The organism is Lysinibacillus sp. FW12 (genome assembly GCF_050817245.1).
Classification (GTDB): Bacteria; Bacillota; Bacilli; order Bacillales_A; family Planococcaceae; genus Lysinibacillus; species Lysinibacillus irui.
This window is the reverse complement of sequence record NZ_CP139094.1, coordinates 1,670,417-1,728,087: the sequence shown is the minus strand read 5'-3', so window position 1 is coordinate 1,728,087 and position 57,671 is coordinate 1,670,417. Positions and strand designations below refer to the sequence as shown.

Sequence of the window (57,671 nt, the reverse complement as noted above, 5' to 3'; positions counted from 1 at the left end):
CGATATAACAAAATGGCTAATGTCACAAGCGCAAACGTAGTAGCTAAGAAAAATAATGCTTTCCAAACTTTATTGAATGTAATACGCTTTGACATTCGTTTCATGACGACTGTATCATCCATATAACGCATGCTAGTAAACCTCCCTGAAGCGTTTAGAAATATAGTGAGCAAGTAAATTCATTACTAGCGTAAAGATAAATAATGTAAATCCTACTGAATAAATAGAGTAGTAAATAGTTGTACCATAGCCTGCATCACCAGTTGAAACTTGTACAATGTATGCAGTCATCGTTTGAATGGAATCCGTTACATTGAGATCAAATTTCGGTGTAGAACCACCCGCAAGAGATACGATCATCGTTTCTCCAATTGCCCGGGAAATAGCTAATACAACTGAAGCTACAATTCCAGATAGTGCTGCTGGTAATACGACTTTGATTGCTACCTCAAATTTTGTTGCTCCTAGGGCTAAAGCTCCCTCACGCATACTATTTGGTACAGAAGACATCGCATCCTCTGAAAGAGATGTAATCATTGGTAAAATCATGATCCCTACAACAATTCCTGGGCTTAAGGCATTAAATAATTTTAGTCCAGGTACAATTTCCTGTAATAGAGGTGTGACAAACGTTAAAGCAAAGAAACCATATACAATCGTTGGTACACCTGCTAATACTTCTAAAATAGGTTTCACAATTCTTCTCGTTTTCTCACTTGCATATTCACTTAAATAAATAGCTGAAGCAATTCCAAATGGCACGGCTACTACAACTGCAATAAGTGTCACTTTTAATGTTCCTGCGATTAACGGCAAAATCCCAAACAACGGTTCATTCCCTGAAAACGGTAACCATTTTGTACCAAAAAGGAAGTCCGTAATCGACACACGTTTAAAGAATTCAAACGTTTCAAAAATAAGGGTGAAAACAATGCCAAATGTCGTCAAAATAGAGATAATAGCTGCAGAAAATAATAGAGTTGGCATTGCTTTTTCCACTATTTTCTTTGTTTTTTGATTGCGCGAATTTGCAATTAATTGCTGAACAGATGATGTCTTATTTTCCTTTTGAGAAACCATTGGGAACTCCTTTCAAATAAGCGAGGGAAAGAGCATACATCTCTTCCCCTCTATGCATGTCTACTTATTTTAAGCCTTCTAACGTTTTTAGGCCTTCAGTATATTTTTCTTCTGGTAAACGCACATAGCCTACTGCTTCAGCCATATCACCTGCGTTTTCAAGTGTAAATTTAATGAAGTCATATGCTGCTTCATTGTCTTTCATCGCACTATTTTTCACATATGTGAATAATGGGCGTGAAAGTGGTGTATATTCTCCACCTTCAATTGTTTCATTAGTTGGCTCTACGCCATTTACTTTGACAATGTTTAATTTATCTTTGTTTTCTAGATAGTAGGCATAGCCGAAGAAGCCAATTGCGTTTTTGTCACCAGCCACACCTTGCACTAGCATATTATCATCCTCTGATAATGTTGCTGAGCTTACTAGATCTGCTCCATCTAAAATGACTTCATCAAAGTAGTCGTATGTGCCTGAATCAGTTCCTGGTGAATAGTAAACGATTTTTTCATCTGGCCAAGATGGATCAATATCAGACCATTTTTTCTCTTTACCATCTTCAATCCAAATTTTTTGTAGTTGTTCTACCGTTAAATCCTTCGCCCAATCATTCTCTGGATTCACAACTACTGATAAACCGTCATATGCTAAAGCTAGCTCAGTAAAATCAATGCCCGCTTCTTCTAACTTAGCTTTCTCTTCATCTTTTATATTACGAGATGCATTTGAAAAGTCTGTTTCACCCGCGATGAATTTTTCAAAACCACCACCAGTACCAGAAACCCCCACTGATACTTTGACATCTGGTTGTGTACCTGCATACTCTTCAACAACTGCTTCAATAATTGGCGCAACTGTTGATGAGCCATCTCCAGCTACAGAGCCTTGTAGCTTTTCATCAGCAGCTTCTTGTCCTGAACTTGCTGGTGCGTTTGTTTCTGCATTGTTTCCATTTTGTGCAGAATCGCTACCACATGCACCTAGCATTAATGCAGAACCCATTACTGCTGTCATCGTTAAGTACTTCCACTTTTTCATCTCATTTGCCTCCGTCATGAACTGTTTTATAGTTATTTGTCTTACAATCTTTACTATAATGACTGATTGTTGAAGTCGTATAAACTGTTCGTAAAAGAGATGTAAAGGAATGTAATGCTTTGTAAACGATTGTAAAGATACATTTACAATTGAGGAAACTTGCTTCCTATAGGAAAGGTGTTATAATAGAAAATTGTGTCAAGAAGTATAATATATAGATTGAGGAAGACTCCTCTATAAGGGAGACTTTAGCGCAAGCATCTGAGGAATATCACAGAAAAATGATAATCATTATACAGAGCAGTATTGGATAAGGAGAGTTTGACCTTTGTCATGAAACATGCAAAAGTACAAAATGCCGATTATTTTAAAACATATTTGTCATTAATAATGGAACATCGGGAATTTACACTTCAAGAAGCCATTGAATTTATGATAGCTTCTTATTTCTATCACAATATAGAGCTTTATGGGAAAAAGCCTAAAGAGCAGTTTGAATTAGCTATTCAGCAATTATCTGCCTAACTTTTTCTTTCTATAATAGAAAAACCGCCAGGCACTTAAATGATCTGACCCAAAAAAGTTAGACATATTTAGTTAAGCTACTTCTAAGACCTGAGTTCGGTACTCCACCGGGCTTAGGTCTTTTAATTTTGCCTTCATTCGTTTGTGATTGTAATAGTGAATATAGTCATGAAGTTCCTGTTCGAAATGTGCCATGGATTCAAATTCTTGTAGATACAGGAGTTCAGATTTTAATAAGCCAAAGAAATTTTCTATGACTGCGTTATCTAAACAATTGCCCTTACGGGACATACTTTGCGTAATCCCATGTTGTTTTAAGGTTCGTTGATACTTTTTCATTTGATAGTGCCAACCTTGATCCGAATGAAGAACGACTTGATCACCTGATTGAATGCGCTCCAATGCTTGTTCTAGCATATCATGGACGAGGTTATACACTGGACGATTCATTACCGTGTATGCAATAATTTCGCCATTACATAAATCAAGGACTGGTGATAAATAGCGTTTCTCACCAAATAGATGGAACTCTGTCACGTCTGTTACCCATTTCTCGTTCATTTTTTTCGCTGTAAAATCACGTTGTAATATGTTTGGGGCAATTTTTCCGACTTTTCCTTTATACGAACGATATTTCCTCATGCGGACTTCACATTTTATGCCAATGGCATTCATCAAACCGTTAATCGTTTTGGGATCATGAACAATGCCGTATTTTTTAAGTTCTTTAGCAATCCGACGATAGCCATAACGTCCCTTATGTTCATGATAAATGGACTGAATTGCGACTTTCACATCAGCGTATTTATCAGTACGATTCAAACGCTTTTCCCAGTAATAATACGTACTACGTGGAATATCAGCGACTTTGATTAATTCCACCACTTCATAGATTTCCTTTAGTTCGTAAATTACTTGCGCTTTGATTTGGTTGGTAATTTTTCTTTCATTTGAACTAAAGTATTCAACTTTTTTAAGTATGCATTCTCCATTTCTAATTGTTTAATACGTGCTGTTAACGCCTCAACAGACCCTTCAGCTGGTATTGATTTCGTTGTTCTTTTTGTGTCTTTTTTCATGGATGGACGCCCCTTTTTCTTGGAAACAAGAGCATCATAACCACCAACTTCAAACTTTAATTTCCAACCCCGAATTAAGCCAGAAGATGAAATATTAAAGAGAGCAGCTGTATCAACTGAAGATGTACCTGTCTCGTTCATATAATTTAGTACATTCATTTTATAGTCAGCTGAATAGTTTGTATAGGACTTTAAGAAAGTCTCTACACCATTTTTTTGATATCGGCGAACCCATTCACTTACAACCCTTTTTGTCACTCCGATGTCTTCTGCGATTTCAATCATAGATTCATCTCCATTTAAGTATCGCTGGACTGCTTGAATACGTTGTTCAGCCTTTACTTTTGCCATAAAAAAACCCCCGTAAAAGTTAGATTGGTGTCTAACTTTTACGGGGCAGTTCATAAATGCCTAGCGGTTTATTTATTGTTGCTCATCTTCACCAATCTTTTCCTCTGTAATGGCAGGTAAAATTGGCTGTTTTACATTACTATCTGTCACTTTTTCTGCTTGATATTTGGCTTTTAATTCAAAGTATTTATCTAATGAACGTCTAGCAATTACGTTATTATGGGTATAGTGTGTATTCAAGTTTGTCGTTGCCCAAGGAATAACAACAGCATAAGCAATTTCAGGGTTTTCATATGGTGCAAAACCAACATGTGTTAAGTTGATCGTGTTTGTACCAAAGTATTCACGTAGTGGACCATAGTATACTACCTCTGCAGTACCTGTTTTACCTGCTGCTGTATATGGAGCATCAGCGAATTGACCACGTGCTGTACCTTGTGTACCAGTATAAACACGACGAAGCCCTTGTTTTACATAATCAATCTCTTCTTGAGGATTGTCAATTTGATTCAAAATAGTTGGCCCTACTTCAGTCACTAACTGTCCTAATTGCTTCCCATCCTGTGAAGGATCACGAACCTCTTTTACAACATGTGGCTGAATACGGTAGCCACCGTTAGCAATAGTTGAAATATATTGTGCTAATTGAAGTGGTGTATACGTATCATACTGACCAATCGCCAAGTCGAGTGTTTTACCACCCGTTGTTGGCCCTGATGGACCTCGTACCCCACTAAATTCATTTGGTAAGTCAATGCCTGTTTTTACACCTAAACCAAATTGCGCATAGTTATTACGCATTTTTGGGAATGTATCATCCTTTAAACGTAAAGGCATACCATAACTGTACGGTGTTCCATTAATTAACAGCGCAATCTTAAACATATAAGAGTTGGAAGAACGTTCTAATGCCAACTGGTCATTCATTGGTACATAGCCACTTCGGTTAAAAATAGACGCTTTAGGTTCTGTGCTAGCTAATTTAATCGGCTCATCTCCCATCGAAGTGCCCATCGAAATAACGCCTTGATTGTACCCTGTAAGAACGGTTGCTGCCTTAACAGACGAACCTGATTCATAGGCTGTTGTAAATGATCCATATGAGTAGTCAACAATTATATTTTTCCCCGTTTCAGGGTCTTTTTCTATTTTCTTACCAACCATAGATAAGATGTCCCCTGTATTCGGGTCCATCATAATTAAAAAGGCTCGATCTAATAAGTACGATCCAGGAAGTGCCTTTAAATTAAGCAGTTCTTCTTCTACAATCTTATCCGTTGCAGCTTGCAACTCACTATCCAATGATAGGATTAAGTCTTTACCCGGCTCCCCTTCATAAGTGGTAACTGTATCGACTACCTGTCCTTTTTTATTGGTAATATTTTTGACGACTGTTTTTTGACCTTGTAGTAATTCTTCATATTGGGCTTCAATATAACTTTCTCCCACTCGGTCATTACGTGAGTAGTCACGTGCTAAATAATAATTGAGCTTCTCTTTCGGTATCCCTTTTGTTGGAACCGTTGTACGTCCAAGAATAGATAAAGATGATAACTTTACACGTTTCCAGTCTGTTGTTGTGTTAACACCTGGCAGTTCAGTTAAACGCTCAGATACACGTGCAAATTCTTCTGCTGATACATTTTCACTTTTAATAATTTGAGGAGATAAATTATAGCCAGACACCATTTCTCGATAAATAGCTAATACTTCTAAATCTTCCTCTGTTAATTGTAAAAGCTCTTCATTCGTAATACGTTCTCGTACCAGTTTATCAATCTCTGCATTGATTTGACTTGTTGTAATATTTTCTTTTGTTCGGATCTTTGTTTCTTCTGCCTTTGTGACCTTTTCATAGGCAGCATCGTGATTTTTGAGTATCCAGAAATCTTGTTTATCACGCAGTGTGACACGATTTGTTGGTTGTTCAATTAATTGTGCTAACTTTTTCGCGATATCGAGCATTTCCTCTGATGTTGTCGTTTGCATTTTCGTATACGTAATCGCATTTTCTGGGTGATTATCTACTAAAATACGTCCGTAACGATCATACATGCGACCTCTAGGCACACTTGTATTGACAGGAACTTCTTCTGTACGTTCTAAAATACGTACATAATCTTCCCCTTTGACGATTTGCATATAGCCAAGTCTAAATATTAACATTGAAAATACGATAAATATTGCAAAGAAAAGGATATTCATACGAAATGTTAAATTAGAGTGATGTTTTGCTTTAACACTCGCCGCGCGGTTTTTTCCTGGTGCTTTGCGCATATGTATTCCCCTCCTCATCTTCTAATCATTTCAATACACGATACTAAGTATACCATTCGAAGGTATGACAGAAAAGCACGCACTTACGAATTCTTGTGGAAAACATCATTTATTTGACGGTCTTTCTAAAGAAAGGTTGCCTTACTTTCTGCTACCTAACATTTCGATATCCTTTATTCGTCAGATTAACAATTCCAAGCTGCAAACTTGAACATTTTTTTCCAACAAAAAAGGCTATGCCTCAGTGATTGCTCACCGTTGGCATAGCCATTTACTTAACATTATTATTTTGCAGCTTGGAATTTAGCTTCTACTACATCCCAGTTTACTACGTTCCAGAATGCACCGATGTAATCTGGACGACGGTTTTGGTAGTTTAAGTAGTATGCGTGTTCCCAAACATCTAAGCCTAGAACTGGTGTTTTACCTTCCATTACTGGAGAGTCTTGGTTTGGAGTAGACGTAACAGCAACTGAGTCACCATCAACGATTAACCAAGCCCAACCTGAACCAAAGCGAGTTGTAGCAGCTTTAGCAAATTCTTCTTTGAAAGCATCGAAAGAACCGAATTTAGCATCGATTGCTTTTGCTACTTCGCCAACTGGTGTATTTGAGCCGCCTGGTGCGATTACTTCCCAGAATAATGTATGGTTAGCATGTCCGCCACCGTTGTTGCGTACAGCAGTTTGTTTGTCAGCTGGAAGAGCATCAAGATTTGCGATTAAGTCGTTAATATCCTTTTCAGCAAATTCAGTACCTTCTACTGCTGCGTTTAAGTTTGTTACATAAGTATTGTGGTGTTTAGAATGGTGAATTTCCATTGTTTTTGCATCGATATGTGGTTCTAATGCATCATAAGCGTAAGTTAATTGTGGTAATTCGTAAGCCATTGTTAAGTTCCTCCCTAAAATAAGAAATAATTAGTACATCCTTAGATTATCAAAATTGGTCAAACCATTCAACGAAAAATACTTCAATTTGAAGATTTCAGCCTTTTGACCGAAATACCGATACGTTTACTATCTTACCCTTACGTCACAATCATTAAACATCAAAAGTGAAGGCTAAATCGCGATAAAAAATACAATGATCATCACAATTTGAATGACAGCTTTGGCAACTGTAGATGTTAAAAAGCCAATTAAGGAGCCTACACCACTTTTCACTGCCTCACTAAATGTGCGTTTTTCAACAATTAATTCTGCGATCACTGCACCTAAAAATGGGCCAATTAAAATCCCTGCCACTGGAATAACAAATGGACCAATTAATAAACCAATGGTACTCCCCCACATGCCAGCATTGGAGCCCCCAAACTTTTTTATACCAAACGCATTTGCCACAGTATCGGCTCCAAATAATAACACTACAAATAGTATTTCTATCACCCAGAACCACCAGTTTAAGTCTGCGAATGAGAAAAATACGCCATATAGCAAAAATCCACCAACCAAAAACAGAACACCCGGGATGATGGGATACACTAAACCAACAAATGAAATAATAAAGCAGGCAATCACTAAGATCCAGCCAACAACTTCCATACAGTTTCTCTCCTTTTATCGTGCGTTGCCTTTCATACGGATTAACAAAGCGAAAAGTTTCATGTCGCTAATGACGAATACCTAAAATAGAATCTGCAATGTTTACCGCATGGTCCCCAATGCGTTCCAAATTGCTGACAATATCCATATAGACAATCCCTGCAGCCCCACTACATTCATTAGTGTTCAATCGTGCAATATGTTTTTGACGGAGTTTATCCTCCATGTCATCAATCAAGCTTTCTAACTCTGTCACTTCTTGGGCTAAACTTAAGCTCGCCGTATCCAGTGCTTCTATGCTTTTCCTTACAGCCTCTATTGCTAAACTAAACATACCAATCAAATCTTGTCTTGCTGATTTACTTAAGCTCACTTCATGGTGATCCTTGTATTGTAAAAGTTCTATTATATTTTCAAAATGATCGCCAATCCGTTCAAAGTCTCGCACATTTGTTAATAGGGTATGGTGTCTTACTGAGTCTGCACGAGAAAGAGGCTGCTTAGACACCATGACTAAATAATCCGTAATCTCGTTATCTAAATGATTAAGTCCAACCTCTAATTGTAAAACCGTAGGAATATGTTCAGATTCACCGGTTTTCATATATAAAAATGTTTCTTCTAATCCACGTAAAGCATGCTCACCCATTCGTAAAACTTCTTCTTTCGCTTGGCCAAGTGCAATGGCTGGAGAGGAATCAATAAATGTTGGATCTAAATGCTTTGTTGTTACATTAATATTGCCATCATGTCCTGGTAGTAACTTTGTAACCAATGCCGCTAGTCCAGCTATAAATGGTAATTGAATCATCATATTAAAGACATTGAAAGAGCCGTGTGCTACAGCAATTTGCATGCGAGGCTCTAAATGAAATACCCCGCTCACCCACTGTACGTATTGCATAAATGGTGTGAAAAATATCATAAAAATAATCGTGCCAATGACATTAAAAAGTACATGTGCTGCAGCTGCACGTTTTGCATAGATAGAGGCACCAAGAGAAGCTAAAACCGCTGTAATGGTCGTGCCAATATTTTCACCAAATAATATCGGTAAAGCACCATCTAAGCCAATTAAATGTTCTGCATATAAACCTTGCAGCACACCAACTGTTGCAGTAGAGCTTTGCACTAGTAATGTAAAAATGGACCCTAAAAATACACCTAATATTGGTTGATTACTTAAATGAAGCGTTAAGGATGCGAAATCTGCTAGTTGATGTAATGACTGCATACTAGCACTCATCAATTCTAGTCCTAAAAATAAACCCCCAAAGCCAAATAGTATTTGACCAATATGTTGATACGTTGCTTTTTTCAAGAAAAATAGACAACCCGCACCGATAGCTAGCAAAGGATAAAAATAGATACCAATATTAATCCCAATAATAAAAGCTGTAATGGTAGTACCAATATTTGCCCCCATAATTACGCCGATTGCTTGACGTAATGTTAAAAAACCAGCACTCACTAACCCCACAGTGATTACTGTTGTTGCCGAACTTGATTGAATGCAAATTGTTACAATGATGCCCACTAAGACGCCCATAATCGGGTTAGTGGTAAAGCGATTTAACCATTCACGTAAACGATCATCCGCTGATTTCTGAAGCCCCTCTCCCATAAATTTAATGGAAAATAAAAATACCCCTAACCCACCTAAAAACTGAAAGAGTATGCTTTGCCAATCGATTGTCAATTATTTTCGCTCCAATTCTTACATCTCTACTCTATTTCTAATCATTAAATGATTACAAACAAAAAGTAAAGAAATCCTTTAACTTCTTTACATAATGTTAACATTTTATCATCTAAACTGACTTCATTTATACTTCTTTCATACCTTGTCCTCTACGAACATGTTAAACTATCACTTGGAGGAGATATAGCATGAAACACTCACAGCTTTTTATCGATAGTCTTATTCATCCTAAAAAACTAGCAGCCTATCGTTTATTACCTATTGGAAAGGTTATTCAATATACTTTTCTACTCATTACCATCGTATCCGTATTCTCTTTAGGTCGCTTTGCGGCTGGTATGTCAGTCGATATGTTTGATATGGATAATTTCAATGGTTTAACCGAATACATAGATGGCATTAAATGGCTCTTATATCCATTCACATTTCTGATGCTTTTTGTCTTTACAACGATGCTCATCTTTGCACAAATTGCTCTTTATGCTTTAGCTGGTTTATTTATCCTTAAAGTGATGAAACGCCGTGGAGAATATCGTCACATCTGGAGAACAACTACTTTTGCTATTACTTGGGCAACTTTACTATCGATGCTAGCAGACTATTTACCAATTAACAGTACCATTATCTCTGTACTCTCTTTATTATTAACTGTTACTCTATTAATTGTGGCCTTTACAAAATATCCGAAACAACCAAATATAAAATAATGTGCATGAATCCCCCCTCTTCTAAATATAGTGTAGAAAAGGAGGGGATTTTTTGCGCGCATTCATCTTAACAGCTATCATCATTGTCATCGCCTTTGTTGTCAAAGTAGATTTAACAGAAGGGTCCATACCGCTGGCTGCTTTAACCACGAAAAACTCAGAAAATGGACTTTGTGAGAAACAGCGTGAGCCCAATTATATTACAGTACAAACGATTGAAGGAGATACCATTCATAGCCTATTTGCCCTACACCCTGCAAAAGTTCCCATGACCTTTCCAGAACGCTTACAACTTTTTTATAACTTAAACCCACACTTACAATTACAAGCACTAATTCCTGGTGAAAATATCAAGCTTCCTCTCTCGTTTGAATTTGAAAACAAATGCCTAAAATGAAAAGTTAGCGTTTCTTCCTTGTCCTTATTTTCTTACACTGCTAAAATAAATGACAGTGAAGGCTGAAAATAGTGGCCCGAAAAGGAGAGAAAGTTAATGAGTGAAATTTGTCACCGTTCAAATACACGTCCTGTACGTGTCGGTAACTTAACAATTGGTGGTAGTAATGAATTATTCATTCAAAGTATGTGTACAACCAAAACACATGATGTAGAAGCAACAGTTGCGGAAATTCTTCGTCTTGAGGAAGCAGGCTGTCAGATTGTTCGTGTTGCTGTACCAGATGAACGTGCAGCAGATGCGATTGCTGAAATTAAAAAACGTATCCATATTCCATTAGTAGCTGATATTCATTTTGACTATAGATTAGCATTAAAAGCCATTGAAAATGGTATTGATAAAGTACGTATTAACCCAGGTAATATTGGTCGTAAAGAAAAAGTAGAAGCGGTTGTCAATGCTGCCAAAGCAAAAGGTATACCAATCCGTATTGGTGTAAATGCTGGTTCATTAGAGCGTCATATTTTAGAAAAATACGGCTATCCTACAGCGGATGGTATGGTTGAGTCGGCTCTTCACCATATTAAAATTTTGGAAGACTTGGACTTCCACGATATTATCGTATCGATGAAGGCATCTGACGTAAATCTTGCTATTGAAGCCTATGAAAAAGCCTCTAAGGCCTTTAATTACCCGCTACATTTAGGTATTACTGAATCAGGTACGCTATTTGCTGGTACCGTAAAATCAGCAGCAGGACTTGGAGCCATCCTATCAAAAGGAATTGGGAACACATTGCGTATTTCACTATCTGCTGACCCAGTAGAAGAAGTAAAAGTAGCACGAGAACTATTAAAATCATTTGGTCTAGCTTCAAACATGGCTACCCTAATCTCTTGTCCAACATGTGGACGCATTGAGATTGATTTAATTTCCATTGCCAATGAAGTAGAAGAATATATTTCGAAATTAAATGTACCTTTAAAAGTAGCTGTATTAGGCTGTGCAGTAAACGGCCCTGGTGAAGCACGTGAAGCAGATATCGGTATTGCCGGTGCACGTGGCGAAGGCTTACTATTCATGAAAGGGAAAACGGTCCGTAAAGTCCCTGAAGAAACAATGGTGGAAGAGCTGAAAAAAGAAATTGATAAATTAGCGGCAGAAATGGAAGAAAAGCGCGCAGCAGAAGAAGCTCAAAAAGCGAATGCCTAAGGAGGTACTAGCATGAAAAAGCCCCGCTTTGGTATTGATATTGATGGGACTGTAACATGTCCAAGTACACTCATTCCACATATTAATAAACAATATAACGTAAATATTACGCTTGATGATGTTTGCGAATACGATTTTTTATCTGCCTTTCCACACCCTGTTGACCGAGGTGCCTTTAACACATGGTTTAAGGAAAATGAGCCATACATGTATGAAGTCTCTGAAGTAGCAAAAGATGCAAAAAATATTCTAACTGCTTGGAAAAACAATTTCGAGCTGTATTATATTTCTGCACGAGGTGAAAATGTAGCAGATATCACTGTTAATTGGTTTAAAACGCAAGCTATCCCTTACGATCATATCGAGCTTCTCGGTAGCCATGATAAATTGGCTGCTGCAAAAAAACATCACGTAGAAGCTTTTTTTGAGGATAAGCACGATAATGCGGTGATGCTTGCTGAAGAGCTAAAAATTCCTGTCGTATTATTTGATACACCGTATAACCGTCTGGCTGTCCCTGACAACGTTGTAAGGGTTTATAACTGGCATGAAGCAAATCAATTTATCACAAATTATTTCAAATAAGACAGAGTCGTGTTCCAACATGGACACGACTCTTTTCATTCTACCGTTATATGTCATAGATTTTGAATAAACATGCATATTCAAAAAAATTGAGCCCATGATGGCAAGTTCAATTCCTTTTCACTAAACCTCCAGAATTCCTCGTAACCAACGCTCCACAAAGTTTTCAAAGGTAATACCATAAGTATCATAAACAGCATGATAAACAAAATACGTCCCTAATCGATCAAGCATCTCATCATTAATTTTCATCACAAACCGCTCCCTTTCTCCTCAATATTTTACTAAATTTTCAGACTTTTATACTTCCAAAATGCCGAACAATCAAGTGGAGGTCGCATCGTTGCAAAACCGTCACAATCTGCCGCCTTCATGCCCTTTCTTCATATTTTTCTTTTCGATAAGATAGTAATAACAACTTACTAGACTGGAGGGACTACTTGTGAAATGGATGACAAAAGTTGCTTGTATGTCATGCATCTGTGCACTACTGTCTGGCTGCGGTGATCGAATATCAGAAATAAAGGATGCTGCTTCGGGCATCAATTCAGCGGCCAACTCCGCAGCTAGTGCAGTTAGTCGAGATGTACATGCTATACGCGCTATAGACATTAACTATCAAGACACATCATTTACAGTTAATGACCTATTTAAAACTATTTTACGTGACATACGCTGGGATTATGACCCCGAAAAAAATGAGCTACATGTGAGAGGTACTTGGCAGCCCCCACTATTTTCTGACCAGTCATGGAATAAAGAGATGAAAGAAATGCTTGCTGAAGCTGGTGTTGTGACCGTTTCATGTAAAATAATCGATGACAAAATTGATAGCTCTCAAACAAAAGTAACTCTTACATATAACGGGGAAATTCTCTTAGAACAAAATGGTGAAGATGCACTCCATCACCTATATGATACCTATTTACTTCCATGAACATAGTAACGTTTCTGGCATTCAACTGTGTCAGAAACGTTATTTTTTCCATTGAAGAAATCTTACAATTTTGAAATATCGATACCAATCATTTGAATTAATAAAAACCATCACGTTATAATTAAAGCATCACGTGATGGTTTGGAGGTGTTTGCATTGGGACAGATAAATTAAAAATTGGCGAGCTTGCAGAAAAAACTGGCATAACGAAACGAACAATTGATTACTATACAAATATTGGTTTGTTGGATGCAGAGCGTTCTGCAACGAATTATCGCTACTATGACTCTACTATGATTGAACGGCTTCATTTTATTGAACGACGCAAACAACAGGGGCTTACACTTGTGGAAATCCAACATGAAATGAACATCACACCATATGAAGAAATTGACGTACAAATGCTTCGTTTAAAAATGCAAGACTTAGAGCATGATGTCACTTCTCTGCTAGAACAACTAGATAAGCAAGATCATAAAAAAATTGAACATATAAAGAAAAACGTTTCCCCTGAAAGTATTGCCTTAATGCAATCTTTACTATTACTCATTCATAATTAGGAGGTGACGTTCTGTTTCTACAGAACGACTATTTGGAGACCATAATAAACTTATCGATTTTTACCATTTTATTAGCATTAACAGGCTTTTTCGTGGCAACAGAATTTGCCATTGTAAAGGTACGTTCCTCAAGATTGGATCAGCTAATTGCAGAGGGCAATAAAAAAGCGATTGCTGCAAAACATGTTGTTAGTCATTTAGATGAATACTTATCTGCCTGCCAATTAGGTATTACAGTAACAGCCCTTGGTATCGGGATGGTTGGAGAAAAAACGTTTGAATTTATGCTTCATCCTCTATTTGAAATGGTCGGCATTTCAGATAAGTATATGACGATCTTTACGATTGGTACGGCCTTTGCCATTGCCACATTTTTACATGTAGTAGTTGGTGAGTTAGCTCCAAAAACTGCAGCCATTCAAAAGGCAGAAACGATTACCCTTCTATTTGCAAAGCCCATTATGTTTTTCTATAAAATAATGTATCCGTTCATTTGGTTCTTAAATGGCTCTGCACGCGTTTTGGTTGGTTTATTTGGCATGAAGCCTGCTAGTGAACATGAGCTTTCACATACAGAGGAAGAATTGCGTTTATTGCTATCTGAAAGCTTTAAAAGTGGTGAAATTAATAAATCCGAGCTGAAATATGTGAATAATGTCTTTGAATTTGATGAACGTATTGCTCGTGAAATCATGGTTCCTAGAACAGAAATTGTCGGGATTGAACAAAATGAATCCTTTACAACGATCATTCATACTATTGCCGCTGAAAAATATACGCGCTACCCTATTTTTGATGGTGACCGCGATAATATTTTAGGCTTTATCAATGCAAAGGAACTTTTTACACACGGCTTACTCGAACAACTTACAGACGAGTCATTAGTACTGGAAGATTTCATTAACCCAGTTATTCGAGTCATTGAAACAATTCCTATTCAGGAACTACTCGTACGCATGCAAAAAGAGCGCATCCATATGGCCATTTTAATGGATGAATATGGAGGTACATCTGGACTAGTGACTGTTGAAGACATCTTAGAAGAAATTGTTGGTGAAATCCGAGATGAATTTGATGATGATGAAATTGCAGATATTCGAAAAATTACAGATCATCACTATATATTAAATGCAAAAATGCTTATAGAGGATGTTGAAAATCTATTAAACATTACGCTAGATGCAGAGGAAGTAGAAACTTTAGGTGGTTGGTTCTTAACTGTCAATAATGGCATTAAAGCATCAAAAAACATTGAGCTCGACTCCTTTGTTTTTAGCATCTATGAGCAGCAAGGACATCAAATTCACTATATCGAGGTTCGACCTCTCAGAAAAACAGCCTCCGTCATAACAGAAGTACAAATGTAATGGTATAGCAAGGCTCCCAAAAAATTATTCCTTATTCCATTAATAGCCATCGCACTATATAATGAGTATAGCAATAGGATTCTAGTTTCAGGAGGCAATATTCATGACATTATTTAAGCTATATCATTCAGACGGTATTCATATTATTTCTGATGTGAAAAAACACAAAACAAATATTGAACTAAAAACAATTACAGGCGAGGTCCTATATATTATCGTAGTGACAGATGAAAACTACACAGTGTACGACGATCGTTTTGCGGGTGCTTCTAAGCAATTAAACTCTGTAGAAGCTTTCGATATTGATGGCAGTTTTCGCAGTCTAGATTTCGATAATATGCGTTCTTTATTTAAAGAAGCCTTTACAAAGCTTTTACAGGAGATTGCTGAATGTGTTCAAAATAAAGAGGAGCTAGTCGATATTGATACGCTTCGCCATAAAGTGAGCGCACAAATTAAAGGCATCCACTTCCGTGTCATCTCCGATACGAAAAAATATGAGATTTAACATTCAACAGACTGTTCTATAATGAACAGTCTGTTTCCTTTTACCTCGTTTCTCTTCCCAACCCACTATTGAAACAGAAACACGTCATCTTACTTTCATGTATAATGGAACATAACAATCTGAAAATAAGGGGTGTTTAGGATGAATCGTGAACAATTAATCACACTCATTTCAGAAAAACTGAAATTAATCCGCACAGAAAAAACTTTTACACAGGATCAAATGAGTGATTTACTAGGACTTTCCAAGAAAACACTAGTCCAAATTGAAAAAGGTCGTATTCTAGCAGGATGGACAACCACTGTTGCCGTTTGCACGCTATGTCGTGACAGCACCATTTTACAGCATGAGCTTGGTGGCGATCCTTTAGAGGTTGTAGATTTAATTGCGAATAATGGCACATTACAGCCAAAAGAAAAAACAATGGGTGGATACATATGGTGGAAAAATATAAGTGAGCATGATGGTTTTCGTTTACAGCAAAATGTCATTAGCCAGCATTTCCGCATTTTAGACAACAATAACTTTCGCCTTATTTCAACCTTTGATGAACAAATAGCTACGAAGGCATGGGAAAAATTGAAGCTTTAATCTGATAGCAAGCTACTTTTCTTTGCTCGAACAGTAGAAGCTTTACTAGTTGCTTCTACTGTTATGCGTGGTCTTATCCCCTCTCTTCCCCTCATCCCACTAGACAAATGAATAAAGAAATAAAATCACCTATCATATGATAAAGTAAAAAATAGTAGTAAGAGAATTGTTTCTTTGAAAGTTCTATAAAATAAGTCCAAGAGAAGCTGGAACAGTCGAAATTTGTAGAATAATTCTCTATACTGAAAAGTAGTGGTACTATTAGAAAGGATGCTCGTAAATGAATCGAATACTAGCAATTAGTGATATACATGGAGAACTAGGGCTGTTAGAAGAATTGCTTTTAAAAGCAAACTACGATCCACAAAGCGACCAGCTTTTTTTACTTGGTGATTACATCGACAGAGGTCCCTCTTCTAGTGGTGTATTAAATTTAGTTGGTGAACTACAAGCATTGGGTGCAAGGGTGTTGCTAGGAAACCACGAGGCCATCATGCTGAATGCCTGCCGTTCTGGCCTTGCTAAGCCATGGAACCATTGGGTGGGGCTATGTGGTGGAGAGGCCACACTGGCAAGCTATGGCTACCAATTAGAAGACTTTGAGGAAGCGATCCAAAGCAATACTTTGCCTAGCTTTATTAAAACATTGCCAAAACTTGAAGAACATTTACAATTAATCGAAACCTTTGACATCTATATTGAATTAGAGGATGCTATTTTTGTCCATGGTGGTGTTGTACCCGAAGTCGCTATAGCTGACACCGATCCTATGAGATTGCTTTGGATTCGTGAGGAATTCCATGCAGGCTATCATGGGGAGAAAACGGTTATCTTTGGCCATACCCCTACTTATAATCTACATCAAAATCCAACCGATTATCGGGTGTATTTTGGGGAAAATAATATCATTGGCATTGATGGTGGCGCTGTTTTTGGCGGACAATTGCATGCATTTGAGTGGCCAAGTCGCCGAATTTTTTCAGTGGATAATAAAAAACCAACAAGTGAAGACTAACTTGTTGGTTTTTTTGTTTTTGTAAGCTCAACATGCAGAGGCGTAATAGGGTTATTAATATAGTTTAAAGATAACCCCTACTAGGGAGTACACAATGACTGTTGAGAATAGTATTGTCATATGGAATAGTGAAAAGACAAACATTTTAGTAGCCCATTTCACTTGATCTGTATTACTGTGATAACCATAAATACTCATCGCGAGCCAAGCAATACTTAATATTAAAGCCACAAGCATAATGCCTACACTTAACGAGCCAAATAAAAAGCTTGATAAAATCAATAAGATTAAATAAAAATTAGTTTGATAATACGTACGGCGCATTCCTTTTACAACAGGTAGCATTGGCACACTAGCTGCTTCATAGTCTATACGTTTGCGAATCGCAATGGCATAAAAGTGAGGCATTTGCCAAATCACCATTACAAAAAATAAGCCTAGTATTGCAGGGTGCGTAACGTCTGAAGAGACAGCAGACCATCCAATTAATGGTGGTACTGCACCACTAATACTGCCAATTTCCGTATTATATATCGTACGACGTTTTGTCCACATTGTGTATGGAACAACATATAGGAATACACCTAATAACCCAAATGCAGCAGCTAATGGTGAAGCAAGTGCTAACACAGCTACTCCAATAATTAACATGACGACAGCTAATGATAAAGTCGATTTCGCTGACATTTCCCCTGTTACAGTTGGTCGATTTTGTGTACGGGGCATAATTGCATCAATATCACGGTCATAGACATTATTAAATGCCCCTGCTGCTCCAATTACAAGGGCGGAACCGATTGTTGAAAAAATGATTTCAGGTATATTGTCTATAAACGCCATTTTATTTTTGTACATGCCTAGCGTTAAACCAGCCCACATAGGAATTAAATTGGATTTAATAATCCCTGTTTTGACTGTTTGCGCTAAAATAGTAGAGCGTGATGAATTCCCACGTGAGGATTGCGGTTTATGCTCCGTTTTCAGATTTTGTTCCATTCATTTTAATTCCTTTTCTCCATAATTTCTATACGCTTCCCTCGATACGAAGCGACAAAATTTGCATCTAGCACATCAAATTATTATTTTACCCCTTTTAGATGGGTTCTGTCTCTATGTTCACATAAAGTACATGTTTTCATCTAATAAAGCACGCTCATTCACAACATCTTCTATGATACCACCGACTGACATGAATTTGAACCTTCTTGACTCGATTCTTCCAATCACTATTGGAGAAAAATAATTTAATGCAATGTTTCATGTTGAAGCAACTAAAAAAACCGAGACAATATTTTGCCTCGGATTTCTACTTATTGAATTTCTTCCTGTAGTTGCTGTGCTAAAAACGTCACAAGGTCACGCATATTTTCTGGCGTTACACCATGACCATCTGGATATTGTTTAAATGTCACCGTAGCACCAAATTGTTCAAAGATCTCTTTGCTTTCCATGCCCCATTGAGAAGGTATTACATAATCATAATCGCCGTGTGAAATAAAAGCATGCAAATGGTCTACAGAGCGGATGGCATATTCCTCAGTAACAAATTTTGGTGTATAGCCACTTAATGCGATGATACCAGTCACTAAATTCCCCATAACAAAGGCAAGTGATTGAGCTAATACTGCACCTTGGCTAAAGCCTAATACAAATACTTTATGAGGATCAATTTGATATTCATCAATGGCCTCTAATATAAATCGTTGTAATGCCACTAACACTTTATCGAAGATAGCACGATCTGGTTGCCCTACCTCTTGAATGGTGAAAAAAGCATAGCCAGGATGTTGGGTAATTGGCCCTCGTAAACTAAAAATATGACATTGCTCTTTGAATTCCTGCACTAACTGTGGTAAATCATCCTCATGACTGCCCATACCATGCAGTAAAAAAATAGCTGGGTATTTCTTAGTAGGGTCCATATTTGTTGGTTGTGTATGTTTAAAAGTAAATGGTGTATTCATTCAATCAATTTCCTTTCACGTAAACCTTTGTAACAAAGTTAGCATAATTTCGTTTTATTAATCAATCCATCTGTATGGTAAGCAATATAGCCATTAACAATACGGATAGTCTCTTGTGGATCTGCGTCAAAGAGAATTGTTGATTGCTCTGGCGTTGATACAAGAACAGTTAATAAATCCATGCGCATGGAATGACCAGCAGAGCTATACGCATAGTCATAAATAATCGCTTCCTCCGTCATGCCTTCCGTCTCATACTGCTTGTGGAATAAGTCCTTTGCTGCATCTAGTTGCTCAGCCACTTGTTGACGAATTCTCATCTGATGCATTAATAATTCCTCTTCCAAAGCTGCAGGCTCTAGCCACTTTTTCGCTTCAAGCATTTTTAAAAATTCTTGCTCCCACGCCTGTTCATTTTCAGTAAAATAAAGCATATTAACCATTAGCATATCCCAAAAGTCCGTTGACGTTTTAGCTGATTGTCGCTGCATGGCAATTGTTTCTTTAAAATGCTCTTCCACTTTTGTGATATTCATATTGCGAACTAAATGATTACAAACGTTTTCAATAAACTTATTTGCCACTTCTTGTGCCATAAAAATCCGTCCTTTATATCTACAAATCATTTTCTTTCTTATCATACCATGATTGTGAAATATGGCAACGAACCCAGCTCACTTGATTTCTAAGTAAAAAGGATGTCTCCGTAGCTTTTGGAAACATCCGATTATCTTATGAGAAAACATAGCTATCCATATTGTCGATTGTATTTTGAATGGCATCTTTCAATGATTTTTGCTCTTCGCCACAAGAAGCCAGCGCATCCTCCAAAGTAAGTGCCGCATTCGCCATAAATGGAGCCATTTGCAGATCCTTGGCTAATTGAATAAGTACAAGAGCTCTATTCCATTTCCAACGAGGATTTGTGGGATCTAGCTGAATCGCTTGCTCCAAATAACCAAGCGCATCGAAAGGTATCCAGCCAAAGCGGTGCATCGTCTGCCCTGTGATCCCCCAATAGACAGCTTTATTTGGATTTTCCTTCACTGCTTGTTGGAAGCAGTGAACACTCTCATTGTAATGATGTGCAAATAAGAACAGCTCCCCTTGTGTAAAAAAGGATTGTGCTTTATCTGATGGTGTTCCTGTTTTCGCCACTTCCTCCAATTGCTGAATACGCTTCGCAAATGCCGCTTCATCTTTTATTGCACGTATTTCAGCTACTAGATCAGATTCTGGATAGCTTTCGTCAGCTCGTTCTGTATGCTGAACTTCTAAATGAGCAGTTGGCTTTGGATAGTGATCCAATTCATACTGTTCTAATAAATTGATATATTTTTGTGCCAGTGCTTTTTCCTCTTCATTTGTTACCTTCTTCGCTAATTCATAGCATTTCATTAGCTCGCCATTATAAAAATATTCATCCATTGACATTGACATTTCCTCCAGTGTACAACTTTTCAGTATTTTTAGTATACACTACAAAAACAAAAAGAGATTGTATCAAAATTTGACACAATCTCGCTTTTCTCTATTTTTTTAACACAACAGTATTTAAGAATGTTCTTAAATCTTCTTCTTTAAGAGCTCCTACAAAGCGATTTACTTCTTTACCATCTTCGAAACGAATAAATGTTGGCGTTGCTTCAATATTATATTTCTCCCATAAATCTTCATATTCATAGACATTCAATTGTGCAATATCAACACCTAATTCATCAGCAATTGGCATTAACTCTGGTGTAAATGCTTGACAGTGTACACAAATTGGACTGAAGAAGTAAGCATTGACCGGTTCACCCGCTTTAATTTTAGCTTCTAGTTCATCTGGTAACATAATGTTTTGATAGTTTTCATCATCTAATTGATCAATTGTTTCTTGTTTTAGCTTTTTATCGCCATAGGGGTTGTTTGCACTTTCTAACTTACTTTTGTTTGAGACATTGGTAAGCACAATAATTGCTGCAAATAAGACAACAATAACGGAACCAATAATTAATAATTTTTTCACTAAAGTAGTGACCTCCTTTTTCACACTAAAAGCCTAGTTTTAGTGTATTCGCGATTGATTATAAAGTTTTTCAAAAACCTAGTAAACTAATTTGCCTTTAAATGAAGATATTTCACATTTATAACATAATTTTAAGTGAATTTGGGAACATACATAATGAGAGTTCATGCAAAATTTGAATGTGGGGTGATTAAATGAAAAACTCGTTTCAGCATGTGTTTCAAATTTATTCAAAGGATATTCGCAACATTGTTACAAACTGGGTTGTAGCTGTCATTATAGGAGGGCTCATCTTCCTTCCATCTCTTTATGCCTGGCTTAATATTTATGCCTCCATGGACCCATACGCCCACACATCTAATATGAAGATTGCTATTGTAAATGAAGATACTGGAACAAATGTCCGAGGGGATACAATTAATGTCGGAAAGGAAGTTATAGAAAATTTACGGACAAATAAAAGTTTTACTTGGGAGTTAGAAACGGAGAAAAAAGCGATTGATCATCTAAAAAATGGCGATTACTTTGCCGCCATAGTCATTCCCAAAGATTTTTCCGAAAAGCTAACGTCGATTCTTACAGATCAACCAACGAAAGCCCATATCGACTATTATGTAAACGAAAAAAAGAATCCAATTGCCCCTAAAATAACAAGTAAAGGAGCAAGTGTTCTTACTCAGCAGGTTTCGAATGAATTTGTATCGACTGTTAATGGCACTCTTTTTTCTATTTTTAATACAATTGGCGTTGAAATGGAACGTGATATTCCTGATTTCCGCAAATTTGAAAACTATGTCTTTACCATAGAACAGCATTTACCTGATATCAACTCATTTTTAACACAAGCATCTAAGCAAGGAAAAGATGCCAATCAATTATTGAATCAAGCTCTTACACAAATACCCCAAGTGGAACAATTGACAACGGACGGTTTAACGACCATTCAGAAGGGTTTACATTTAGTAAATGAAGCGGATGCTCTATTTAATGAGCTATCTCCAGTTATTAAAAAGGATGTCGCAACTGTCCAACAGATTGCACAACATTTTTCAGATATCATTACTAAATTAAATAATATTAACGTCGATCCAACTTCTATTGCAGAAAAGAAAGAGGCAATTAAAAATCAATTGACAAAGTCCAAAGATAACATAAGCAATAGCATTCAAACGCTGGAAGCATTGCAAAAATTAATTCAAGCAGATGCTACCACTCGTAAGCAATTGGTTGATTCCTTAACTGCTGTCATCACTTCTTTACAGGAAAGTAATGCCGAAGACAACCAACAACTCATTGAACAGCTTACAACGATTCGAGAAGCCTTACAGCGTAATCCAAGCTTTAATGATTCAACTACAGGCGCACTTAACGCATTACAACAATTGCACACTTTACATGATGATGTTCTAAATAAAATAGAACAAATAAAGCCTATTGATAAAGAAGTCATCAAACAAGATGTCGCTGCCATACAACAAATCGCACAAAACGCAACGGCCAATTTGCAAAAATTTCTATCGTACTATAACGATAGTTTAGAACCGCAAATTCGATCGACGTTATCTAGTGCTCAACAGACATTAACGAATGCTTCGACGATGCTGACCAATGTAAAACAATTCATTCCTCAGGCAAAAGATAAATTAACACAGGCCAAAAATACACTAGGAACAGCCAATAATGCCATTCAAAAAATACAAACGGAATTTCCAACTTTAAGTTCAAAAATTAAAGAATTAGCAAATAAACTACGTACACTTGAAGAGGAAGCAGACATTGCTGAGATTGTGCAATTATTAAAAAATGATGTCAATGCTGAACGTGACTTCTTTGAGGAACCCATTAAACTAAAGGAACATCGCGTATTCCCAATTGCAAACTATGGCACGGCCATGACACCGTTTTACACTGTACTATCTATTTGGGTTGGATGTTTATTATTAATTTCCTTATTATCTGTGAATCTTCATGGAGATACGTCATACAGTATTCGAGAAATTTACTTTGGCCGACTATTAACATTTGCAACATTTTCTTTTATTCAAACACTTATTATTACCATCGGAGATATTTTCTTACTTGATGGCTCTATTCAAGCACCCGCCTATTTTGTATTATTTGGTCTTTTCATCAGTCTCGTATTTATAACCGTAGTCTACACACTCGTATCTGTCTTTGGGAATGTAGGTAAAGCATTAGCTATTGTGATGCTCGTTCTGCAAATTGCTGGCTCTGGTGGAACTTATCCGATCGAATTACTACCAAGGTTTTTCCAACTAATCAATCCTTTTTTACCTTTTACCTATGCCATTGAAATGATGCGTGAGGCAGTTGGAGGGATTATTTGGACATCTGTCTGGACAGATCTCATCTTCTTAATTGGTTTCTGGTTTATTTTTATCTTGTTTGGCTTTTTCTTAAAAAAGTTATTGAGCGAGAAAATGGAACATTTCATGAACAAAACACGTGGATTAGATATATTTCATTGATTTGCAACAAGGCTGCCTGTAAATGTTTATGAGAACAATGTTATAATGGAAGTATTGTAAACATGTAGGAGGCGCTATATTTGAAGAAAACACTTTCTATTTTTGTTATATTGGCTTTACTGTTATTAAGTGCATGTGGGGAAGATAAAAAAGAGGCTGAAGCCAACCAAAAAACTCAGGAAGCTTCACATGAAGGTCACTCACATGCTACAGGTGATATTCAGGAGGAAACCGCTTCTGCTGACATCCTTCCATCCTTTTTAGAAGATAAACAAGAAAAGATTCGCTTAGTTTATCAAATCGCTGGTCAATCAACTGAGATCCTAGAATGGATGCCATGTTATTGCGGCTGTGGCGAATCAGCTGGCCACAAAAATAATTTAAATTGCTTTATTCAGGAAAAACGCGAGGATGGTTCCATCGTCTGGGATGATCATGGAACAAGGTGTTTAGTTTGCTTGGAGATTGCTGTCCAGTCAGCACAACTGCATAAAGAAGGAAAGAGCCTAAAAGAAATTCGTCAGTACATTGATGATACTTATAAAGAGGGCTATGCTAAACCAACACCAACTGAGATGCCTGCATAAAAAAGGATCACTTTTGTGTATTGTAGTGGAAGGTTTCTTGTCCATGAAATAATAGATATGAGTAAAATAAATATGAAATTGAAAGGCAGAAACGCTGAACAACGTTTCTGCCCTTTACTTTTTATTATATGAAAGTATATTTTGGAAAAGCCTCTATATTGTTTCAAGTGGTTTTTCTTCCCTATTCGAAGGATGATATATAAAAAACACTTTCGATAGAAATGTGCAACAATATTATGGTTTTATTCACATCCAATTGCTGGGATTGAATTGAAATATGGACAATTTGGTCATAGCAGTGGTTCTTAGTGAAGTTCATCGTAATATGAAAGTGAATAAAATGGGTAAAATATTATCTTAATTGCAAAATATATAGGGCCGATCGTTGTTATTACAATGATTGTATGATAAAGCCAATAGTTTATTTTTGATGAACTCTACTTTACAAGCTGTAAAATGGTTTTAAATTGTGGATGGTCAGCACGTTGTAAAAGCTCATATAAAATCATTTCAGTACTAGTTGAATGTATTCCGAGTGCATTCAGCTTGCTCAGTCCGATTTCTTTATTTGCCTTAGTTCGAGAAGAAACGGCATCTACTACAACCTCTACTTCAAACCCCTGTTCCTTTAATTGTCTTGCTGTTTGGTACACACAAATATGTGTTTCAATGCCTGTTACAATAAATTGTGTACGTCCCGTTTCTTTCAATTCCTTTACAAATGACTCTTCTTGCCATGCGCTAAAGGCCATTTTAGCAATAGGTTGTCCTTGTAAATGCTGGGCTATATCTAGTGCTGTTCCTCCTAAACGACTAGGGTTTTGTTCTAGCCATAATGTAGGTACTTCAAGGGCTTGCATGGCTTGTACTAACTTTGCTACATTTTCAATCATCACTTCACTATCATCTACAATTGTCGCTAACTTTCCTTGTACGTCCACAACTACTAAACAAGCTTTCTCTACTGTAAACATTATGAACACCTCGTTTTCTATTCTCTAAATTATTATACAAAAAACTTGCATTACCTGTCGTAAAGAAAGGTAATTCTTTTATCAAACATCAAATTTTAGGGCATCTAGATTGAAGCATTTACCCAACTAGAAACACGAACATTAAAAACGAATATTTCAACAAAAATATTTTAAACACGAAAAATATCATTTCATTTCAAAAAATAACTTCGTTTCGTTCGTGTTTACTCCGAAAAACATGCTCAATTGTGTACATTTTGTTGCGAGCCTGTCGCTATTCTGCTCAAATATTAAGAATTTTATTTTTTCTCTTGAAAATTACGGTATAATCCAGTAAAGTTCTGTTATTAACCAAACAAGGAGTGTACCACTTTGACACAACGTGCATACAATTTCAACGCAGGTCCATCTGCACTTCCACAAGAAGTATTAGAAAGAGCTCAACAGCAATTAGTAAACTTCCGTGATTCAGGTATGTCCATAATGGAAATGAGTCACCGCAGTGCTATTTTTGACGACGTACATAACGAAGCTATTGCTTTATTAAAAAAACTTTATGCCATTCCAGAAAACTATGAGGTACTATTCCTACAAGGTGGAGCAAGCCTTCAATTTACAATGGTTCCTATGAACTTTTTGACAGCTGATCAAAAAGCTAGCTATGTACTATCTGGTTCATGGTCTGAGAAAGCCTTCAAGGAAGCTAAATTGTTTGGTACACCTGTTGAAGCGGCCAGTACAAAAGACAATCAATACCGTAATATTCCTGCCTTAGAAGACATTCAATTCAATGATGATGATGCTTATGTTCACATTACATCCAACAATACAATTTACGGTACACAGTGGAGAAATTATCCGGATACAGGAAATGTGCCATTAGTTGCTGACATGTCTAGTGATATTTTGTCAAAGCCAGTGGATATTGAAAAGTTCGGAATCATCTATGCAGGAGCTCAAAAAAACCTTGGGCCTTCAGGTGTAACGGTTGTCATCATTCGCAAAGATTTACTAGAAAAAGCGAATAAAAATATTCCAACTATGCTGAAATACACAACACATGCCGATAGTAATTCGCTTTATAACACACCACCGACATTTGGAATCTACATGCTAGGAGAAGTATTGAAATGGGTAGAATCTAAAGGTGGCGTAGCTGAAATTGAAAAACACAATGAATTAAAGGCAAAAGTAATTTATGATGCCATTGATCATAGTAATGGCTTTTATAAAGGCCATGCTACAACTGATAGCCGTTCATTAATGAACATTACATTCCGTGTGGCAGATGAGGAGCTTGAAAAACAATTCCTTGCTGAAGCAAAAGCTGCCGGCTTTGTTGGACTAAATGGGCATCGATCTGTAGGTGGCTGTCGTGCTTCTACTTACAATGCGGTACCTCTTGAGGCTTGTGAAGCTTTACGAGACTTTATGGTAGATTTCCAACAAAAACATCAATAATCATAGGGTAGACGACGAAGATTTACGTTTCTGTAATGACTCGTCGTTTTTTTGTGGGTGTAACAGCAAATCTATCCCGATATGAATATCTTGCTTTAGCATTTATAGCATTTTTTTTACTTAGGGCTTTCCTCACTACGCAAGATTTTGAGAAAAATATAGATTATTGAGTAGCCTATCGGACATATTGCCAACCTCTCTTTCCTCACCAAACATAGATTATTACTGTAAGGGTACCCTTACGAAACTAGAAGAAGGGAGGTATTACAATGGAAGATAGACGATATATGACTCATATGAACTGGCAAGGCTGTAAATGTCAGAAAAAAGAGGAAAAATGTCATTGTCGCAAAGAAAAAGAAGAAAAATGTTCTTGCGAAAAAGAAGAAAAATGTACACCAAAAATGAGCAGTAATTGTAGAGGTTGTATTTGCCAACAATTAAGAAAATTAGAGCTTGCAACTACACTAGATATATTCTTATCTGGCGGTATTAGCTTCTTAGGTGTGACTTTCATTTCCTTTGATCCACGAAATTGCTGTGCATACTTCTTTGAGCCAGGTGCAGCTGCTTCTCCTTTAATTGTAGATTGTAATAAAATTGTTGCGATTCGTAGAACAGCAGCTTAATAAGTTGAGAGGGTAGCCCTATACAGGAACTACCCTCTTTTTACACAGAAAAAACTCTGTCAGTATTCATTTGACAGAGTTTCATGCTTACAATCCGGGCATTTGCCATAGATTTCAAACTTATGATTTTCAATCTCATAGTCAGGCAATTTTTCTCCCAGCATTTCCATCGGACAAAGATTAAGCTCTTTAACATTCCCACAATCCATGCAGATGAAATGATGGTGATGATGAGCAGATTCACAGTGCATTCGAAAATTTCGTTCACCAGAAAGCTCCGTTTCTTCTAATATTCCAAGCTTCACAAAAGTAGCAAGGTTGCGATAGATCGTATCAAAGCTCATCCCTGGAAAATCCTTTTTTAAAACATCCAATAAATCTCGGGCTGTTAGATATTTATCTGTTGCAGCAAACATATCTAATATTAATTCCCGTTTATCTGTTTTTTTATAGCCATTTTCTTTTAATATTTCCCACGCTCTTGAAATATTCATTACGCTACCTCCCCCTGCTTTGCAGCCATTTTAAATGCCACTTTCTTTCCTAGGATGACAAGTAACAAGATTAAAATCGAAGTGACAACAATCGTACCTCCAGGCGCTAAATCCATATAAAATGCACTGATTAAACCAATTAATACAGCAGTTTCTCCAAAAATAATTGCATAGATGATGGTTTGCTTAAAGCCTTTTGCTAAGCGCATCGCAGCCGCGACAGGTAACGTCATCAGCGAGGATACTAATAAGATACCTACTATACGCATACTCGCCGCAATAACAAGCGCCGTCACAATCATAAATAAAAGATGAACCCATCTTGCAGGCAGTCCACTTGCCTTCGCATATTCCTCATCAAACGATAAAACAAACAGTTCCTTAAAAAATAAAAACAAAAAGAGAATGACAACAGCAGCAATTCCAATAACGACCCATAAATCTTGACGAGACACAGCAGATACCGAGCCAAATAAATAGCTCATTAAATCTGTGCTAAAGCCACTGGCAAGGGAGATAAAGATCGCACTAATCCCAATGCCTCCTGACATAATGATAGGAATGGCAAGCTCCTCATAATGCTTATACAAGCGTCTTAGTCGCTCAATTAAAATAGAGCCACTAACAGATGCTAGTATTCCTAGATAGATAGGATTGAGCAAGGCTAATGCTGTTACCGATTGACTGATATATAAGCTCCCGGCTATTCCAGCAAGTGTGACATGTGATAAAGCATCCGCAATCAAGGATAACCTACGTACAACAATAAACACACCTAAAAGTGGCGCTAGAATGCCTATTAATAACCCAGAGAAAAAGGCATTTTGTAAAAATTCATAATGTAAAATTGCTTCAATCATAGTGCCTTCCCCTTCTAATGAATCTTTCTTACAGAATGACCATACCAAGCGTCTAGTGCATCCTGTGAAATAGTATCAAATTCATTTTTATAGCCGTGAAAATGAATTGTTTGATTTAAGCATGCCACATGGCTAATGCGATTCGATACCGTATCGACATCGTGTGTGACAAGAATCATCGTAATTCCTTGTTCCCGATTTAATTTCGCCAGCATATCATAAAATGACTGCACATTCTCATGATCAATACCGACAGTTGGCTCATCTAAAATGAGCAATTTGGGATCACTAACTAAAGCTCTCGCAATAAAAACTCGTTGTTGTTGTCCACCTGATAGTTCACCAATATTCCGATGCATAAAAGCATCCATACCAACAGCCTTTAATGCTTCTTGGACCTTCCCTTTGGCATCTCGTCCTGGTCTTTTAAAAAGCCCTAATTTTTTCGTTAATCCACTTTTCACGACCTCTTGAACGGTTGCTGGGAATCCAGAATTAAAGGCATTTGATTTTTGCGAGACATACCCAATCCATTCGCGATGTTTAAAGGTTGCGCTTGGTTCGCCAAATAATTTGATCTCCCCTGATAGAGGCTTTAATAAACCTAAAATGATTTTTAATAATGTTGATTTGCCCGAACCATTCGGACCTAGAAGTGCTAAAAAATCACCCTCTTCTACACGAAAAGAAATGTTTTTTAAAACTTGCGTATAGTCATATTGAAATGACACATTTTCGATGTCAATAAGTGTTGTCTTCATGCATGATCGCTTCTTTCTAATTCAAAATCATTACGATTTACAAGTTGTAAGTATATAGGAAAGTGCAGTTTTTGTAAAGAAAAGAAGATGGATGTTTAACAAATGGCTAAATCGCAAGTGTGTACATGATTTCGTGAAAAATAACATGTGATAAAGGAGGATTGACTTTGAGTATTCAATTTTTACAGCAACTAGCACAAAGCTCTGATAAGGAAATTGTCGCGATTGCTCGTGAAGAAGGCTTCGACATTACGACTTCTGAGGTAAAAAAATTGCGCCCTTATTTGGAGCAATTCACATTCTCTTGGCTATTTTTAGGTATTCCTAAAGACATCCTTGTAGAAGTGGAGGCAGTATTAGGTAGAAAGCGCTCACGTCAACTTATTGCATTATTTACAAAATAACAAAATAGTGCCCGAAATCAGCTTCATCAACTGATTTCGGGCACTTGTTCGTTACCCTTTTAACGCTTCAATTAGCTCAGGCTTAAATGTGCCGTTACGCAACATCTCAATTTCAACTTTATAAGGTGCTGCCTTCGATTTACTATCACTGTTTGAAGGCACAAATGGCGTTTCTAAAATTTTAGGAATATCCATTAATTGCGGATGATGCACTACATAGTTTAATGCGTCAAAACCGATATGGCCAAAGCCAATATTTTCATGGCGGTCTTTACGGGCGCCTCGCACATTTTTTGAATCATTAATGTGTAGAACTTTGATGCGATCTATGCCTATTATTTTATCAAATTCTTCTAGCACGCCATCAAAATCTTCAACAATATTATAGCCAGCATCATGTGTGTGACATGTATCAAAGCATACAGAAAGACGTTCATTATGTGTGACACCATCAATAATTTTAGCAAGCTCTTCAAAGGAACGACCACATTCGGTCCCCTTCCCCGCCATTGTTTCTAATGCAATTTGAACAGGGAAATCCTGCGATAATACCTCATTCAAGCCTTCAACAATTTTCGCAATTCCAGCTTCAGCACCCGCACCTACATGCGCACCAGGGTGCAAGACAATTTGCGTTGCCTCTAGTGCTGCTGTGCGTTCAATTTCTGATTGTAGAAAATCGACTCCAAGACGGAATGTTTCTGGTTTTTCCGTATTCGCAATATTGATAATGTAAGGAGCATGCACAACAATATTTGTCATACCATGCTCTTTCATATGAAGTAGTCCATTCATAATGTTCAGATCGGCAATCGCTTTACGACGTGTGTTTTGCGGTGCTCCTGTATAAATCATGAATGTATTTGCTCCATATGACAGTGCTTCTTTACTTGAGCCAAGCAACATCTCTTTCCCACTCATTGAAACATGTGAGCCAAGTAGCATGTAAAAAACCCCCTATTTTTTACCTCGCGCTTTTAAACGACGTTCACGTTTTTTAATTTTTTCCATTTCCCATTTCATATTACGCTTATAGCCTGGTTTAACCTTTTTAGGCTTACGCACCAATGCCTTCGCTTTCACATCGATTTCATTCTCTTGTTTCACGCGATTTTTACGTGCATGACGCTCTTTTAACTCAGACCATTCTCCATTTTTAACGTCTTTTTGCACAAAAGGAATACCCATTTTCTCTACACGAACTACTGCATCTTCATCAGATGGCTCAAATAAAGTAATGGCAGTTCCTTTATTACCTGCACGGGCTGTACGTCCAACACGGTGAATAAAGAACTCTAGGTCCTCTGGAATTTCGTAATTGATAACATGGGAAATTCCTTGAATATCGATACCACGTGCTGCTAAATCAGTCGCAACAATGTATTGATATTCTAGATCGCGGATTTGTTTCATCATCTTTTTACGATCACGTGGACTTAAATCACCATGGATTTGTCCACAACGGATACCATGTTCATTTAAATAACCGGCAACTTGCTCAGCTGTTTTACGTGTATTTGTAAAAATAACAGCTAAAAACGGATTAATACCTTCAATTACTTCTAATAAACGTTTATTACGCGATTTAGAGCGTACTGGCACTAGCACAAAATCAATACCCTCTGCCACTGGTCGCTTATCGTTCATTTGGATATGCACTGGGGCATCCATATATTTTTTTAAGAAAGGCTGAAGTTTTTCAGGAATCGTTGCAGAGAATACAAACATTTCAAGCTTCTCTGGCATTTGAGAAGCAAATCCATCAATATCCTCGATAAAGCCCATATCAAAAGCTAAATCAGCTTCATCAACAACTAGGATTGGTGCCGTATGCACAAATAACGCTTGTGCTGAAACAAGATCACGAATACGTCCAGGTGTCCCAACAACTATTTGTGGTTGTGTTTTTAATTTATCAATGGAGCGTTGCTTGTCCGTACCCCCAATAAATAGCTTTGCTTGAATAGCTGTTCCTTCTATTAACTGATTTAACGCATCAAATATTTGTTGTGCTAGTTCGCGTGTAGGAGAAGTAATAACAGCCTGAACTTCCTGTCTCTCTACATCAATACGTTGAACTATCGGAATTAAAAAACTATGTGTTTTCCCCGTTCCTGTATGTGCCTGTCCAATAGCACTTTTCCCTTTTAATAAAAGTGGAATAATTTCTTTTTGAATTGGTGTCGGTTCTGTAAAGCCTAGTTTTGCAATGGCGTCCTGCAAAAATGGCTGAAAATTGTAATCAGTATATTTTGACATCATTCGTTCCTCCTAACATCTTTCTCATTGTACCATGATTCGAACTTTAAGGTATATTTACATCCTATATATTACAAGCATAAACATAATTTAAACGTTTTATGATTACCGTAACAAAAGCCCTTATCAAAGGTACTTGAAATAAGAAGAATATGCAATCAAAAATACGAATACCACAATGCCAGAAACCCTGGGTACTGTAATTTTTAGCATCATGAAAAACGCCGAGAAGTTGTCACTCGCCGTTTTTGTCGGTTAGAAACGACCATTTTCTTTAGACAGTGATCCTATGTCATCATTGTTTTCTGTTTCTATATCGAACCCTCCCACTAGCCTTTGCATATCATAGCTATAGTCAGGTATGTCATCAATGAAAAACAAGTAGAAAGGAGATCATTATGGTATTTCGACCACCTTATCAATATCCTATGTATCCCGGTGGCATGAGAATGCCCATGCAAACACCACCACAAATGTCACCGCAGTCCTTTTACCAGCCTGGAGGCTTTCCTGTTCAACCACGAATTCCAGGCGGCTTTCCGATGGCTAATGGAATAGGTACCTTCGGAGGGCAAATGCCAACGCCACCTGTGCAGGAACCTTCTAAAATCGGTTCGTTCTTACAACAAGCAAATAGCTTATTCAATACAGCTAAGACCTATACACCTTATATTCAACAAGCAATGCCGATGGTAAAAAATATACCCTCGCTATTAAAGTTATACAAAGGATTCCAAGGCCTTCCATCCGCTGGGTCAGCTAGCGCTGATACTGCAGGAAGTGATAAAAAAGCTTCAACTGGAAGTAGACGATCATCAAGGCAAAGTGCATCATATACGCCTCCTGAACCACTTCCATCTAAACCACGTATCTTCCAACCACCTATGTAAATGAACGTTTCTTTGTATTCGCCGTCCCTGTCCGTTATAATGTAGATAGGTAAGCTTGAAAGGAGTCACAACCATGCAAGTATTAAAAATTAATCCACGTGGCTATTGCTACGGTGTTGTTGATGCGATGGTCATCGCTCGGAATGCCGCACTTGATAAAACATTACCAAGACCTATCTACATTTTAGGGATGATTGTGCATAATAAACATGTCACAGATGCGTTTGAAAAGGACGGAATCATCACATTAGATGGTGAAAACCGCCTAGAAATTATTGAACAAGTTGAAACCGGTACTGTCATTTTCACAGCACATGGTGTTTCACCTGAAATTCGTGAGATTGCAAAGCGAAAAGGCTTAGTGTCCATTGATGCCACATGTCCTGATGTAACAGTTACCCACGATTTAATTCGTGAAAAATCGGCTGAAGGCTATGATATTATTTATATCGGAAAAAAAGGACATCCCGAACCAGAGGGGGCCATTGGGGTTGCGCCTGATCATGTCCACTTAGTACAGTCCTCAAACGATATTGATGCGTTAAATTTAACGAATGATAAATTACTGGTGACAAATCAAACAACAATGAGCCAATGGGATGTTGCCCATTTAATGGAAAGTTTAAAAGAAAAATTCCCTCATATCGAGGTACACAAAGAGATTTGTTTAGCGACACAAGTTCGTCAAGAAGCTGTCGCTCAGCAAGCTGGAGAAGCGGATTTACTCATCGTTGTGGGAGATCCTAAATCCAATAACTCAAACCGCTTAACACAAGTTTCCGTTGAAATTGCAGGAACACCATCCTATCGAATTGCGGATGTTTCGGAGCTTAAAATCGAATGGTTAAAAGGCATTAATAAAGTGGCAGTTACAGCAGGTGCCTCAACGCCAACTCCAATTGTCAAAGAGGTTATTACTTTCCTTGAGCAATTCGATGAACATGATGCCGCTACACATATAATCAATCGTACGGTGACATTAGAGAAAATCTTACCAAAGATTAAAACACCGACACCAGTTGATAAAATTATGCCTTATTAATAAAAACAAAAAATCCTGATTGCTTTTTGGCCAATCAGGATTTTCTTTATTTACTAAAATAATAGTTTATAGGTCGCCCAATACCTCCATAATGGACATCCATTGTAATTTCTTCTTGTTTCTCTAAATAGTCTAAATATCTTCTTGCGGTGACACGAGCAATTCCTACACCACTTGCCACGTCTTCTGCAGATGCACCATCGACCGAATGTAAAAAGTACACAACCTTTTCAAGCGTTGTACGATTAAAGCCTTTCGGAAGATTATTTTCCGACCCTAGCGGAGCTGATTGTTCCACGTTAGTTTGCCCATCGCGATAATGAAATAATTGATCCAATTCCCGCTGTGTGAGTTCCTGATCTGATTGTGTTTGCTTCTTAAAACGTAAATAATTATCAAGCGTACCTTTGACCCGTTCAAATGAAAAGGGCTTCATAATATAATCAAAGACACCTAGATGCAGTACTTGTTTCACTGTCTCCATATCATTCGCAGCCGTGACGGTAATAACATCCACTGGTAGGTCTAGTTCACGTATTTTTCGTAAGCTCGTAATGCCATCTTGCTCTGGCATAAAAATATCCATAAAGATTAAATCAGGCTGATGGTGACGTATTTGCGTAATGCCTTCAAGACCGTTAGATGCTTGTCCAATCACTTGAAAATGTTCAACCTTTTCAATAAATTGACGATTAACCTCTCGTACCATCGGATCATCCTCAATTAATAATACTTTGATCTGCAACACTGTCCGTCCTCCCTGTTATGCATAATAAAAGGTTATTAAAAAACTCGTTCCTTTGTTAGGTTCACTGATGACTTCGATATCACCCTGTCCTTTTTCAATGATTTCCTTTATTAAAAATAACCCTATTCCTCGGTCTTTTTGCTCTTTTGTAGAATAACCATTATCAAATATGTGCTGCTTGATTTCCTCCGTCATGCCTATACCATTATCGGTTACTAAAATAGCTAAGACATCATCGTCTTCATCTACTGAAACATGAATCACTTTCTCTTCAACTTGTGCATCCTTTAAAGCATCAAAAGCATTTTCTATTAAATTACCAAATAGAATAACAAAATCATGATGATCCAAGTTAGGTGGGAATGACGTTAAGCGACTTTCACGATCAACTTCCAGACGAATTCCTTGTTCCTTTGCATAGGAAATTTTACTAAGCAAAAGCCCTGAAATATTTTCATTTTTTATACGTTCATTTAAAAAGTTGGTGATTTCATCGTGTTCTTCTTTTACTTGCGTTAAGTATGACAAAGCCTGTTCATGATGTCCAAGCTGTAAAAGACCAGCTATAGTATGCAGTTTATTTTTATGCTCATGTGTTTGCACACGAAGTGCTTGTACAAATGCCCTGACACCTGTTAATTCTTCAGCAAGCTTTTTCACTTCCGTACGATCTTTAAACATTGCCACTGCCCCGACGGTTTTTCCGTTGACTTGAATCGGAATACGATTACTCATAATACTATGATTATTAATATAGAGTTCACGGTTAAATAATGGTTGATCTAGCTCCAAAATTTCAGGAAGTCGAGTATCGGGAAGGACATGAAAAATTTTCTGACCAATTAGTGCAGATGGTTTTTCATGTACACCTAATATGTCACATGCTTTTTCATTAAAAATCGTTATCGTCAAATCATTGTCGATGGCAATGATTCCTTCATGCATGGCATTAAACGTTTCTGTCCGTTCTACATACATTTTGGCAATTTCATGAGGCTCTAATCCAAACATTTGTTTTTTCATATGAAGCCCTAATGTACGCGCACCCCACGCACTAAAGATTAATGATAAGATGACAGTAATGATAAGCTCTGTTTGCATTGATTGCAGCAATTCTACAACGGTAAGAACACTGTAACCAACTATCGTAACACCAATTTGTTGTCCCTTATTATTCATAATCGGTACAAATGCTCGAACCATATCACCATGTCCCCCATGAGCGATTGACGTATAATAATGCTCTGAAAAAGCAGCGTTTAAATCACCAGATTGGGATATTCGTCCAAGCTCCTCGCTATTTGGATGAGAGTATTTGCGTCTTTGCATATCTAAAACAACAATATACTTCGCCCCATTTATATCACGGATTTCTTCAACTATTGGGTTAATATGTTGTATCGCCTCATTAAAATTTTTATCGGTTATATAGGTTTTTATTTCGGGAAGCTGTGAGACGGTTTTTGCCACAAGTAATGCTTGATCACTAAGTTGGGTCTTTTGTTCATTCATCACAAACCCCAACAAAAAAGTGCCACCAATACTAAAGGAAAGCATCAGAATAAAAAAAGTCAGCGACATAATTTTTCTCTGCATAGATAACTTTTGAAATATCAAAATGATTGCCTCCCTCCTACTATATTTTAGCTTACTCCATATGTTAGAATAACAAAAACATCAGAAAATACGAATTAATTGGGTGTATTCAATGAAAAAATTTATTATTGGAACGATTGTAACCGTCTTTGTTTTAATCGTAGCAATCAGTGTTCAGCAAGGATTACTCTTTGCTAAACCGCTTCCCTATGATGATGAGCAAAAGGGCTTAGACTCACAAATTACTATTCATTTAAGTCATGTGGTAGCCGAAAATACCCCAAAAGGACAGGCAGCCAATAAATTTGCTGAGTTAGTAGAAGAGAAAACAAACGGGAAAGTCAAAGTCCATGTGTACTCAAATTCCTCTTTATTTAATGATGAAAATGAGTTTCAGGCCTTACAAAAGGGTGACGTGGAAATGATTATCCCCACTTTTTCGAAGATGACCGCATATGTGCCTAATTGGCAGGTGCTTGATTTACCGTATCTGTTTAATACAGATGAGGAAGTACAGGAAGTCCTGACAGGTTCTATTGGGGAACAATTAGTAAAAGAGCTAGAACCGTTTCATATTAAGGGACTGGGCTTTTGGTACAATGGCTTTAAGCATTTAACGTCTGTCGACCAACCCATTCATACATTTGAAGATTTACAGGGCTTACGTATACGAACAATGCCAAGTAAAATTTTAGAAAAACAATTCGAAGTAATGAAAGCAACACCAATTCCCCTTTCTTTTAGTGAGGTTTTTACAGATTTAGAAAAAAACGCAATTGATGCACAAGAAAATACAGCCTCTAATATTTACTCTAAAGGGTTTTACAAAGTACAAAAGCATATGACGATCACTCAGCATGGAATTTTAGGCTATGCTGTCTTAATGAACGAAACATTTTGGAACTCTCTACCTGTAAAAATCCAACATCAATTGATTTCTGCAATGAAAGAGACAACAGAATGGCAATTTGAACAGGCAATACTTATGAATGAAAAAGATATGGAAAAGCTCAAACAGCAAGCTGATTTTACTGTTTATACGATGAGCCCTTCAGAAAGACAGCGTTTTAAAGAGCAGCTAGCCCCTGTCTACGATTTTTATAAAACTCATATACAAAATGATCATGTTTTATCCAAGATAGAAAAGATTGTTACTCCCTAATACTTTTGGTCATTAATGATTAATCCTTACAAATAGTAAGGATTTTTTCTTTTGTATTATAATAGATTACCTATTTCCAAAACTACTATAAAACAGCTACAAACCATTGCTATTCTTACCTTTATCTCCCCGTCACTCAAAAATGAACAAAATGAACAATAGAAACTTTACGGTCATAAAAACTATTGTCGGAAAATTTCAGCTATGATAACCACATGAAAGCGTTCACACAATAGCCATAGTTGTTATAGGGGGAAAACTATATGCGTATAAATTTTAAAAACTTAACGGTGCAAGTATTGATTGCCATTGTACTAGGTATCCTAGTCGGAGCAATATTCCCAGAATTCGGTGCGAAGCTAAAAATACTTGCAGATATCTTTATCAAATTAATCAAAATGTTAATTGCACCTATTATCTTCCTAACTGTTGTAATAGGTATTGGTAGTATGGGTGATGTAAAAAAGGTTGGAAAAATTGGGGGAAAAGCGTTAATTTATTTTGAAATTGTTTCAACCTTCGCTCTTGCAATCGGCCTAATCGTCGTAAATATCGTTCAGCCAGGTAAAGGTTTTAATACAGAGGCTGCCAATGGGGCTGATGTCTCTCAATATACAGAGGCTGCCGCAGCAGAGCATGGCTTAGGGGCTTTTATTATGCAAATTATTCCTGAGAATGTCGTTGGGGCATTAGCGAATGGTGAATTATTACCTGTTTTATTCTCTGCCGTTTTATTTGGACTAGCTGCTGCAGCTATTGGGGAGCCTGCTAAGCCTGTCATTAAATTTTTTGAGCAAGTAGCAGATATCTTCTTTAAAATCGTTAACATGGTCATGAAAATTTCTCCTATTGGTGCATTCGGTGCCATGAGCTATACAATCGGTAACTTTGGGATTAAATCACTCGGAAACTTAGGATTTTTAATGCTATCTGTTTATATTACGATGTTTATTTTTATCGTTGTGATTATTGGCTTGATTACACATTACTTTGGCTTTAGTATTTTTAAATTTATTAAATACATTAAAGAGGAAATTTTTATCGTTATTGGGACTTCTTCATCAGAATCGGCCTTACCTTCTATGATGCGTAAACTGGAAAATTACGGTTGTTCTAAGCAAGTAGTCGGACTTGTTGTACCAACAGGCTATTCATTTAACTTAGATGGAACTTCCATTTACTTATCAATGGCTGCCATCTTTATTGCACAAGCGTACGGTGTGGATTTAGATATTTGGCATCAGATTACGTTATTAGCCATCTTAATGCTCACTTCTAAAGGAGCAGCGGGTGTAACAGGCTCTGGCTTTATTACACTAGCCGCAACATTGGCAGCATTTCCGATGATACCAGTAGAAGGGATTGCCCTATTGATCGGAGTAGATCGTTTTATGTCAGAGGCACGTGCTGTCACAAACCTAATTGGTAATGGCGTAGCTACGGTAGTTGTTTCAAAAATGGAAAAAGAATTTGATACAGAGCAAGAAAAGCGTGCTCTTTCTGGGCACACTCAAATGCCATAAATTTAAACAGGCTGCTGAAAGCGAAATAAAAATTCGCTATTTCAGCAGCCTGTTCATTTTAAGATAATTCAACTTTTCACGAGGTAAGCTGATAAAAGATAAAGTAATTTTATCTGTTCGGCTTCTAAAAGATAGCTCTTTTCCTGAAACCTCCTCAACTGCTTACTCGTATAGATAATGACTGGAGGTTTCTTTATGGCAATATTTACACTTACGTATCCTAAAGCTTTGAAAAGCTTTACCCATATTCCAATCGTGAATGAACAAAATGAAACAATATGTGTGCTTCAAAAAGTAGAGCGTTCCTCTGCCGGCAAAGTACTGAATGCTGTTTTGCTAGTAGCAGCACAGCAAACATTGCCCTATCGTTATGAAACACGATCTACATTAGGTGCACCCCTTTTTCAAGTACAATCTACCCTATTAACAAAAGGAGTCAGCCATCAAATTGTGATGCCTGATGGTAGTTTGATACCGATTCAACGGAAAACAGTCCAATTATTGGAATCCTCTTATTCATTTACAATGGACGATTTAGACTTTCGGTTTGAAAAGGATTTTACTTCTACCGCTTATCTATATTGCAATAATGAAAAGATTGCTAGTGCTAGTCCTATTGAAACGGAGTTAGTACGAACAGGTATACAGTTTAAGCTTTTCCAGGCAGATGATATGCACTTTGTTGCACTCCTTGCAACTCTTTATCAAGCACTTTTTGCCATTACTACATAGTTTGCAGATGTAAATATGACAAAGGTATCGACGAATAGACTCTCGATGCCTTTGTCATAGATCCTCTTTTACATGATTAATTTATTTTTTGACGTTGCGCATTTAATATATTAATGACATAAGAATTATTTTGTGAAGCATTCGCTTGTACAATTTTTTTAATGGCTTCTTCTATCCCTATTGCTAACTGAATTCCTTCATGACTGGCGCCTTTTATCGTAGTTTGAATCGTAATAGTCGTTCGATTTTCAATGACTAAGTATTCGTATACATCAAAGTCTTCTAAACCTGCGATTAGCTCTTCCATCAACAGGTTGATATCATCCCCTATTTTCTTGTTGTCATCGCGCAACGAGGTAAACTCCCATCTTTCAAAAACGATGGGATAGTTTTTTAAAGGAGACGATTTAATTGCATTTTTGGCAATAGACTCCATATCTTTTTTGACCGTCTGCAAATAATCTTCTGTGCCGACTACTTGGATTACCAATTCCTTCTCTTCAGTCGTTTTAACATCAATCCCGACATACTTTTCAAGTAGCTTCTCCTTTAATCGAGAAAGGCTTAACTCTTCATTCGTAATAGGTGGTTGCTCCCCTTTATTTGCTACTGACTTATCATCTACTACTAATTTATCAAACAGGATTAGTATAGCTATTATCACCACTAACAACCCTATAACAAGCCCAAACCTTCTAACCATTGAATCCCTCCTGATAGGAAGGTATGACCCTTACTACTTCAATATTCACTTTTTTATAGGGATTCAGCAGATGCAGTGCGAGGTGTTGTAAAGAGAAATGTCTCCCTCAACGACTAGCTAGTCATTGTATTGCTTACTTTTCCTGATATATTCCGGGACGCGAAATAAATTCGCTTAATTTTGTCCATTTTATGTCAAGCTTTTCAAAAAGGAGTACACTAAAAAGGTAGTAATTCTAATATTTTGGAGGGTGTTTTATATGGACACAAAAGCAGCGGATATTAAAAATATACTGACATTAAATCTACTCGTACAAATTTTAGAGGAACGTGGCATTATGACAGATAAAGAATTAAAAGAACGCCTTACCAATACAGTTAAACTATCTTCTATGGAAAATGATTTAAAAGAAAAAGTTATTGAAGAAATTAAGCATTAATGTGTGTTATCACATCAAAAAACGACCGCTTCCATAATGATACCATCTTTGAAAGGGGTCGTTTTTTTCATAATAATACTTAAGATCGAATTGTTTTTAAAGCTGTTGACCAAGGAATGAGCTGATCTAACATTTGGTGAACAGAATCTGCTTGCACCTCTTTTGGTTTAAAGACAGAGCCATTTTCAAAATCAGTAAATAATGATAATGCCGGATGAACTCGAACATCTGCCACTAGTAGTTCTCCAAGAATGCCTCGTAAATGTTCAGCAGCACGTGCACCTCCAACAGAACCATAGGAGACAATACCAGCAGCTTTATTATTCCATTCTACTCGTAAATAATCTAATGCATTTTTTAATGCACCCGTAATGGAATGATTGTATTCCGCAACGATAAAGACAAAGCCGTCACATGCTGCTACTTTTTCTGACCATGCAGCTACACCTGAAGTATCTCCACCTGGTTCTCCTAAAAATGGTAATTTAAAATCTGCAATATCAATGATTTCATACTCTGCATCACGGCGTTTTTCTGCAACTTCCTTCACCCATGTGCCAACCTGTGGGCTTACACGCCCCTCTCGCGTACTTCCTAAAATAATACCAATTTTCAACATATAAATTCTCCCCACTTCATCCTTTATTGTGACTATTCTCGCTTCCTGTACGCGATTGCCACTCATAACCATTTTGGTCAAGAAAATAGTCCATTAATCATCACTACTCTAGGAATTGCAAGTATTATCTTCAATTCAAGATTAAATTAACATAATTCTTTATTTTCTGTCAATTATTTATATTAGAGGGTAGAGAGCCTTTATTTCAATTTTATCGGTTGCTCCAATGCTTCGAGTTCCTCCTCAATTGCAGCATATTGTCTTTCTACAACATATTTAGCATCAGATAGAGCTGCATTATAAATATGGGGAGCAATCTGCTCCTTAATAAAATCTAACACACGCTCTGCTTCAAATTCACTAATGTCCTCATCACGCTGATTATAGAAAAATCGTTGAATATCAGCAAGTATCATTTCTTGCTGGTCTTTTGATAAACGGATAAACACGACAACTTCCCCATTTCTTTTAATAAATTATAAATTTATACCAATCTTATCATTATCAATAGATTGTTTGCATAAAAAAGGCTGAAACACTAGTACTACTAGAGCTCAGCCGCAATATTATTATTGACACTCAAAGGAATAACTAGTGGATAAAAAGTTTTTTTCCTTTGAAACTATCGCTTGTCCACCATCATCCTCACATTGTTGGGTCATAGCATCTATTTTCTTATCATTGATGGTATTCGTCATGACCGTCATACCAATGCCAAAAACAACGATGAATACACCTATTATAATCCATAACTTACCGGCTTTATTGCCAGCTGGTCTTTCACTAGCCACAATGTTCCCCTCACTTATACAAATAAAAATGGTTCAGTATGAATGGTTGATTGTACAAATTCAACTTGATATTTTTTATCTTCGCATAGTGTAGCCATTTTTTGGGCAACACCTGCAATCATCACTTTTTCTACATGATGACCAGGATCGACAATTTGTAAGCCAATAGCCTGTGCGTCTTGTGCCGTATGGAAGTACATATCACCTGTTAAAAAGACATCTGCACCTGCACGCTTCGCCGCATAAATATACTTATTACCGTCTCCCCCTACAAGCGCCACTTTGCTGATCTTTGACTGTAAATTACCTACGACACGAACTGCTGGGACTTTTAGTTGCTGCTTTACGAACTCAGCAAATTGCTGTAGCGTCATTTCCTGTGATAAGTAACCTACACGCCCTAACCCCATAACATTTGTTTGTTGCTCGAGACGTATAACATCATAGGCAGGCTCCTCATAAGGATGACTTGTGAGCATTGCCTTTAACACTCTGTTTTTAATGGATTCAGGAAATACGACCTCCACTTTTACTTCTTCCTCTACATGTAACTCTCCAACAGAGCCAACAAACGGTGTTGCCCCTGCTAATGCACGAAATCGCCCTTCACCAGTCGTCGTATAGCTGCATGCTTCATAGTCCCCAATACGACCTGCACCAGCCTTTTCAAGCGCCTCACGTAAGGCTTCTGCATTGGCAGTTGGTATAAAGACGGCTAGCTTCAACAGATTTTCAGCATACGTTTCTTCTAATATAGAACGATTTTCTAGGTTTAGGGCATCTGCAAGTAAATCATTGACCCCACCTTCAGCCACATCTAAATTTGTGTGTGCCGCATATACAGCAATATCATGTTTAATAAGCTTTTCATATAAGCGCCCTGCCGGATTATCTGTGCGGATATTCGCTAAACGTCTAAAAATTGGAGGATGATGAGCGATGATCAGCTCACAACCTTTTTCAATTGCCTCGTCCGCCACCTCTTCATTGACATCTAACGTGACTAATACTTTATGAACAGGCTTGTTGAGCGTCCCAATGGCTAAACCAATTGGATCATTTTCCATGCAAGCTAGTTTCTTGGGCGACCATGATTCAAATACTTGAATGATTTCTTGACCATTTACCGCTTTCATCTTACAAAACTCCTTCCACTAAACGTATTAAAGCCATTAGCTCTGCACGTTTTTCTTCAATTTCAGGTGTCTGTTCTGCTCCTTCAATAGATTGAAGGACACGTTGCCAGTTGTCTTTTTCACGTTGCCATTTTTTTATAAATGCTGGTGATTTGCGTTGGCTTAGTTTAGGGCCAACTAAAATCTCTGCTGTTGATAGCTCCATTTGCCCTCTTTGTAATACAAGGATTTCATAGATTTTATCATCTTCTTCTAAAATCTCTTCATCAAGGATCGCCCATTCATGTGCTAGAGCCCACTCCCGAATGACCTTGGCATGTATATTGGGTTGTAAGATAAGACGTGTGACACCTTGAAGCTTTTCGGGATGCTTCTCTAGAATGGAGACAATTAAAGGTCCTCCCATTCCAGCTATTGTCACCGTATCTACATGGTCTGCCTCTTCAATCGCTGCTAATCCATCAGCAAGACGTACTGTAATTTTTTCTACTAAGTTTTCCTTCTGAACTTGTCCTACAGCTGATTCATAAGGTCCTTTGACAACTTCCCCTGCTATGGCACGAGAGGCTGTTCCTTGGTGAATCAAATAACATGGTAGATAAGCATGATCACTACCAATATCCGCCATGACAGCTCCTGTTGGAACAAATTTTGCTACTGTTTCTAATCGCTTTGAAAGTTTTTGTGCGTTCATTTTATACCGCCTATCTTCAATAGAGTCCATTAATAGTATGGATGATGTCGTGAAAAAAAACAAATGGAGTTGTCCATATTTCTATGTGGACAACCCCATTTTATTATGTACCTAAAAGTCCCAAGACGACCTCGGTGCATTCTTTTAAAGATAAAAGTAGCTGTACTTTAGCAGTACAGCTACTTGTCAGTCATACTATTCTAAAGTAGAAATGTATTCAGCGATTGCTTTTGCTTCCTCTTCAGTTTTCATGTTAGGTTGCATAGGAGTACCTTCGATACCCTTTGTTAAAACTTCTACGATATGTGCTTCATCTAAGCCATGTAGATTTGGACCCATACTACCAGTTAAATCACCACCGTGACAACCGATACAAGATTGTACTAGTGCTGAACCATCAGCATTCGCGTCTGTAGTTTCTGTAGTAGTTTCGCCACCACCCTCATGTTCAGCAGCAATTTCTTTCTTGTTATCTGCACCTTGTAAAGACATGAAGAAAATAAGACCAATACCAAATGCCAGAATTAAGATGTAAGGAACGACTGGATTGTTTTTCATAAGTTTCCCCTCCTCATTTTAAGTCTACTTCTATTATAATATAGAATCAGTCAACATCTAATATTGTACTTCATTAACAAAGAAACGAAAAGCCCTATTCGCTAAGTTTTCCTTTGTTTGTAACAAATTCGACATTTCTGTATCTATTGGATAAAATATGTCTTGCAAACACCAAAATTTGGTCAAATTGATCCCCCTATCCAACTCTTTTTCCTTATACTCTTGCTGTTATCATACCCTTTGCAGACATTCATATACCAAAAAATAAAAAAATCTGTATGCTATGTTTCAGCATACAGACTTTATTAATCCAAAAGATGAGAACTTTATTTACATGTTGATCAAATTGTAGATTCATTGTTGTAGAATAACATTTTTTAATGGTAAAGCTTATTTCGATGGAAATATTGTATGCGTACTGAGTTAAGATAAATTTATGATATAATACCCAATCAGTGCTAGTAATCCTAAAGCACCTGAGACTGTGAAATATAACAGTTTCATTTTAATACCCGACCAAAGCCATATTAGACAATTCGCTGCAATCAAGCAAAATAAAACCATATTATTTCCACTAAAATATGTAGTGCAAATGCGGATAGACATACTAAACAGCAGAATTGCCGCTAATACATGAAAAATAGGGGCTAGTAGTTGTTTTTTTCGTGCCATTTGCCATGCAACAATGAATAATATGCACGCGCCTATCCCCACAAGAACAGTTAAGATCAAAGTCAAAGATTTTATTGTAAAATAGATAGCCAATACAGCCATAATGGCGATACATAGACCTACAACTAACAGGATCATTTTTCTTTTTTCTGATGGTAAGATCGCTTGTTTAGGATGTTGCACTGGTTCTATTTCCTCTATATCTGCTCCTTCCGTATAAAGAGCTGCTAGAAAGTCGCAATAGTGCTCTGGCAAAAGTTTATTTTGCTTCCAAAACAAAATTTCATTCAGAATTATTTTTTTTCGAGGATTTGTCATAGTGTTAGCTCCAAACATTGCTTAATAATGGTTGTATTACAATTTTATCTCACACTATTTAAAAATACATCTGTACAAAGTAGCAAATCCATCATTCCCTTCATTCTAATTATCTATTATTGGAGATAACTAGATAGGTGAATAGAGGGGCACTTTTCATTTTCACTGTATAAAAAAGAGCTATCCAACTAGGTATTTTCACACTAATGGGATAGCTCCATCTATTTAAATTTACTCTAAGAAGTCTTTTAAACGTTTACTACGAGATGGGTGGCGTAATTTTCTTAATGCCTTTGCTTCAATTTGGCGAATACGCTCACGTGTTACGCCAAAGACTTTCCCTACCTCTTCTAAAGTTCGTGTGCGACCATCATCTAAACCAAAACGTAGACGAAGTACATTTTCTTCACGATCTGTTAAAGTATCTAATACATCTTCTAACTGCTCTTTTAACAATTCATAGGCTGCATGATCAGATGGAGATTGTGCTTCGGAGTCCTCAATAAAGTCTCCTAAATGTGAATCATCTTCTTCTCCAATTGGTGTTTCAAGAGATACTGGTTCTTGTGCAATTTTTAAAATTTCACGTACTTTTTCAGGTGTTAAATCCATTTCTTCACCAATTTCTTCTGGAGAAGGTTCACGGCCTAGATCCTGTAAAAGTTGACGTTGTACACGTATTAATTTATTAATGGTTTCGACCATATGAACAGGAATACGGATTGTACGAGCTTGGTCAGCGATTGCACGTGTAATAGCCTGACGAATCCACCATGTAGCATAAGTAGAGAATTTAAAGCCTTTACGGTAATCGAATTTTTCTACCGCTTTAATAAGACCCATATTTCCTTCTTGAATTAAATCAAGGAATAGCATGCCACGACCAACATAACGCTTCGCAATCGATACAACAAGACGTAAGTTAGCTTCTGCAAGACGTTTACGTGCTTCCTCGTCCCCTTGCTCAATACGCTCTGCAAGAGCAATTTCTTGTTCAGCTGACAGTAAATCTACTCGGCCGATTTCCTTTAAATACATACGTACAGGGTCATTAATTTTAACACCTGGTGGTACACTCAAATCATTTAAGTCGAAAGTTTCTTCATTCGCTTCTTCTTTCATGAGACTTTCTTCTTCAAATTCTTCTTTACCAATGATTTGAATATCTTTATGCTTTTCAAGATCCTCAGCAAAATGGAAAATTTCTTCGTTTTCCAATTCATAAGGCGTTAGTTTCTCTGAAATTTCTTTCATAGAAATTTCACCTTCTGTTTTTGCTTTTTCTTGTAGGAATTTTTTTGCATCATCTAATGTAATTTCTACTTCTATCTCTTTTGAACGTTCTGACTTGTCCGCCATAAACCTTCCTCCTTCTAAACAACCGAATCGGGTTAAATCGCCGATAACGATTTTCTTAAATGAATAATCTGTTGGGCGATTTCAAGTGCACGTGCATACTCATGCATCTTCTCCGCTTCCTTTGACTCATGCATCTTTTGATAAATTTCTTGCTCAATTCTATATTTTTGAAGCTGACGGATGGAGTCCATAACCTCTGCCTCTGCTTGATCAGGATCTCGCTCGACTAAAGCTGCTTCCATAACAATCTTCCGTAATTCAGCGTCATCTAAGATTTCCACAAAGCGTTGATAATCTGGATGACCATATTCCTCATAAAATCCTACTAAGCGAACAAAAACTGCCATATAAGCATCTCGTACAAATGGCTCTTTCTGGTCACTTCGTAATACCCTGTCTACTACATCTATATTATGAAGCATATGAGCCAGTAATAAACGTTCGGCACGTTCGGCTGCGTCCATAGGCTTTTGTTGCTGTGTGACTGGCATTGAAGGCATCTGTGTAGGTATTTCTGCTTTTGTAGAACGTACCTGATTAGCCTCCAGCTTTCGGAATTGGGCATAAATAGCTTCTTCCGAGATATTTGTTTCATTTGATAGCTGCCGTATATACAAATCTCGTTCCACTGGTGATGATCTACCTACCAGCTGTTCTAGGACTTCTTGAATATATTGAAGCGTATCATTTTCAAATTGAAAGTTCTTATTGCGTCTAGCATGCATCATCATAAAAGCAATATACGCATGAGGGTTTTCCAAAATTTGTTCCTTAAATGCTTGTCCACCTAAAGTGCGAATATATTCATCAGGATCTAATTTTTCTGGTAACACAGCAATATTAACTTTCATCCGCTCCGTATGCAGTAATTGCGCCGCTCGTTTTGCTGCATCAAATCCAGCATTATCACCATCATAGCAAATCGTAATCTGCTCTACTAAGCGCTTTAGCTTTGTGATATGCTGATTTGTTAGCGAGGTACCCATAGTCGCAACGGCATTCATTACACCTACAGAGTTAGCTGCTAGTACATCCATAAAACCTTCCATCAATACTACTTGACGATTTTTTCTGATAGAAGTTCGTGCTTTATCTAGGTTATATAGCACTTCACTTTTTTGAAATATTGGTGATTCTGGACTATTTAAATATTTCGCTTCCTCACCAGTTGATGAAATTATTCGACCAGAGAAGGCAATGATTTTACCATTTTCATCACGAATAGGAAACATGATTCGTCCTCTAAAACGATCAAAATAACGTTCTTCTCCCTCTCGCTTAATGATTAAGCCACTTTCCGCAATTTCTTGTAAGTTATAACCTTTTCTTTCAAGCAATATTGTTAATGCATCAAAGCTTGGGAGAGACCAACCAATGTTATTAGATTCGATAAGTTCCCTTGTAAATCCTCTTTCTAGTAAATAATTTAAAGGTTCTTCGCCATCCTCTGTATTTAATAGTAGATGGTGAAAAAAATCTGCCGCAAAAGCGTGTGCTTCCTTCATCCTTTCTTCTGCTTTAGATACTTTTTTCGTTCCCCCTGGAAAACTTGGCTCAACATCTAATTGTATGCCAACACGTTCTCCAAGTTTCACAACTGCATCAGGAAAAGAAATACCTTCCATATCCATTACAAAAGTAATAGCATTTCCCCCTGCACCACAACCAAAGCAATGAAAAATTTGCTTATCAGTTGATACAGAAAAAGATGGTGTTTGCTCTCCATGAAATGGACAGAGGCCAAACCAATTTCGCCCACGCTTGGTCAGCTGCATGTATTCACTAATTACATCAACGATATCCGATTGTGTACGAATCTGTTCAATTACTTCTTCTGGAATTTTCCCTGCCAAATCCATCACCATCTTTTATATTTGCGTTATAGAAACACAATTCGCTATTCGTTTTAAAATTCCTTTATTTCTCGACAAAAAATTAGGATTTTTCTCTTATAAATATTTTTACCACAATTTTATTATTATAAAACAAAAATTAGTTTTTATCTATACCATTTTCAAAATCCACTCAAAAAAACCGCCTCTACTAACCGAGGTGGTTTCAAATTACTTTCTTATTTACAGGTCAAAATATGTTCTATGATTGTATTTGCTGTCTCTTCTACCGCTTTGTTCGTCACATCTATAACTTTACAGCCTATTTTATCGACAATTTTTTCAAAATGTTGGATTTCTTCTAAAATTCGTTCATGCTGTGCGTATATGGCATCATCATTCAATCCAAGTGACATTAATCGTTCTTTTCTTATAGAGTTTAACTTTTCAGGTGAAATGATTAAGCCAAAGCATTTTTTTGGATCTAGCTGTAAAAGCTCTTCAGGTGGTTCTACCTCTGGAACTAAAGGAACATTTGCCACCTTATATTTTTTATGGGCTAAATATTGTGAAAGTGGCGTTTTGGACGTTCTTGATACACCCACAAGGACAATATCCGCCTGTAGTAACCCACGTGGATCTCTACCATCATCATATTTTACCGCAAATTCAATCGCTTCTATTTTTTTAAAATAATCATCATCAAGCATATGAACAATACCTGGTGTTTCTAAAGGATTCTCTTCCATAAAGGTCGCCATGGATTGTAAAGCTGGTCCTAAAATATCCACGGCATGAATTTTTTCTTGTTCACATAGATCATGTAATAATTTACGCATTTCTTGACGAACTAGTGTATAGACGATAAATGCTCGCTGTTGTGCTGCAAGAAAAACAATTTTACGAATAAGCTCCTCGGATTGAATATGTGGAAATCGACGAATAACAGTATTTTCAAGACCCGGTCGGAACTGGCTAATAACTGCTTTTGCAACTTGATCACCAGTTTCACCGACTGAATCAGATACAACAAATACGCGTAGTCTTTTCATGCAGTCTCCTTCTAACTTTAGACATTTTGTGCAAGAGATAAGAAAGCTCGTGTAATCGTTGTTTTTGTAAGACGACCTACTATGGTCAAACCACCCTCTTGGGGTTCAACCACTGGTAGCGAATCAACTTCTCGTTCAATAAGTTTGTTCGCCGCGACAACTAAAGAATCGGATCTTTCACAGTACGAAATATTTGGCATACGTGTCATAATAATATGTACTGGAATTTTATTTAAATCCTGCGTGCCAATACTAGTACGCAGTAAATCTTTGCGAGATAGTACGCCTGTCAAAAACTCATTCTTATCTACGACAAAGAGTGTACCAACATCTTCAGAAAACATAAAGCAAATTGCATCATAAACCGTCATAGTTTCTGGTACTACTACAGGACCCGAATGGAAATCCTTCACTTTTAAATTATGAATACTATCCATTAGGTTGACAGATGCCTTTTTACCTGAATAAAAATAACCAACTCTTGGTCTTGCATCTAAAAATCCTGCCATTGTTAGAATGGCTAAATCTGGTCTTAAAGTTGCTCTTGTCAGATTGAGACGTTCGGCAATATGTTCACCAGTAATAGGGCCGTTTTCTTTTACAATTTGTAATATGTCTTCCTGACGTTTATTGAGTTCGATTGGACTCACCGCCTCAAATCTAATAGTGTTATACTTATGCTCAATTATTATATACTATTTTAATAATTATTGCGAATTAAAGAACTACATGCTACAATATTGACACATACGCTTGCTCTATTTGTATTTTCGAGCAAAATTGCGTTATACAGGCGATGATGGGAAAAAAGTATCTGTTCCATTCAATAGCGAGTAGAAGATGGTGAAAGTCTACATAGCAACAGAGAAAAGGCACTCCCTGAGCTAACTTTTTAAAAAGAGGTTTTAAACATTTGTTTAAAACAATCAGGGTGGAACCGCGGGTATTAGCACTCGTCCCTGGGCATACATTGTGCCCGGAGACGGGTGCTATTTTCATTTAGTCCAACTAAATGAACAAACTTTAGCGATTTACCGCTAAAAGAATAATCTGTAAAACTAAGAAGGAGGCTATTTTATGGCTAACAAATCAATGGAAACCATCGTATCATTAGCAAAACACCGAGGTTTTGTCTTCCCAGGCTCAGAAATCTACGGTGGTCTAGCAAACACTTGGGATTATGGTCCACTAGGTGTTGAATTAAAAAACAATATAAAAAAAGCATGGTGGCAAAAATTCGTTCAAGAATCAGAATACAATGTAGGTATTGACGCGGCTATCTTAATGAATCCAAAAGCTTGGGTTGCTTCTGGTCACGTGGGTAATTTCAATGACCCAATGATTGACTGTAAATCTTGTAAAGCTCGCCATCGTGCAGATAAAATTATTGAAGATGCTGCGCTAGCAAAAGGTGATGAAATCATTGTCGATGGTATGACATTCGATCAAATGAAAGAAACAATGATTAAATATGACGTTGTATGTCCTGATTGCGGAAAAGCTGATTTCACAGATATTCGCCAATTCAACCTTATGTTTAAAACTTTCCAAGGTGTAACGGAATCGTCTACTAATGAAATTTACTTACGTCCTGAAACGGCACAAGGTATATTCGTAAACTTCAAAAACGTTCAACGCTCTATGCGTAAACGTACACCTTTTGGTATTGCACAAATCGGTAAGTCTTTCCGTAATGAAATCACACCAGGTAACTTCACATTCCGTACTCGTGAATTCGAACAAATGGAGCTAGAATTCTTCTGCAAACCAGGTGAAGACCTTGAATGGCATGCATATTGGAAAGAATTCTGTAAAAATTGGTTACTAAACTTAGGCATGAAGGAAGATTCTATGCGTCTTCGTGATCACGAGGATGATGAGCTATCTCACTACTCAAATGCGACAACAGATATCGAATTCAAATTCCCATTTGGTTGGGGAGAGCTTTGGGGCGTTGCTGATCGTACAGATTACGATTTAAAACAACATATGGAACATTCTGGTGAAGATTTCACTTATATCGATCCAGTTTCAAATGAACGCTATGTTCCTTATTGTATTGAACCATCTTTAGGAGCAGATCGTGTAACATTAGCATTCCTATGTGATGCTTATGATGAAGAGGAGCTAGAAGGCGACGATAAACGTACAGTGTTACGCTTCCATCCTGCTTTAGCACCATTCAAAGCTGCTGTTCTACCACTTTCTAAAAAATTATCTGATGAAGCGGCTAATGTTTGGGCTGAGCTTCGTAAAGCGTTCCCTGTTGATTTCGATGAATCACAATCTATTGGTAAACGTTACCGCCGACAAGATGAAATTGGTACACCATTCTGTATCACTTACGATTTTGACTCAAAAGAGGATGGCCAAGTAACAGTTCGACACCGCGACTCTATGTCACAAGTTCGTATGCCAATTGCAGAAGTAAAAGCATATATTGAAAAACATCTTCAATTCTAATGTTTAAATTACCAAAAGAGGGAGTAGCCGATAAGGCACTCCCTCTTTCTTATACTTGGGATGTTGAAAATAAGCGCTCTTGCATCTTTTCCTCAAAAGAAAACTTTTTCATACTCATCCCAATTAAACTAACAAGTACCTCTTCAATATCATCTAATGAGTAATATAGAAACGTTCCTTCTCGCATAGGACGTACTCGCTTATCAACAGTTCGCTCATCTTCAATAAAATAAGCGACATTCACATCGCAATGTCCCATTAATTGTGTAATTCGCTGATCATCACCAGGATTGATGAAAAATGGTACAATTTTATCAATATACAAAATACTTTGTACAAGCTTAATGAAAAAATTTTCTCGTAATGATGTTTCTACTACTAAAATGGCCGTTTTCTCATGCTGATAATCCATGTATAAAACATTTAATTGCTCTTCTAATAGTTTTTTTAAGATGCTTATAGCGTTTTTGTATTTCGTCATATCTGTTTGAATTTCTCTTGTTAACACACGTAAAATACGAAAGGCTGGTAAGAAAATTTTCAAAACAATTTCTTTAGGATGTAAATGGTCAATTAATTTATTAAAATGAATTCTCAGATTATTTTCATCACAGCGAATCAATTGCTCCACAAATAAGTTAAAAATCTCTTCAAAGCTATTGGAACGATAGTCAATCATCTTCGCAATTTTCACACTATAATTCAAAGGCAGGTTCATCGATTTCTGTTCATCTAGCAATCTCACCTTCGGTAATGTAGGAAATAAATCATACACTAACTCAACTTGTGCACTGCGATTATCTGACAACATTACAACCGAGTTGACTGGGTAAATTCCTAAACATTCTACAAACTTATGCATAAAATTCTCATTATATAAATGGCGATCTCTATATAAAACAGCTAAAGCATCTGTAGCACCGTAGCCCATATGATAGACTCTCTTTGATGTCATGGCTGAATAAACATCAATAATTTGTAATAATTGCACACCTTCACTCATATTATCTGCACAAAGTTGATTCGGATAGCCCTTCCCGGCAAAGCGTTCGTGGTGATCTCGCGCTAAATAGGCGATGTCCTCTTCATTTTGTTCTACTAGTAGCTCATAACCCCTTGTTGTGTGTGTTTTAACGATTTCAAATTCATCTTCTGAGAGCTTTCTCTTTAAATTTAGTATTTCTTGAGGGATAAACACCTTCCCAATATCATGGAACAAATAACCCCTTGCTAACGTTTCGATATCCATTAAACCTAGGTATCTAGCAAAGATGGTACCTAATACAAATACATCAAATGAATGGACAAAGGAATATTCATCCCATTCCTTTAAACGTATAAGCAGTTCATAACGATGTTTTTTTTCTAAAATTTTTTCGAAAATCTCTCGTACATAGGCTGTATCCTGCATACTTTTAAGTATTTGCCCATAGCGCAATTCATGTACGACATTCTCCAGGGTGGTCATAAAAAGCTGACTCACTTTTTCCTTATAATCATCAACTGGCTCGCTTTTTTCAATTAATGGGGCAAAGAGATCTTCATATTCTCTTGTTCGTTGCGCACTTAAATCATGGACAACTCGAACTGAATCAGATGGTAAATAGACAGACAATTCATCTACTTTACGAAGTTTAAGTAAGGCAATAATTCGTTCCGTTAAAACTAGATCCTTTTTAGCTAGTAAGCGATACTCTGAAAAAATATCTTCTGCTAAGATATCATTTGCTTCAACTTCATGAATACTTAAGGTTACTTTTCGTAGCATATTTTCTGCCACATACGCATGTACTAAGCACTATGTGACTCCCTCCTTCTTCCGTAAGACTGCGTTATTCTGATAAACGTATAAGCATACGTTTTTGCTGATAGAGGCTTTTCATAGGCAAATCTAAATTTATCTAACGTACATTTACGGGGATGAAACGACTAATTATACTCATAAAAATATAAATACGATTATCTACATCATTTACAATATCATAGGTTAAAATACCTTTTCAACTAGTATATGGGACTCCTATGAATAGTTTCTACTATTTATATATTGAAAACTAAATGAAAATACAAATCTATTTAACTATAAAATAATTAATCATTATAATTTCAATGTTATTAATGAATTCAATAGACATATAAATGATGATTTTAAAACAAGTATTTATTAAATAAGAATAAATTTTTAAGTTAATTTTATTTTGTAAAATTTTAAATTTTATCCATCCACTTTCCTTATTAAAGGAAAGGTTTCATACGTAAAGTTTCCATTTTTTCACCTTTATAGAAGGAGATAAGTACTAAAGCTTTTTAATACATGTGAAAAACGTTAATGGAAAGCTAAAAGCAACGCTAGAAGAAGTAAAAGAAGAGGATTGTACAGAAATCTACCCATTAAGTGAACGGATAGCAAATTACCATTCGTACCAACACAGGTAACGGATGAATTAACACTAGCCGCTTCTGAGCTCCTTTCGCCCTTGTTTATGTAGTTATCGATTTTTGCAGACACTGCCATTCTCTATTTAACGGGGAAAAAACGGGGAAAGAGCTAAGCTGATCTTTATATTGAAAGTATTGCTGGTAAACGGGCTATTTTATTCGTATTAGACGATGAAATTTAAAGAATGCAAAATGCCAGAAGAACATTATTGATCTTCTGGCATTTCCTCTTTAGACCGTATTTGCAATTCAGGTGTTCTCTCTAGCTGCTCAATAAATTTTCTCGTCTTAAAGCGAATACCCGTTTGCTCTTCATAAATCGTTGTAATAATTTTTTTGATAAAATATTTTGTTTCCTTTTTCAAATCTATTTTTCCAATTTGATCAATTGGAACTGTATAAAACATACGTATTAGCTTAAGCTGGGTTGGGGTTAAGCGGATGATGTAGGGATCATGCTGATAACAGCGATGACATAAAAAACCTCCTTGTGCAAAGGAAAAAGCAAACTCTCCATCTACAGCTCCACATGAGGCACAAGCATGTAATATGGGTTGCACACCTGTATAGGGCAGCATTTTCCATTCTACAAAAAGGGTAATGGCTTCAGGATCATAGCCTTCCTCTATTGCTTGTAAAGCATGGAGTAAAACATCAAATGCAAAGGGCTCCGGCTTTCCTTCTTCTACCACACGCTCCACTAATTCCATTATGTAGCTAGCATAAGCTGTAGCCATTATATCCTCACGAATATGGCGCATCGAATTCAAATGCTCCCCTTGTTGCAATGTACCCATGCCTGTATGGTGTTGTACCATAAACATACCATACGTAAAGGGTTGTGTGACAGATGCTAATCGACTAGAAGGCTTTTTAGCTCCTCGTGCCATAGTGGCAACCTTCCCTGCCTCACGCGTCAATAAGGTCACAATTTTATTGGATTCACCATAAGCACGCACCTTTAAAACAATTCCTTCCCATTTATGAAGCATAGTCCCCCTCCTTTCTAAAAGCTGTCCATGAAAATAGAGCTCTCCAAAATTTTTTGGACAGCTCAACGTAAAAACTATAAAAGCATCTTAATATTCATCATCACGGAAACCGAAATCACGTAAATGCGTTGATTTATTGCGCCAATCTTTTTGTACCTTTACCCATAGCTCTAAATAAACTTTAGAACCTAGCAGCATTTCGATATCCTTACGCGCCCGTGTCCCTACTTCTTTCAATAAGGCACCACGTTTACCAATGACAATGCCTTTTTGAGAATCGCGCTCCACAATGATTGTGGCTGCAACATGAATTTTATCTTCATTTTCTTCATCTCGACGAATTTTATCTATGACAACAGCTATAGAATGCGGAATTTCTTCACGTGTTAAATGTAACACTTTTTCACGAATAAGCTCTGAAATAATAAATCGCTCTGGATGATCTGTTACTTGATCCGCTGGGTAGTATTGTGGCCCTTCTGGTAAATATTTCGATAGTGTTGCTAATAAATTTTCTACGTTATTGCCTTGTAGAGCCGAAATCGGTACAATCTCTGCAAAGTTATAGCGTTCTTTATAACTGTCAATAATCCCTATTAGCTCATCAGGATGAATGGCATCGATTTTATTGATAACTAGGAAGACAGGGGTTGGGTTCCCAGCTAACATTTCTAGAATAAATTCATCGCCTTTACCAAATTTCTGCTCCGCATTGACCATGAACATAATAACGTCCACTTCACGTAACGTGTTTTTAGAAACCTTGAGCATGAAATCGCCTAGTTTATGTTTTGGTTTGTGGATACCCGGTGTATCAATAAAAATCATCTGGCTATCATTTGTTGTTAGTACGCCTTGTACTTTATTTCGTGTTGTTTGCGGCTTATCACTCATGATCGCAATTTTTTGGCCAATGACACGATTTAAAAATGTCGATTTTCCAACGTTCGGGCGACCAATAATAGAGATAAAGCCTGACTTGTAGCCATTATTAGTTTCCTGCATTCTCTAAATCCTCCGTCGTAAAGGCAAACGGTAGTAATTCGCCCACTGACGTTACCGTAACATCACCTTTTAAATTCGTTAAATAGACAGGCATAGTTGGAGCACAAAACTCCATCATGACCTGACGACATGCTCCACATGGTGCACATGGCCCGTCAGTATCAGCTACAATCGCAATGGCTTCAAATTCGTAAATGCCCTCAGATACTGCCTTAAAAAACGCTGTACGCTCCGCACAATTCGTCATACTATAGCCTGCATTTTCAATATTACAGCCGTGAATAACCTCTCCCTCTTTTGTTAGAAGAGCAGCCCCTACTTTAAATTTTGAGTACGGAACATAAGCTTTTTCACGTGCTTTTTTTGATTCTTCTAGTAATGCTTGCATATCCATTGTCATCTATACTAATTCTCCCTCACATTTATGGTTTATTTACATTAGAAGACACTCATTTCCATTAAAACCATTTTGGTAGAAAGATGAGTAATCCGATTATAGCACTGAATAGCGCAAATACAAGCACTGCACCTGCTGCA

The 57,671-nt window shown here is 37.1% G+C and carries 62 protein-coding genes (2 of these 62 running past the window's edge); 23 read left to right on the top strand and 39 right to left on the bottom strand.

Going from position 1 to position 57,671, the window contains the following annotated elements:
• The 3 genes from pstA to SJW71_RS08825 form a co-directional block, all read right to left on the bottom strand.
• Positions 1-131, bottom strand: the 5' end (the start) of a protein-coding gene (gene pstA / locus SJW71_RS08835) for a phosphate ABC transporter permease PstA (RefSeq protein WP_274793743.1). 748 nt of this gene lie to the left of the window's left edge; the window shows 131 of its 879 coding nt (coding positions 1-131); the start codon lies at positions 129-131; its stop codon lies off the left edge, out of view.
• Position 132: 1 nt separating this feature from the next.
• Positions 133-1,080: a phosphate ABC transporter permease subunit PstC gene (gene pstC / locus SJW71_RS08830; protein ID WP_312506837.1), complete on the bottom strand. Its 948-nt coding sequence runs from the start codon at positions 1,078-1,080 to the stop codon at positions 133-135.
• A 64-nt stretch (positions 1,081-1,144) separates the two neighbouring features.
• Entirely contained in the window at positions 1,145-2,119 is a 975-nt protein-coding gene (locus SJW71_RS08825; protein ID WP_274793745.1) for a PstS family phosphate ABC transporter substrate-binding protein, read from the bottom strand.
• Between the two features lie 333 nt (positions 2,120-2,452).
• Between SJW71_RS08825 and SJW71_RS08820 the strand changes: the two genes are divergently transcribed.
• Entirely contained in the window at positions 2,453-2,644 is a 192-nt protein-coding gene (locus SJW71_RS08820; protein ID WP_274793746.1) for a hypothetical protein, read from the top strand.
• 72 nt (positions 2,645-2,716) lie between these two features.
• Here SJW71_RS08820 and SJW71_RS08815 read toward each other — a convergent pair.
• From SJW71_RS08815 to SJW71_RS08795, 5 genes are all read right to left on the bottom strand, one after another.
• A protein-coding gene (locus SJW71_RS08815; protein WP_274793488.1) for an IS3 family transposase occupies positions 2,717-4,074 on the bottom strand; the annotation gives its coding sequence in 2 pieces (ribosomal slippage) (positions 2,717-3,621 and positions 3,621-4,074; 1,359 coding nt in all).
• Between the two features lie 72 nt (positions 4,075-4,146).
• Positions 4,147-6,351: a peptidoglycan D,D-transpeptidase FtsI family protein gene (locus SJW71_RS08810; protein ID WP_322605690.1), complete on the bottom strand. Its 2,205-nt coding sequence runs from the start codon at positions 6,349-6,351 to the stop codon at positions 4,147-4,149.
• 284 nt (positions 6,352-6,635) lie between these two features.
• Positions 6,636-7,241, bottom strand: coding sequence for a superoxide dismutase (locus SJW71_RS08805; RefSeq protein WP_016995356.1), 606 nt, complete (start codon positions 7,239-7,241; stop codon positions 6,636-6,638).
• A 174-nt stretch (positions 7,242-7,415) separates the two neighbouring features.
• Positions 7,416-7,895 carry a DUF456 domain-containing protein gene (locus tag SJW71_RS08800; protein WP_274793748.1) on the bottom strand — a complete coding sequence of 160 codons (480 nt, stop codon included), beginning with the start codon at positions 7,893-7,895 and terminating at the stop codon, positions 7,416-7,418.
• Between the two features lie 67 nt (positions 7,896-7,962).
• Positions 7,963-9,594 carry a Na/Pi cotransporter family protein gene (locus SJW71_RS08795; RefSeq protein ID WP_429978764.1) on the bottom strand — a complete coding sequence of 544 codons (1,632 nt, stop codon included), beginning with the start codon at positions 9,592-9,594 and terminating at the stop codon, positions 7,963-7,965.
• A gap of 191 nt (positions 9,595-9,785) precedes the next feature.
• Here SJW71_RS08795 and SJW71_RS08790 point away from each other — a divergent pair, with 191 nt between their 5' ends.
• From SJW71_RS08790 to SJW71_RS08775, 4 genes are all read left to right on the top strand, one after another.
• Entirely contained in the window at positions 9,786-10,304 is a 519-nt protein-coding gene (locus SJW71_RS08790; protein WP_431812009.1) for a DUF1189 family protein, read from the top strand.
• 52 nt (positions 10,305-10,356) lie between these two features.
• On the top strand, positions 10,357-10,701 hold the full coding sequence (locus SJW71_RS08785) for a hypothetical protein (RefSeq protein ID WP_274793751.1): 345 nt from the start codon (positions 10,357-10,359) through the stop codon (positions 10,699-10,701).
• Positions 10,702-10,797: 96 nt separating this feature from the next.
• The gene (gene ispG / locus SJW71_RS08780) at positions 10,798-11,913 is read left to right on the top strand and encodes a flavodoxin-dependent (E)-4-hydroxy-3-methylbut-2-enyl-diphosphate synthase (protein ID WP_274793752.1); all 1,116 of its coding nucleotides are present in this window, start codon (positions 10,798-10,800) and stop codon (positions 11,911-11,913) included.
• 12 nt (positions 11,914-11,925) lie between these two features.
• Positions 11,926-12,498 carry a 5' nucleotidase, NT5C type gene (locus tag SJW71_RS08775; RefSeq protein ID WP_274793753.1) on the top strand — a complete coding sequence of 191 codons (573 nt, stop codon included), beginning with the start codon at positions 11,926-11,928 and terminating at the stop codon, positions 12,496-12,498.
• 123 nt (positions 12,499-12,621) lie between these two features.
• Here SJW71_RS08775 and SJW71_RS08770 read toward each other — a convergent pair whose 3' ends face one another.
• The gene (locus SJW71_RS08770; protein WP_274793754.1) at positions 12,622-12,750 is read right to left on the bottom strand and encodes a hypothetical protein; all 129 of its coding nucleotides are present in this window, start codon (positions 12,748-12,750) and stop codon (positions 12,622-12,624) included.
• Positions 12,751-12,949: 199 nt separating this feature from the next.
• Here SJW71_RS08770 and SJW71_RS08765 point away from each other — a divergent pair, with 199 nt between their 5' ends.
• The 6 genes from SJW71_RS08765 to SJW71_RS08740 all read left to right on the top strand — a co-directional run bounded on the left by SJW71_RS08765 (position 12,950) and on the right by SJW71_RS08740 (position 17,476).
• Positions 12,950-13,435: a hypothetical protein gene (locus SJW71_RS08765; RefSeq protein ID WP_274797352.1), complete on the top strand. Its 486-nt coding sequence runs from the start codon at positions 12,950-12,952 to the stop codon at positions 13,433-13,435.
• 155 nt (positions 13,436-13,590) lie between these two features.
• Positions 13,591-13,995 carry a MerR family transcriptional regulator gene (locus SJW71_RS08760; protein WP_312506842.1) on the top strand — a complete coding sequence of 135 codons (405 nt, stop codon included), beginning with the start codon at positions 13,591-13,593 and terminating at the stop codon, positions 13,993-13,995.
• Positions 13,996-14,027: 32 nt separating this feature from the next.
• Positions 14,028-15,362: a hemolysin family protein gene (locus SJW71_RS08755; protein WP_431812008.1), complete on the top strand. Its 1,335-nt coding sequence runs from the start codon at positions 14,028-14,030 to the stop codon at positions 15,360-15,362.
• Positions 15,363-15,465: 103 nt separating this feature from the next.
• Entirely contained in the window at positions 15,466-15,870 is a 405-nt protein-coding gene (locus SJW71_RS08750; protein WP_274793756.1) for a hypothetical protein, read from the top strand.
• Positions 15,871-16,011: 141 nt separating this feature from the next.
• Entirely contained in the window at positions 16,012-16,461 is a 450-nt protein-coding gene (locus SJW71_RS08745; RefSeq protein ID WP_274793757.1) for a helix-turn-helix domain-containing protein, read from the top strand.
• 280 nt (positions 16,462-16,741) lie between these two features.
• Positions 16,742-17,476, top strand: coding sequence for a metallophosphoesterase (locus tag SJW71_RS08740; protein WP_429978758.1), 735 nt, complete (start codon positions 16,742-16,744; stop codon positions 17,474-17,476).
• 54 nt (positions 17,477-17,530) lie between these two features.
• Here the strand turns inward: SJW71_RS08740 and cyoE are convergent, their stop codons facing one another.
• The 5 genes from cyoE to SJW71_RS08715 form a co-directional block, all read right to left on the bottom strand.
• Entirely contained in the window at positions 17,531-18,472 is a 942-nt protein-coding gene (gene cyoE, locus SJW71_RS08735) for a heme o synthase (protein ID WP_274793759.1), read from the bottom strand.
• 314 nt (positions 18,473-18,786) lie between these two features.
• Complete coding sequence (locus SJW71_RS08730; RefSeq protein ID WP_274793760.1) at positions 18,787-19,440, bottom strand: alpha/beta hydrolase; 654 nt, start codon at positions 19,438-19,440, stop codon at positions 18,787-18,789.
• 38 nt (positions 19,441-19,478) lie between these two features.
• Positions 19,479-20,036: a hypothetical protein gene (locus SJW71_RS08725; RefSeq protein WP_341386579.1), complete on the bottom strand. Its 558-nt coding sequence runs from the start codon at positions 20,034-20,036 to the stop codon at positions 19,479-19,481.
• Positions 20,037-20,172: 136 nt separating this feature from the next.
• On the bottom strand, positions 20,173-20,874 hold the full coding sequence (locus SJW71_RS08720) for a tetratricopeptide repeat protein (protein WP_341386580.1): 702 nt from the start codon (positions 20,872-20,874) through the stop codon (positions 20,173-20,175).
• 97 nt (positions 20,875-20,971) lie between these two features.
• Complete coding sequence (locus tag SJW71_RS08715; protein ID WP_274793763.1) at positions 20,972-21,451, bottom strand: thioredoxin family protein; 480 nt, start codon at positions 21,449-21,451, stop codon at positions 20,972-20,974.
• Between the two features lie 194 nt (positions 21,452-21,645).
• Between SJW71_RS08715 and SJW71_RS08710 the strand changes: the two genes are divergently transcribed.
• Both SJW71_RS08710 and SJW71_RS08705 read left to right on the top strand, forming a co-directional pair.
• Positions 21,646-23,940 (top strand): YhgE/Pip domain-containing protein, encoded by a 2,295-nt coding sequence (locus SJW71_RS08710; protein ID WP_322605684.1) that lies wholly within the window; start codon positions 21,646-21,648, stop codon positions 23,938-23,940.
• An 80-nt stretch (positions 23,941-24,020) separates the two neighbouring features.
• A complete protein-coding gene (locus SJW71_RS08705; RefSeq protein ID WP_274793765.1) occupies positions 24,021-24,527 on the top strand; it encodes a PCYCGC motif-containing (lipo)protein in 507 nt (168 codons plus the stop codon).
• A 437-nt stretch (positions 24,528-24,964) separates the two neighbouring features.
• Here SJW71_RS08705 and SJW71_RS08700 read toward each other — a convergent pair whose 3' ends face one another.
• Complete coding sequence (locus SJW71_RS08700; RefSeq protein WP_274793766.1) at positions 24,965-25,501, bottom strand: hydrolase; 537 nt, start codon at positions 25,499-25,501, stop codon at positions 24,965-24,967.
• A 372-nt stretch (positions 25,502-25,873) separates the two neighbouring features.
• Between SJW71_RS08700 and serC the strand changes: the two genes are divergently transcribed.
• Positions 25,874-26,962 (top strand): 3-phosphoserine/phosphohydroxythreonine transaminase, encoded by a 1,089-nt coding sequence (gene serC / locus SJW71_RS08695; RefSeq protein WP_274793767.1) that lies wholly within the window; start codon positions 25,874-25,876, stop codon positions 26,960-26,962.
• A 269-nt stretch (positions 26,963-27,231) separates the two neighbouring features.
• Positions 27,232-27,591 carry a hypothetical protein gene (locus SJW71_RS08690; protein ID WP_274793768.1) on the top strand — a complete coding sequence of 120 codons (360 nt, stop codon included), beginning with the start codon at positions 27,232-27,234 and terminating at the stop codon, positions 27,589-27,591.
• Between the two features lie 59 nt (positions 27,592-27,650).
• Here the strand turns inward: SJW71_RS08690 and SJW71_RS08685 are convergent, their stop codons facing one another.
• From SJW71_RS08685 to SJW71_RS08675, 3 genes are read right to left on the bottom strand one after another with little or no spacing between them, the layout of a single operon-like run.
• Positions 27,651-28,085, bottom strand: coding sequence for a Fur family transcriptional regulator (locus SJW71_RS08685; RefSeq protein WP_274793769.1), 435 nt, complete (start codon positions 28,083-28,085; stop codon positions 27,651-27,653).
• A complete protein-coding gene (locus SJW71_RS08680; RefSeq protein ID WP_274793770.1) occupies positions 28,085-28,945 on the bottom strand; it encodes a metal ABC transporter permease in 861 nt (286 codons plus the stop codon). Before SJW71_RS08680 ends, SJW71_RS08685 begins: the two co-directional genes overlap by 1 nt.
• A 14-nt stretch (positions 28,946-28,959) precedes the next feature.
• Entirely contained in the window at positions 28,960-29,706 is a 747-nt protein-coding gene (locus SJW71_RS08675; protein ID WP_274793771.1) for a metal ABC transporter ATP-binding protein, read from the bottom strand.
• Positions 29,707-29,873: 167 nt separating this feature from the next.
• Here SJW71_RS08675 and SJW71_RS08670 point away from each other — a divergent pair, with 167 nt between their 5' ends.
• Complete coding sequence (locus SJW71_RS08670) at positions 29,874-30,110, top strand: Nif11 family protein (protein ID WP_274793772.1); 237 nt, start codon at positions 29,874-29,876, stop codon at positions 30,108-30,110.
• A gap of 51 nt (positions 30,111-30,161) precedes the next feature.
• On the opposite strand, the gene SJW71_RS08665 is transcribed toward SJW71_RS08670, so the two are convergent.
• Positions 30,162-31,055: a deoxyribonuclease IV gene (locus SJW71_RS08665; protein WP_322611579.1), complete on the bottom strand. Its 894-nt coding sequence runs from the start codon at positions 31,053-31,055 to the stop codon at positions 30,162-30,164.
• Positions 31,056-31,067: 12 nt separating this feature from the next.
• Complete coding sequence (locus tag SJW71_RS08660) at positions 31,068-32,369, bottom strand: DEAD/DEAH box helicase (protein WP_274797354.1); 1,302 nt, start codon at positions 32,367-32,369, stop codon at positions 31,068-31,070.
• Positions 32,370-32,767: 398 nt separating this feature from the next.
• Here SJW71_RS08660 and vrrA point away from each other — a divergent pair, with 398 nt between their 5' ends.
• Positions 32,768-33,259 (top strand): VrrA/YqfQ family protein, encoded by a 492-nt coding sequence (gene vrrA, locus SJW71_RS08655; RefSeq protein WP_274793774.1) that lies wholly within the window; start codon positions 32,768-32,770, stop codon positions 33,257-33,259.
• 73 nt (positions 33,260-33,332) lie between these two features.
• Positions 33,333-34,301: a 4-hydroxy-3-methylbut-2-enyl diphosphate reductase gene (locus tag SJW71_RS08650; RefSeq protein ID WP_431812007.1), complete on the top strand. Its 969-nt coding sequence runs from the start codon at positions 33,333-33,335 to the stop codon at positions 34,299-34,301.
• Between the two features lie 46 nt (positions 34,302-34,347).
• On the opposite strand, the gene SJW71_RS08645 is transcribed toward SJW71_RS08650, so the two are convergent.
• Both SJW71_RS08645 and SJW71_RS08640 read right to left on the bottom strand, forming a co-directional pair.
• The gene (locus SJW71_RS08645; RefSeq protein ID WP_431812006.1) at positions 34,348-35,049 is read right to left on the bottom strand and encodes a response regulator; all 702 of its coding nucleotides are present in this window, start codon (positions 35,047-35,049) and stop codon (positions 34,348-34,350) included.
• A gap of 15 nt (positions 35,050-35,064) precedes the next feature.
• A complete protein-coding gene (locus SJW71_RS08640; RefSeq protein WP_431812197.1) occupies positions 35,065-36,645 on the bottom strand; it encodes an ATP-binding protein in 1,581 nt (526 codons plus the stop codon).
• A 112-nt stretch (positions 36,646-36,757) separates the two neighbouring features.
• Between SJW71_RS08640 and SJW71_RS08635 the strand changes: the two genes are divergently transcribed.
• The 3 genes from SJW71_RS08635 (at position 36,758) to SJW71_RS08625 (ending at position 40,062) form a co-directional block, all read left to right on the top strand.
• Complete coding sequence (locus SJW71_RS08635; RefSeq protein WP_341386584.1) at positions 36,758-37,807, top strand: TRAP transporter substrate-binding protein; 1,050 nt, start codon at positions 36,758-36,760, stop codon at positions 37,805-37,807.
• Between the two features lie 263 nt (positions 37,808-38,070).
• Positions 38,071-39,330, top strand: a complete 1,260-nt coding sequence (locus SJW71_RS08630; RefSeq protein ID WP_274793778.1) for a dicarboxylate/amino acid:cation symporter — start codon at positions 38,071-38,073, stop codon at positions 39,328-39,330.
• A gap of 195 nt (positions 39,331-39,525) precedes the next feature.
• A complete protein-coding gene (locus SJW71_RS08625) occupies positions 39,526-40,062 on the top strand; it encodes a tubby C-terminal domain-like protein (RefSeq protein WP_274793779.1) in 537 nt (178 codons plus the stop codon).
• A gap of 76 nt (positions 40,063-40,138) precedes the next feature.
• Here SJW71_RS08625 and SJW71_RS08620 read toward each other — a convergent pair whose 3' ends face one another.
• Entirely contained in the window at positions 40,139-40,765 is a 627-nt protein-coding gene (locus SJW71_RS08620; RefSeq protein WP_274793780.1) for a hypothetical protein, read from the bottom strand.
• 259 nt (positions 40,766-41,024) lie between these two features.
• Here SJW71_RS08620 and SJW71_RS08615 point away from each other — a divergent pair, with 259 nt between their 5' ends.
• Positions 41,025-41,204, top strand: coding sequence for a hypothetical protein (locus tag SJW71_RS08615; protein ID WP_274793781.1), 180 nt, complete (start codon positions 41,025-41,027; stop codon positions 41,202-41,204).
• Positions 41,205-41,283: 79 nt separating this feature from the next.
• Here the strand turns inward: SJW71_RS08615 and SJW71_RS08610 are convergent, their stop codons facing one another.
• The 11 genes from SJW71_RS08610 to SJW71_RS08560 all read right to left on the bottom strand — a co-directional run bounded on the left by SJW71_RS08610 (position 41,284) and on the right by SJW71_RS08560 (position 50,885).
• Positions 41,284-41,823 carry an NADPH-dependent FMN reductase gene (locus tag SJW71_RS08610; protein ID WP_274793782.1) on the bottom strand — a complete coding sequence of 180 codons (540 nt, stop codon included), beginning with the start codon at positions 41,821-41,823 and terminating at the stop codon, positions 41,284-41,286.
• A gap of 200 nt (positions 41,824-42,023) precedes the next feature.
• Entirely contained in the window at positions 42,024-42,272 is a 249-nt protein-coding gene (locus SJW71_RS08605) for a DUF2164 domain-containing protein (RefSeq protein WP_322605679.1), read from the bottom strand.
• A gap of 120 nt (positions 42,273-42,392) precedes the next feature.
• Complete coding sequence (locus SJW71_RS08600) at positions 42,393-42,614, bottom strand: hypothetical protein (RefSeq protein WP_274793784.1); 222 nt, start codon at positions 42,612-42,614, stop codon at positions 42,393-42,395.
• A gap of 14 nt (positions 42,615-42,628) precedes the next feature.
• Positions 42,629-43,750, bottom strand: coding sequence for a Nif3-like dinuclear metal center hexameric protein (locus SJW71_RS08595; RefSeq protein ID WP_412927212.1), 1,122 nt, complete (start codon positions 43,748-43,750; stop codon positions 42,629-42,631).
• Position 43,751: 1 nt separating this feature from the next.
• Positions 43,752-44,444 carry a tRNA (adenine(22)-N(1))-methyltransferase gene (locus SJW71_RS08590; protein ID WP_322605677.1) on the bottom strand — a complete coding sequence of 231 codons (693 nt, stop codon included), beginning with the start codon at positions 44,442-44,444 and terminating at the stop codon, positions 43,752-43,754.
• Between the two features lie 195 nt (positions 44,445-44,639).
• On the bottom strand, positions 44,640-45,002 hold the full coding sequence (gene cccA / locus SJW71_RS08585) for a cytochrome c550 (protein WP_274793787.1): 363 nt from the start codon (positions 45,000-45,002) through the stop codon (positions 44,640-44,642).
• Between the two features lie 423 nt (positions 45,003-45,425).
• Positions 45,426-45,992 carry a hypothetical protein gene (locus SJW71_RS08580; protein ID WP_274793788.1) on the bottom strand — a complete coding sequence of 189 codons (567 nt, stop codon included), beginning with the start codon at positions 45,990-45,992 and terminating at the stop codon, positions 45,426-45,428.
• Positions 45,993-46,223: 231 nt separating this feature from the next.
• Complete coding sequence (gene rpoD / locus SJW71_RS08575) at positions 46,224-47,351, bottom strand: RNA polymerase sigma factor RpoD (RefSeq protein WP_004227165.1); 1,128 nt, start codon at positions 47,349-47,351, stop codon at positions 46,224-46,226.
• A 32-nt stretch (positions 47,352-47,383) separates the two neighbouring features.
• On the bottom strand, positions 47,384-49,216 hold the full coding sequence (gene dnaG, locus SJW71_RS08570; protein ID WP_274793789.1) for a DNA primase: 1,833 nt from the start codon (positions 49,214-49,216) through the stop codon (positions 47,384-47,386).
• A gap of 206 nt (positions 49,217-49,422) precedes the next feature.
• Entirely contained in the window at positions 49,423-50,235 is an 813-nt protein-coding gene (locus SJW71_RS08565; protein WP_274793790.1) for a pyruvate, water dikinase regulatory protein, read from the bottom strand.
• 17 nt (positions 50,236-50,252) lie between these two features.
• Complete coding sequence (locus SJW71_RS08560) at positions 50,253-50,885, bottom strand: helix-turn-helix transcriptional regulator (RefSeq protein WP_274793791.1); 633 nt, start codon at positions 50,883-50,885, stop codon at positions 50,253-50,255.
• A 427-nt stretch (positions 50,886-51,312) separates the two neighbouring features.
• Here SJW71_RS08560 and SJW71_RS08555 point away from each other — a divergent pair, with 427 nt between their 5' ends.
• Positions 51,313-52,698 (top strand): glycine--tRNA ligase, encoded by a 1,386-nt coding sequence (locus SJW71_RS08555; RefSeq protein ID WP_274793792.1) that lies wholly within the window; start codon positions 51,313-51,315, stop codon positions 52,696-52,698.
• 49 nt (positions 52,699-52,747) lie between these two features.
• Here the strand turns inward: SJW71_RS08555 and SJW71_RS08550 are convergent, their stop codons facing one another.
• The 5 genes from SJW71_RS08550 to SJW71_RS08530 form a co-directional block, all read right to left on the bottom strand.
• Complete coding sequence (locus tag SJW71_RS08550; RefSeq protein WP_412927208.1) at positions 52,748-54,466, bottom strand: HD-GYP domain-containing protein; 1,719 nt, start codon at positions 54,464-54,466, stop codon at positions 52,748-52,750.
• Positions 54,467-55,343: 877 nt separating this feature from the next.
• The gene (gene recO / locus SJW71_RS08545; RefSeq protein ID WP_274793794.1) at positions 55,344-56,129 is read right to left on the bottom strand and encodes a DNA repair protein RecO; all 786 of its coding nucleotides are present in this window, start codon (positions 56,127-56,129) and stop codon (positions 55,344-55,346) included.
• 87 nt (positions 56,130-56,216) lie between these two features.
• Positions 56,217-57,134 (bottom strand): GTPase Era, encoded by a 918-nt coding sequence (gene era / locus SJW71_RS08540; RefSeq protein WP_431812005.1) that lies wholly within the window; start codon positions 57,132-57,134, stop codon positions 56,217-56,219.
• A complete protein-coding gene (locus SJW71_RS08535; protein ID WP_322605675.1) occupies positions 57,121-57,534 on the bottom strand; it encodes a cytidine deaminase in 414 nt (137 codons plus the stop codon). Before SJW71_RS08535 ends, era begins: the two co-directional genes overlap by 14 nt.
• A gap of 58 nt (positions 57,535-57,592) precedes the next feature.
• A protein-coding gene (locus SJW71_RS08530) for a diacylglycerol kinase family protein (protein WP_407134185.1) crosses the window boundary here: on the bottom strand, positions 57,593-57,671 show its end. Its footprint extends 272 nt past the window's final position; the window shows 79 of its 351 coding nt (coding positions 273-351); the start codon falls outside the window, past its right edge — the gene reads right to left on this strand; its stop codon occupies positions 57,593-57,595.

Coding starts and splice junctions, on each gene's coding strand:
- pstC (WP_312506837.1), bottom strand. CDS start 1,080: ATGGTTTCTCAAAAGGAAAATAAGACATCATCTGTTCAGCAATTAATT.
- SJW71_RS08825 (WP_274793745.1), bottom strand. CDS start 2,119: ATGAAAAAGTGGAAGTACTTAACGATGACAGCAGTAATGGGTTCTGCA.
- SJW71_RS08820 (WP_274793746.1), top strand. CDS start 2,453: ATGAAACATGCAAAAGTACAAAATGCCGATTATTTTAAAACATATTTG.
- SJW71_RS08810 (WP_322605690.1), bottom strand. CDS start 6,351: ATGCGCAAAGCACCAGGAAAAAACCGCGCGGCGAGTGTTAAAGCAAAA.
- SJW71_RS08805 (WP_016995356.1), bottom strand. CDS start 7,241: ATGGCTTACGAATTACCACAATTAACTTACGCTTATGATGCATTAGAA.
- SJW71_RS08800 (WP_274793748.1), bottom strand. CDS start 7,895: ATGGAAGTTGTTGGCTGGATCTTAGTGATTGCCTGCTTTATTATTTCA.
- SJW71_RS08790 (WP_431812009.1), top strand. CDS start 9,786: ATGAAACACTCACAGCTTTTTATCGATAGTCTTATTCATCCTAAAAAA.
- ispG (WP_274793752.1), top strand. CDS start 10,798: ATGAGTGAAATTTGTCACCGTTCAAATACACGTCCTGTACGTGTCGGT.
- SJW71_RS08775 (WP_274793753.1), top strand. CDS start 11,926: ATGAAAAAGCCCCGCTTTGGTATTGATATTGATGGGACTGTAACATGT.
- SJW71_RS08770 (WP_274793754.1), bottom strand. CDS start 12,750: ATGAAAATTAATGATGAGATGCTTGATCGATTAGGGACGTATTTTGTT.
- SJW71_RS08765 (WP_274797352.1), top strand. CDS start 12,950: ATGACAAAAGTTGCTTGTATGTCATGCATCTGTGCACTACTGTCTGGC.
- SJW71_RS08750 (WP_274793756.1), top strand. CDS start 15,466: ATGACATTATTTAAGCTATATCATTCAGACGGTATTCATATTATTTCT.
- SJW71_RS08745 (WP_274793757.1), top strand. CDS start 16,012: ATGAATCGTGAACAATTAATCACACTCATTTCAGAAAAACTGAAATTA.
- SJW71_RS08740 (WP_429978758.1), top strand. CDS start 16,742: ATGAATCGAATACTAGCAATTAGTGATATACATGGAGAACTAGGGCTG.
- cyoE (WP_274793759.1), bottom strand. CDS start 18,472: ATGGAACAAAATCTGAAAACGGAGCATAAACCGCAATCCTCACGTGGG.
- SJW71_RS08730 (WP_274793760.1), bottom strand. CDS start 19,440: ATGAATACACCATTTACTTTTAAACATACACAACCAACAAATATGGAC.
- SJW71_RS08725 (WP_341386579.1), bottom strand. CDS start 20,036: ATGGCACAAGAAGTGGCAAATAAGTTTATTGAAAACGTTTGTAATCAT.
- SJW71_RS08720 (WP_341386580.1), bottom strand. CDS start 20,874: ATGTCAATGGATGAATATTTTTATAATGGCGAGCTAATGAAATGCTAT.
- SJW71_RS08710 (WP_322605684.1), top strand. CDS start 21,646: ATGAAAAACTCGTTTCAGCATGTGTTTCAAATTTATTCAAAGGATATT.
- SJW71_RS08700 (WP_274793766.1), bottom strand. CDS start 25,501: ATGTTTACAGTAGAGAAAGCTTGTTTAGTAGTTGTGGACGTACAAGGA.
- SJW71_RS08690 (WP_274793768.1), top strand. CDS start 27,232: ATGGAAGATAGACGATATATGACTCATATGAACTGGCAAGGCTGTAAA.
- SJW71_RS08685 (WP_274793769.1), bottom strand. CDS start 28,085: ATGAATATTTCAAGAGCGTGGGAAATATTAAAAGAAAATGGCTATAAA.
- SJW71_RS08680 (WP_274793770.1), bottom strand. CDS start 28,945: ATGATTGAAGCAATTTTACATTATGAATTTTTACAAAATGCCTTTTTC.
- SJW71_RS08675 (WP_274793771.1), bottom strand. CDS start 29,706: ATGAAGACAACACTTATTGACATCGAAAATGTGTCATTTCAATATGAC.
- SJW71_RS08665 (WP_322611579.1), bottom strand. CDS start 31,055: ATGCTACTTGGCTCACATGTTTCAATGAGTGGGAAAGAGATGTTGCTT.
- SJW71_RS08660 (WP_274797354.1), bottom strand. CDS start 32,369: ATGTCAAAATATACTGATTACAATTTTCAGCCATTTTTGCAGGACGCC.
- vrrA (WP_274793774.1), top strand. CDS start 32,768: ATGGTATTTCGACCACCTTATCAATATCCTATGTATCCCGGTGGCATG.
- SJW71_RS08650 (WP_431812007.1), top strand. CDS start 33,333: ATGCAAGTATTAAAAATTAATCCACGTGGCTATTGCTACGGTGTTGTT.
- SJW71_RS08640 (WP_431812197.1), bottom strand. CDS start 36,645: ATGCAGAGAAAAATTATGTCGCTGACTTTTTTTATTCTGATGCTTTCC.
- SJW71_RS08635 (WP_341386584.1), top strand. CDS start 36,758: ATGAAAAAATTTATTATTGGAACGATTGTAACCGTCTTTGTTTTAATC.
- SJW71_RS08630 (WP_274793778.1), top strand. CDS start 38,071: ATGCGTATAAATTTTAAAAACTTAACGGTGCAAGTATTGATTGCCATT.
- SJW71_RS08625 (WP_274793779.1), top strand. CDS start 39,526: ATGGCAATATTTACACTTACGTATCCTAAAGCTTTGAAAAGCTTTACC.
- SJW71_RS08620 (WP_274793780.1), bottom strand. CDS start 40,765: ATGGTTAGAAGGTTTGGGCTTGTTATAGGGTTGTTAGTGGTGATAATA.
- SJW71_RS08615 (WP_274793781.1), top strand. CDS start 41,025: ATGGACACAAAAGCAGCGGATATTAAAAATATACTGACATTAAATCTA.
- SJW71_RS08610 (WP_274793782.1), bottom strand. CDS start 41,823: ATGTTGAAAATTGGTATTATTTTAGGAAGTACGCGAGAGGGGCGTGTA.
- SJW71_RS08595 (WP_412927212.1), bottom strand. CDS start 43,750: ATGAAAGCGGTAAATGGTCAAGAAATCATTCAAGTATTTGAATCATGG.
- SJW71_RS08590 (WP_322605677.1), bottom strand. CDS start 44,444: ATGAACGCACAAAAACTTTCAAAGCGATTAGAAACAGTAGCAAAATTT.
- cccA (WP_274793787.1), bottom strand. CDS start 45,002: ATGAAAAACAATCCAGTCGTTCCTTACATCTTAATTCTGGCATTTGGT.
- SJW71_RS08580 (WP_274793788.1), bottom strand. CDS start 45,992: ATGACAAATCCTCGAAAAAAAATAATTCTGAATGAAATTTTGTTTTGG.
- rpoD (WP_004227165.1), bottom strand. CDS start 47,351: ATGGCGGACAAGTCAGAACGTTCAAAAGAGATAGAAGTAGAAATTACA.
- dnaG (WP_274793789.1), bottom strand. CDS start 49,216: ATGGTGATGGATTTGGCAGGGAAAATTCCAGAAGAAGTAATTGAACAG.
- SJW71_RS08565 (WP_274793790.1), bottom strand. CDS start 50,235: ATGAAAAGACTACGCGTATTTGTTGTATCTGATTCAGTCGGTGAAACT.
- SJW71_RS08555 (WP_274793792.1), top strand. CDS start 51,313: ATGGCTAACAAATCAATGGAAACCATCGTATCATTAGCAAAACACCGA.
- SJW71_RS08550 (WP_412927208.1), bottom strand. CDS start 54,466: ATGCTACGAAAAGTAACCTTAAGTATTCATGAAGTTGAAGCAAATGAT.
- recO (WP_274793794.1), bottom strand. CDS start 56,129: ATGCTTCATAAATGGGAAGGAATTGTTTTAAAGGTGCGTGCTTATGGT.
- era (WP_431812005.1), bottom strand. CDS start 57,134: ATGCAGGAAACTAATAATGGCTACAAGTCAGGCTTTATCTCTATTATT.
- SJW71_RS08535 (WP_322605675.1), bottom strand. CDS start 57,534: ATGACAATGGATATGCAAGCATTACTAGAAGAATCAAAAAAAGCACGT.